This is a genomic window from Herbiconiux sp. 11R-BC (genome assembly GCF_049472555.1).
Classification (GTDB): Bacteria; Actinomycetota; Actinomycetes; order Actinomycetales; family Microbacteriaceae; genus Herbiconiux.
In genome coordinates this window covers 113,078-170,748 of record NZ_JBCEBO010000005.1, presented here as the reverse complement: position 1 = coordinate 170,748, position 57,671 = coordinate 113,078, and the positions used below count along the sequence as shown (strand labels likewise).

The window sequence follows — 57,671 nt, the reverse complement described above, 5'->3', positions numbered from 1 at the left end:
CGTGCAGCGCGCGGCTCCCGGTCTCGGTCCTGGTCCTGGTCTTGGTCTCGGGGCGCGGATGCACGATCAGCACGGGCGAGTGAGCGTGCGCGGCGATCTCCGAGCTCACCGAGCCGAGCAGCAGTCCCGCGAAGCCTCCGTGGCCGCGGCTGCCGGTCACGACCAGATCGGCCGTGTCGCTCTCTGTGATCAGCACCCGGGCCGGCGCGCCCTCCCTGATCGAGGTGTGCACCCACTCGGGCCTCGTCTCCCCGAAGACCGTGTCGGCGACGTCATGGACGGTGCGGGCGGCATCCCGATCGGGGTACCAGTCGGGTGGCACCATCCCGTAGTTCGAGATCGGATACGACCACGCGCACACCACGTCGAGGCGGCTCCCGAAGGCTTCGGCGAGTCTCTCGGCCTCACGCAGCGCGTCGATCGACGAAGCGGAGCCGTCGACGCCGACGACGATCCGGGAGAACTCCCCCAGCGGGCGTTGCGCGGACTCCGGATGCGGACCAGTGGTTGTCGAATCGCTCATGCACCCAGGTTCGCCACCACGATGGGGAGCAGCGAGGACCAAAGTCCCCCGGGCGCGAGCGCACCGCCCCACCCGCATCCGGAGTCTTCAGAGCCGGCGCTCGTGACGCACCGGCTTGAGCCGCGACGGCGCGTCGGCAGCCGGTGGGAACTCGCAGGTGAACCAGCCTTCGTAGCCGAAGAGGAACCCCATCACCCGGTTTCGCACCTCGAGCTCGATGTGGAAGGCACCGCGCTGCTCGTCCCAGTGCTCGTGCAACTCGGCGGTGCCGGAGAAGATCAGGGGGAACCGGAAGCCCACCCGGCCCTCGTAGAACCGTTGCGCGGTGGAGCGCAGAACGAGTCCGCCCTGCTCGTCGACGTCGAGGTGGAGGTCCACGGCGAGGTGCTGATGGGTGCCTAGGTAGTCGACGATCGTGCCGCGGCGCGCATCCAGCACCATGGTGGCGTCGAACCGAGCCGGTTTCCGGCGCACCCGGTACTCCCGCACGAAGGTGACGGTCTCGCGCCCGAAGGGGTCGCGGTAGGGGTAGTTCTCGATGGTGAAGGGCACGTCCACGCCTGTGTCGGCCACGAGGATGTGCCGCAGGCGCCCGATGAGCAGGAAGGGGACGGTCCACCACGGGCCGCGCCGGATGCGGGCCATCGTGCCGCGTCCCACGCAGGCGTAGCCGGCCTCCAACGAGACGCCGAAGCGACGCTGGAGCATCGGGTGCAGTCGGGCGAATCGTTCCTCGCCGAGCGCCGTGCGGAACATCGACCCGGTCACGGCCGGCCGCCCGGTTGCAATTCGTCCAAGGTCGCCGGCGCACCCGCCATCGCCCCGCCGCGCGGCGATCGGGTGCGGCAGCGAGCGGCGCGGGGGCGTTCCGGCCGCCACCACGCGAACACGGTGCGCAAGCCCCACCTCTCCGGAGGCACCCCGGTCTCGGCCCAGATCCGCAGCCGATCGAAGCTCCACGCCGTCATCCAGCGCACGATCGGGCGCAGCAGAATGTCCGGCAGGCGGCCGAACCCGGGCACGTAGTCGTAGCCGGTGATGAAGCGCACCCCGCCGGCAGTCGGTTCGTAACGCCAATAGCCGCGGCCGCTGCGGAGCGGCGAGAGCCGGTCGTCGGTCGTGAAGGCCAAGGCGGAGGTGCGAGCGCCGTCGGGGCGCGCGCGCTCACCGAGCGAGACGCCGGTGCCGTCGATTCGATGAAAGGGCAGCGTGCGCTCGTACCGGAACCGGATGCGGCCCCGCGCATCCGTCTCGAGCGGCACGATCGCGCTGAACCGCAGATCCCACCGCGGATGCGCGACGGGATCCTGGGTCAGCGCCCACACCGTCTCGATGTCGGCGCGAGTCACCGTCTCGACGTAGAGCGCACGCGATCGCGCCCTCATGTCATCCCCACACCCCCATTATCGCCGAGCCGCGCTCGCCGGCCGTAGCGGAGCGAGCGTGGTGCGCAGCTGATCGCGGGCGCGGGAGTAGCGCGTGCGCGCCGTCGACGCGCGGATCCCGCAGACGGCGGCGGCATCCGCGAGCGAGAAACCGTCCCAGTGCACCAGCATCACGATCTCGCGATACTTCGGGGCGAGCTGCCGAACCGCATCACGCACATCGAGGGCATCGTCGTGCACCTGGATCGCGGCGATGACCTCGGGAAACTCGGGCAGCTCGTTCGCTCTCTTGCGCTGTCGGCGGCGTCCGAGGTTGGCGAGCACGTGACGCGCGATGACGAACAGCCATCGACGGCCGGACTCCGCGTCCTCGGGCATCCGCGCCGACTTCTCCCAGGCGATGGCGAGGACCGCAGCCAGGGCGTCCGCGGCGTCGGCGGGTTGATCGGTACGGCGCGCGAGGTAGCCCAGCACGTCGCCGGCGTTCACCTCGACCAGCGCGGTGAACCTGTCGGCCAGCGTGTCGCCGGGCACCGTCACTGCACCATCCCGTCGTCGCCGATGCCGTCGCACGTACCGGCGCTCTCGATACTGCTGACGTCCTCGCGCCAGTCCGGGAATGCGACGGAGAGCTCCGCCTGCACACCACGGGAGAAGAAGTCGCTGATCAGACCCAGATCCGTGTCGCCCGGTCGTGCGTCGGCCCGGCTGAGCAGCACGGGAGCGTCGTCTAAACTCCAGTCGTGCGTGCGCGTGAAGTGCTGAATCGCATCGAAAGCGCCGGACTCTTTACCCTGCACGGACGGCTTCACGATCACGCGGTAGTCGCACCGTACTGGGGGCGCCCCATCCACGGAGAACTCCTGAACCGAGGCCGAGTCGGGAGTCCACCCGAGCGTGTCGAACACCGATGGCACAGCTGCGGCGGTCGTCACGCCGAGCACCATCACTCCCCCCACGACTCCAGCGATTCGGAGCCATCGCCGGAGCTGCGCCCTCGCAGGGCGGCCGGGATCGAATCCGCGAACCCGCGTGGAGACCTCCTGCCGCAATCGAGAGTCGTCGCAGATCGAAATCGGCTGTGCCTGCTCCAGCCGAACGTCGAGATCGCTTGTCACACCCATCGTCGCCCCCTCAGTGAGTCTCTATGAAGTACATGTCCCGGCAACCCCGGAACGTCCCAAAGCCGCGCTCATCACCGCTGTCGACTTGGCGTCGAGGCTGCTTTGACGAGGGGCGACGTCCGATGCGGACTCGGGTGCCCACCGTGAACCGGAGCGCACCGTCAGGCCGCGGCCAGGAACTCCGCCCGCACCTCGATCAAGCGCCGCAGGTAGCGCGCGAGCACGAGCTTCTCCGCCACCCGGCCGATGGGCCCGAACGGCGCAGCGAAGCGGAGGCGATCGATCATGATGGAACCGCCCTCGGTCGCTTCGAAGCGATGCTCGTGATGGAACATCGCGAAGGGCCCCCGGACCTGCTCGTCGACGAAGCGATGCGGCGGGTCGAACTCGGTGACCCTGCTGGTCAGCCGGAATCGCAGCCCGAAGTGGCGGGCGCTCCAGGTGACGTGCTGGTGCAGCCCGATGAACCCATCGGTCACCCCGTCCACGGCCGCCTCGGCGGCCCCGGCTTGCGACGCGAGGTGGGTGTCGATGCTCCTCGCCAGGTCGAACATCTCCGCGGCCGATTTGCTCGACGTGGTCACGCATTCGAAGGAGACGGTCACAGCTTCATCCTGGTCCAGGCACCCACCGAACGCACCCCGACAAGAGCGCCCGAGAACGGGACTGCTGCACAGCCTGCTAACGAGAGCCGTCTACCGTTTGGCTTCTTGTCAAAATACTTTCCCGACGCTCGTATGCGCACCACAAACCGGTCACACAAGTACCCGAGCAGAAGACCAACGACAACGCAAATAACAACTACGACAAGTGTAGTGACGTCCATGACGCTGCCTCCAACGTTGATGTTCGAGCTGCGGGCGGTCTCATGATGTCTCTTCAGGATGTGACTGAGTGTTGCCGATTGTCGGCAATTCGCGGACCAATATCAGTCGATGTACCCAAGGCCGCGATTGCTCCATCACACTGTTCGCCGCCTATCGGCAAGAACGACTCCCGGCTGGCAGTGAGTTCGCTTCCCATGAGGTTCCCGATCTAGCTCAGTAGTCGGATGATGCCCGTAGCGGCGAAGACCGCACCAACAACAACAAGAATGCACAATCCGGTCGTGAAGCCCGCCACACTCGTTCTTCGGGCCGCCCGCCTCCCGAGAGGTCCTCGCTGACTGTTGATATCGATTGAGACTCGCACGAAAGCGCGTCGAAATATCAGGCCGACGATTCCCCCCGCTATGAGCACTAAGCCAAGAATCAAGCGAACCAACGCGTCGTCCATGTCACATCCTCAAATCTCTGCCCATGGCCTACCAACCTCCACTGTAGGAAGCGCCTGCGCTTGGGCTTGTTGTATTCGAACCCAAGCTGCACGGCAGCCCCAACCTCCGGGCCGACGGATGTCGGGCGCGAGGAGCGAACCGGTGACATGTCACAGGTGTCACCGGTTCGTTCCTCGCGCCCAATTCACGATGCTCTTACCACTATTCGACTGTGATGCGCTGTTCGGGCGCGGATACGTCACGCGAACGCAGAGCAGTAGATCTCCACTTGGCGGTGATTATCGCTGAAGCCAAGTGAGGTGATCCGATGCCATCAGCTCCAAAAAATAATCGCACGCCGCCGATTCTGTAGCGAAGAGTCGTTCTCCAGTACGCCTGCCGCGCTCAGAGTAGTACACGGCCCAAGTTCCACCCCGTTCCTCCAGGCAGTACTCCTCGTTAGGCAACCCGCCGTCTAGCGACCAGCTGTCTGCTCGGAAACGGGTCTCTAGGAGCGCTCTCAACTCACTTCGCGTCACTTCGTGACCTCACTTCAAAGAGCCGTCTCTGACCAAATTAGCCGCAGTATCCGGCAGCAGGTACTGGGTTCCTAGACCCTTCTCCCCAGCCAAGGCCTCTGATCCTCGCCCACGACCTCAACATCCGCATCATCAAAGCCACCACCGGGCAGCTACCCCGCGAACTCACCCTCGACCCCACCAAGAACCACCAACCCCTAGGAACACGGAAACCCCCGAACCAATAGGTTCAGGGGTTTCCTCTGTCCCGAGAGGACATTGGTTGCGGGGACAGGATTTGAACCTGCGACCTCTGGGTTATGAGCCCAGCGAGCTACCGAACTGCTCCACCCCGCGACGCTGACCGCGCGCGGCCACTGAACTATCTTACCCCACGACGAGGGTCCGCTCGACTCGCCTGCACGGCGCCCGAGACGCGGAAGGCGCACCCGGCATACCCGGATGCGCCTTCCCGTCAGCGAGGCCGCGAACTACTCCTGGATGAAGGCGAGCAGGTCGGGGTTGATGACGTCGGCGTGCGTCGTGAGCATGCCGTGCGGGTAGCCCTCGTAGATCTTGAGGGTCGAGTTGCTGAGGAGCTCGTGCTGCTTCAGCGACGCATCCTTGTAGGGCACGACCTGGTCGTCGTCGCCCTGGATGACGAGCACCGGCACGGAGATGGCCTTGAGGTCCTCGGTCTGGTCAGTCTCCGAGAACGCCTTGATGCCCTCGTAGTGCGCCAGCGCGCTGCCCATCATGCCCTGACGCCACCAGTTGGCGACGACGGGCTCGGAGACGGTGACTCCGTCACGGTTGAAGCCGTAGAAGGGCCCGGCCGCCACGGCCTGGTAGAACTCGGCACGGTTGGCGGCCAGCGCGCTGCGGAAGCCGTCGAACACCGCGAGGGGCGTGCCCTCCGGGTTCGCGTCGGTCTGCACCATCAGCGGGGGCACCGAGGACACCAGCACGGCCTTCGCCACGCGGCCCTGGGGCTCGCCGTACTGGGCGACGTAGCGCGCGACCTGGCCGCCACCGGTGGAGTGGCCGATGTGGATCGCGTTGCGCAGGTCGAGGTGCTCGACCACGGCGTTCGCGTCGGCGGCGTAGTGGTCCATGTCGTGACCGGTGCCGACCTGCGAGGAGCGGCCGTGACCGCGACGGTCGCTCGCGATGACCCGGTAGCCCTTCGAGAGGAAGAACAGCATCTGCGCGTCCCAGTCGTCGGCCGACAGGGGCCAGCCGTGGTGGAACATGATGGGCTGGGCGTCGGGGTTGCCCCAGTCCTTGTAATAGATCTCTACGCCATCCTCTGTGGTGACGAACGCCATGATCAAACCTCCGTGTCAATGTCGGCCAGGGTTTGCCCGGACGACGATCGGGTAATCGTGCTCCTCGGTGAGGCGAGGAATACCTCCACGCTAATCCCGGCCACCTGACGACGGTTCAGACATCTGCCGAGAATCGGCCGAGGCCCGCAGGCTCCTGCGCCGCCGGAGCAGGATCGCGCCTGCGCCCAGGGTGAGCAGCGCCAGCGCCGTGGCGACGCCGGGCACGGCCGCCCATCCGGTGGAGGCGAGGTCGCCGGGGTCGCCAGCCGCCTCGTTCGCGCCCGGAGACGTGATCGCCCCGCCACCTCCGGTTCCGGGCTGACCCGGATCGACCGGGGTCCCGGGTGCCCCCGGGTCGACCGGGTCGGTTCCGCCCTGGCCCGGATCGACGGGATCCGTCACCGGCTGCAGCATCGACAGATCGACCGCCTGCGCATAGATCACCCGGTGCCCGGTGAGGTGGATGTCGGGCGACAGTACCTCATAGAACGCCCGCGTCCAGATCGGCTCCCCCTCCGGCACGGCCAGCGTGATCTCGACGACGGGGCCGACCTCCGGCACCACCTCGTGCGAGACGGGCTCGGTGTAGAACAGGCCGTCACGGATGCTCGATCCGATTCCCGCGGTGAAGGTGAAGCCGCCGCTCCAGGCCGGATACCGGTTGCTGAAGGTCATCGACACCGGCTTGCCTTCCGAAGCCGAAGCCGGGTCGGCGCGGAACGTCGCCCAGAAGTCCTGGGTGATCTTCGGCTCGGCGGCGCAGCGCGACGGCCCGGAGTTGAGGTAGCCCGCGAGCACCTTTCCGTCGGCCCGGATCAGCTCGACCGAGGTCGCCGCCGTCATGTCGAACGTCTTCTTCACCGTGTCCCCGTTCACCTGGAGGGTCGAGAACACCACCGGTCCGCTGCAGAGCTTGTAGCGCAGCGTCAGATCGAAGACGTCACCCGAGCGGTTCACGAACAGCAGCTCGGCGAGATCGGGGTTCCCCGCGTCCTGCGTGATCGACACGTCGCTCGGTGCGTTCGCCTCGATCGTGAAGGTGCGCTCCACGTGCTGGCTCAGCGAGCCGTCCGCCCCCACCGACCAGGCGTCGGCGGTGTACACGCCCGGTGAGACCGCCACTCGTGAGGTGCGCACCGAGTCGACGTAGAACATCGGATCGATCGCCACGTCGAGCGTCTCGTCGAGCACCGTCCCGCCCGAACCGCTCACGGCGACCTTGAGGCGGCCCGTGCCGGCCACCAGCGTCTCGATGTCGATCGTCGCAGCGCCGTCGGAGTCGTACTGCGGGTTGTCGAGCATCTCGAACACGAGCATCGCCGCGATGTTCAGCGTGGTCTGTGCGGTGACGCCCTGGGTCGAGAGGGTCACCGGATGCGCGCCCTCCGCGAGATCGGCCGGCAGCAGCACGGCGCGATCCGCCGTGCCCGCCGCGGTGCCGAACCCGGTGGCCACGACCTGGCCGTCGAGCGTGATCTCGTACGGGTCGCCCGGCACGATTCCGGCCGCGTGGATGCCGACATCCGTGCCCGCCCGCGACCACGGGTGGTCGAGCGAGACCGACGGGTCGGCGGGCGCCGGCGCGAGCGGCGCCCCGGGCGTCGTCACCGTGAGGTTCGTGCTGTGCCCGGTGGCCCCGAAACCGATGCGTCCGAAGTAGCTCGCACCCGGTTCGAGTCCGGTCCACGAGACGGCGGCCGAGGCCGCCTGCCCGAGGGTCATCTGCAGCTTCTCCGGGGTCACGGTCAGCGAACCGGCCGTCGTCGACGATCCGAGCAGGTAGCTCGTGAGCGAGTAGCCCAGGTCTCCCGTTCCCGAGTAGAAGTCGACGTCGACGATGTAGGTGCCCGAGCCGAGCCCCGGCACGTCGAGCGTCTCGCTCGCATCCGGAGTGGCGCTGGACTGCAGCGGGATGACCTGCTGATGGTCGTACATCGAGAGGTACAGGTCGAGGTCGGCCGTCGGGTCGTCACTGGCGAGGTCGAAACGCCCCCAGGTGGTGCCCTCGGGCACGGTGATGACGTACCGGTCGTGCGCGGCGCCCGCGTGGCCGAGGCCGCGCACGGCGTCGCCCTTCGCAAGTCCCGTCCTGGTCAGGTCGATCGTTCCGGTGGTGCCGACCGCGACCGGGATCTCGACCGAGCCGTCGGCACCGGACCCCGCGACCTCACGCGGCACCGAGAGGGTCACCGGGCGCACCGCGAGCGGGGTCGTGACGGTCTGCCCGTCGGCGTCGCTCCAGCGCAGCACTCCGGTGGCGAACTCGTCGAGCGGCGCATCCGTGCGGGTGAACGTCACGGTGTACTGCTGCTGCTCGCCGGCTCCGCCGAAGGTCAACGTCGACGGCGACACCACGACGTCGATACCCGGCACCTCGACGGGAGCCGCCGTGAAGGTACCCGCGCGGGTCGAGGTGACGGCTCGGGTCACGGTCTCGCTCCCCGCGAGGCCGCCGACGCTGATCGAGGCGAGGTTGAGCTCCGAGGGGTCCACGGTCTCGACGCCGAGCTCGAGCCCGGTGACCGCCTCGGCGTAGCCGTACCAGTCGGCCGGCCCGTTGAGGTAGAGCATCCCGGGGTCGAAGTAGCGGGTGGGGTCGATCTGGCCCGCGCCCTGGGCGAAGGGATCGGTGATCGGGGCGCCGGAGGCGTCGACCGTGTCGGAGGCCGTGGTCATCATGGCCGACTTGATCTCGTCGGGAGTCGCATCCGGATGCTCACCCAGGTAGAGCGCGGCGAGCCCGGCCACGTGCGGCGAGGCCATCGAGGTGCCGGAGAGCAGCGCGTACTGCCCCTCCTTGCCGGGCTGGTTGGCGTAGGCGGCCAGGATGGCGACACCGGGAGCCGCGATGTCGGGCTTCAGCACGTCGCCGCCGTCGGCGAGGATCGGGCCGCGGGAGGAGAATCCGGCGATCTGCGGGGTGGCGGGCGAGGGAAGGCCGGCGGTGTTGCCGTCTTCGAGCGCGACCCGGGCATCGGCCGTCTTCGCGTAGGCGTGCAACAGCTCGAACGACTCGGCGTCGACGTGCACGGTCGGCACGGAGTGGGTGTCGAGGTCGATCGAGCTCGGCGTCGGGTTCGCCAGCACGACGCCGATGCCGCCGGCCCGCGCGACCTCGGCCGACTTCGCGACCCGGTCGACGACTCCCCGGTCGCAGAGCACGATCAGGCCGGCGGTCTTGGCGGGGTCGAGGGCGCCGGGTCCGCAGAGCTGCGGATCCTCCGCGCCCGCTGCGGCGACCGCGGTGGCCTCGACGAGACGCCCGGTGACCGGGGCACCGACCGGCACGGTGATCGACCCGCCGAGCACCACCCGGCCGTCGCCGAGGCGCACGGTGGCCTCGTAGGAGGGGATGGTCGAGGCGGCGACCGTGGTGATCCACGGGGCGGCGTTGTCGGCGGTGGAGGCCGCCGATCCGTCGTTGCCCGCAGAGGCGGCCACGAAGACCCCGACGGAGGCGGCGTTCAGGAACGCCTCGTCGGTCGCCGAGATCGTGGTCTGCGCCGCTCCCCCGCCGATCGAGTAATTGATCACGTCGACGCCGTCGGCCACGGCGGCGTCGATCGCCGCCAGCAGGTCGCCGGTCTGGCATCCGTCGTCGAACTCCGTCGGACCTGTCCAGCAGGCCTTGTACATCGCGATCTTGGCGCCGGGCACGACGCCCGAGATGTCGCCGAGCTCGCGGCCGGCCACCTCTGTGGCCACGCCCGCGTCACCGGCGGCGGTGCTCGAGGTGTGCGAGCCGTGGCCGCTGCCGTCGCGGGGGGAGAGGTACTCGCCGCGGTCGCGGCCGATCGAGTCGGCGCCGTAGCTGTCGACGAAGTAGCGGGCGGTGATGAGCTTGGTCGAGCAGTCGGTCGCTTCGAAGCCCTCGCCGCTCTGGCAGGCGCCGCGGAAAGTGGTGCCGTCGGCCTTCTCGAAGACCACGGAATCGCCGTCGAGGTAGGGGGCCGCCCCCGCCGTGGTGCCGAGCGGTTCGCCCGCGAAGGAGGCGTTCTCCGGGGCGATGCCGCTGTCGATGACGCCGACGACGACGCCGTCGCCCGCATGCTCGACGCCGCCGGTCTGCTGCCACACGCCGTCCGGGCCGGAGAGGCCGAGGACGTCGGTGGAGGGCGTGGCCTGCAGGTGAAGCAGCTCGTCCGGGATGACGGATGCCACGCGCGGGTCGGCCGCGAGCGTCGTCGCCTGGTCGGCGGTGAGGCTGCTCGAGAAGCCGTTGGTGGCGACCGTGTAGGAGGTGGTGATGCCCGCGCCGACGGAGTCGGCGAGCGAGCGCTGCTGGTTCTGGAGGTAGGCCGTGTAGTCGACCGCGCGACGCGACTGGAGGTCGAGTTCGTCGCCCGGAGCGGGCTGGGTGCCGGGGAGCTTCGCGAGTCCGCCGCGGTAGCCGGCGACGGCGTCGTCGCGGAGGGTCACGATGTAGCGGCCGTCGGGATAGGTGGAGGGGGTGGCGGTGGCGGATGCCGCGGCCCGATCAGCCGGCGCTGCAGCCGCCGATGCCGCGGCCGGAACGACCGGTGCCGCGGCGGCTGTCGCCGTGCCGGCTCCGAGCAGCCCGGCGCCGGAGACGAGCAGCCCGAGCGCTCCGGCGGCGACCAGCCGCACGGTCAGGGCGGAGAGCGAGTGATCGGATGTGGAGCGACGCGCGGGGCGTTGTGGTGCCGGAGGATGCGTATTCACGAGAACCCTTGATCGATGGACGGCGTGCAGTCGTCTCATTCTGGGTAACCCCGAACGGGGGGAGTTGGCCGGATTCGGCCAACGGCCGCAGTCGGCCAGCTCCGGAAACCTGATCGTTACACGCAGGCAATCCCCGGCTTACAACCAGCCTCGGCGACCGGCTTCGAGCCCGGCCTGGAACCGGGTCGAGGACTCCAGCTCGAGCATGAGCTCCTGGCTGCGGCGACGCAGGGTGCGCGGCGAGATCTGGAGCTGCCGCGCGATCGCGTCGTCCTTCATCCCGACGGCCATCAGAGCCAGGAGCGCCCGCTCCTCGGGCGTGGGCTGCCGGGTGCGGCCGGCGCCGGCGACCGCACCGTGAGGCGGGGCCACGCCTTCCTCGAGCCGCACGCGGGATTCGGTGAGCGGCAGAGACCGGGCCCAATGGAACTCGAACAACTGATGCAGGGCGTCGATGAGAGGCGCCGAGGAGGTGACGAGGGCCGAGATGCGCCCGGGCTCGAGGGTGAGTGAGACCAGGGCGGCCCGGCGGTCCACGATCGCGAGCTTCACCGGCAGGGCCGGCGCGATGCGCGCCTGCTCGCCCTGCTCGGCGAGCTCGGCGACCTCCTCCCAGGTGGTGCCGTCGTCGAAGCTCTCGATCGTGTAGATCGCGCGCCAGCTGACCCCGCGGTCCAGCGCGGTCGCCTCGACCGGGTCGAGGGAGGCCGAGACGTATGGCGGCCGGTCGAAGGCGAGGAACTCGGTGCGCGCCTGGTGCTGCAACCGGGTGTACCAGGCGGCGACCGCATCCGCGTCGGCGAGGATCGTGGTCTGCGTCTGGTCGATGCCGCTCGGCGGCACGCGCTCGAACATCTCGACCAGGCGCGGCAGGGCCTCGCGGATGCGCAGCACCTGGTCACCCATCCGGTCGGCGATGGCCCGCAGGGAGTAGCCGGGGTCGACCGCGATGTACTCGCGCTCGTCACCCTCGAGCCGGGAGGCCAGGCCCTGCTCCCGCAGGCTCTCGAGGATGGCGGACGCCGCGGGCAGCCCCAGCCCGAACTTCTCGGCCGAACGGGCGGCGCTCCCCCGCCCCTGAGCGAGCAGGTCGAGATACACCCGCTCGCTCAGCGGATCGAGTCCGGCGACGTCGAGCAGAGGGATGTCGTCAGCCACGTCTTCAGCGTATGGTCGCAGCGAAGGCGGAATGGTCTAAACCTCGGACCCGAGCCGCGGATCCTCGTCCCGCAGGTCGCCGGGCGCCTTCTCCCCGAAGGGGCGGGACCCCTCGGAGCCGGACGCGGTCGGCGAATAGGCGTCCCAGTCCGGTTCGCCCTCGCGCGGCGCGCCGCCCGTGGGCCCGTCGTCACCCTCGCCCTCGCCCGCGAAGACCGTCTCGCCGGCCACGGCGTCGTTCGTCGCGATCTGATCGCCGAGCGACAGGTCGTCGAGCCGGTCGCGCCTCTCGTGCGACATGGTCAGTCCTTGCCCTGCAGGTAGTCCGCGTGGGTGAACAGCCGTCGGAGGTCGAGCACGGTCTGCTCGTCGACGTCCTTGTGTCGCGGCTTCGTGAGCACGATCCGGTCGTCACCGAGCTTCACCACGAACTTGCCGTCGTGCTCCTCGCGCACCTCGGCGACCTCCTCGAGGAGCGAGATCACGTCATGCCACTCCAGGTTGTGCGTCGTCGGATGCCGCGCGATGTGCTCGAGGGTCGTGCGGTGGTGGTGGGAGAGCTGTCCGTGAATCGACTCGTCCATGGCGGTGTTCCTTTCGTTTGGTGCTCAGTGTCTTCTGCGATCAGCGGAGCGGGGTGATGCCCTGCGTTCCGCGCGGGAACGTGGCGAGCACCTCTTCGGGGATGTTGAGGTGGGCCGACACCAGCGACGGCGGCACGTGGCCCAGCCAGTTGGCGAGCGAGACCTCTTCGTACTTGTCGGCCTTGAACACCTCGAGGAACTGCAGCACGTCGTCGCCGGTGTTCTCGATGTAGTGGCCGTAGTTCTTCTTCACCACACCCACGTCGCCGGCGCGGAAGTCGGTGGTGTTGGCGTGCGGCCCGGTGTTGAACACGGTCATCCGCGCGGAGCCGCGCAGGTAGTACTGCCACTCGTCGGCGTTCGGATGCCAGTGCAGCTCGCGCATCGACCCGGGCTCGACGGTCACGAGCGCGGCCGCGACCGTGTTCGAGAGGGGGAAGTTGGTGCTGTCGGCGATGCGGATGCTGCCGCCGCTGTTCTGGTGCAGGGGCTCGGAACGCGAGAGCCGGAAGATGATCGGCTCGGCAGCGCCCCAGGTGACGCCGGCGTCGCTTTGGTCCTTCTCGAGCTCGCCGGGCACCTCGCCCGGGAAGATCCAGAGGTTGTGCAGCGGGATGTCGGTGAAGGTCTCCTGCGCGACCCCGAAGTTCTTCGCCAGCACCTCGGGCGGGGTGTGGGCGAACCAGTCGGTCAGCAGCAGGGTGTTGCTCTCCGACTGCTCCCCGTCGTCGAAGGCCAGCACGAACTCGGCGCCGTCGGGGCCGAGCCCCTGCAGCGAGTGCGGGGTGCCGGCCGGGAAGAACCAGAGGTCACCCTCCTCCACGTCCTCGACGCTCGGCAGGCCTGCCCGGCTGAGCGTGGTCACGCGGCACCGGCCACGGGTCATCACCGCCCACTCGGCGGTCTGGTGCCAGTGCAGTTCCCGGATGCCGCCGGCCTCGAGATACATGTTCACGCCGGCGATCTCGTCGGAGATCGCGAAGTCGGAGCTGGTGAGCTCCCGCGCCCACCCGCCGCGCTGCACGCGCCTCGGCGAGATGTTGAACGACGACCAGAAGAACGCCTGAGTGCTGATGTCGGTCGGCGGGGCGTCGATCTGGTTCGGGAACTGGCTCGCGATGACGGGGTTCTGCGGGCCGGTCATCACGGTGGCCGCCGGGTCGTCTACCGTGTTGACCTCGCCCTCCTGGGGCAGATCCGGGTTCCCGAGCGTGGGGGTCTCGTGGTGGGGTGCGGTCTCGTTGGATTCCATGGCGTCTCCTCGGAACAGGGTGTCCTTCGATGACATCGCATCGGCCGATCCAGCACAACGACATTTGTCTGAGACTCTGTCCGTCTGTCTGAGACTCTGCCCGTCGTCGATCCGATCCGATCCGATGCGACGGCTAGCGGATGACGGCCGCGGCCTCCGGGGTGGCCACGCGGAAGCTGAGGGTCTCCTCGAGATAGAGCGTGACCGATTCGCTCGAGTGCGAGGCGTATCCGAGGGAGATGTCCTGCCCGCACTCCAGAACGAAGTCGCCCCCGCGGAGGCTGACGACGACCGCACCCTCGATCCCGGGCACCCACTCCACCGGGCCGTCGAGGATCTTCCGGAGGTGGGTCAGCAGCGGGCTCCCGCCCGCGTCGTTTCCTCCCACGGTGTTGATCCAGGTGTCCGAGTCCAGCGCGATGCCGTAGGGTCCTTCGATGCCGGCACGCTTGAGCTGCTCCGTGGCCGCGGCCACCTGCTGCGCGAAGCGGTGCACGTCGCTGTCGCGCGGTGTCGCCGCGTTCGGGGTGGCCGGGATGATGCCGGTGAAGCCGGCCGCCTCCCACCCGTTGAAGACGGCGGAGTTCTCGGTCGTGGCCAGACGCGCGGCGGCCTCGTCGAGGGGACTGAGGTCGACGTCGATCGCACCGCGTGCGGCCGCGTCGAGCTCGGAGCGGGCGAGGGTGAATTCGGCGCGCACCTCCACCAGCGGGAGCACCGCTCGGGTGCGCGCGATGACGGCCTCGGCCGGAGTGGAGACCACGCCGCCGACCCGCCCCAGCGCCGTGGCGGAGTGCTCCCAGCCGAGGGGCCCGGTGAAGTCGACGAGCTTCCTCGCCCCGAGCATGGGCACGAGTCGGGTGCGGGCCTCGTCGTCCAGCATGGTCCAGGTGTCGGTGGTGACCGGGGCCAGTTCCCGGAAGAGGTGGTTCATCGTTCGTCTCCGCTCTGTTGGGGTGTGGTGCTCGTGCGTCGCAGGCCGCCGAGGCCGAGCGACCCCGTGCCGGCTCCGGCGGAGTCGGTCTCGCCGGCCGGTGCCGGGGTGCCGGGGCCGCTCGGCGCCGGCGGTGCCGGTGCCGGCGACGACGGCGAACCCAGGTTCGCGAGCGCCTCGGCCGACGGGGCGAAGAACACCGAGCCGGTGACGGCCTCGCTGAAATCGAGGAGCCGGTCGTGCAAACCGGGCGGATCACCGATAAACATGCGTTCCAGCATCCGCTCGACCACCCAGAGCTCTCGGGAGTAGCCGATGAAGTACGTTCCGAAGGTCGCCGTGCCCGGACTCCCGAAGGGCATGTTGTCGCGCAGGATGTCGTGCTCGACACCGGCGTCGTCGACGATGGTCGCGAGGGTCTTGTGCGCCTTCTGCCCGGAGTCCGCGTCGTCGAGCTCGACGTTGTCGGCCTTCCGGCGTCCGATGATGGCCTCCTGCTGCTCCGTCGTGAGGGCGTGCCAGGAGGCCAGCGGATGCAGGTACTTCTGCACGACGACGTAGCTGCCGCCCGCCGCAGCGGGGTCCTCCTCCCCGACGAGAGTCGACTCCGGGAGGTGGTCCCCGACGGGGTTCGCGGTGCCGTCCACGAAGCCGAGGAGGTCGCGGGTGTCGAGGTAACGGAAGCCGATCGTCTCGTCCGCCACGGTCACGGCGTCGCCGAGCGCTTCCAGCAGCAGGCGCTCGAACTCGTAGCAGAGATCCTGACGATCGGAGCGGATGTGGAACAGCAGGTCGCCGGGGGTCGACGGTGCGGTGTGCCGAGCCCCCGTGATGGTCGTGAACTCGTGGAGCTCCCGCGGGAGCGGCAAGCCGGTGAGGCCGGGCCAGATCGCGGCGCCGATGCCGACCGTGCAGGTGAACGAGGCTCCGAGGTCCCGGAAGCCGACCGTCTTGACCAGGCCGCCCACGTCGCTGAGCACCGAACGCACCGCGTCGAGCGGATCGGAGCCGGGCGCGTCGGCGCCGGGCGCCACCGTCAGCACGAGGAAGACGGCGTGACGGGTCAACGGCGCATCGATCGTCTGCGGCTCGATCGGCACGCGGCCGTCGCCGCTCCTGTTTCCCCGGTCAGCCATGGGTCCTCCCTTTCGGAACGTCGGGTTCGCCCCAGGGGGCGACCGGAACGTGGGGTTCGCCCCAGGGAGCGACCGTGGAGATCTCCGCCAGGCGCGCGAGCGCTCCACGAGCGTGTTCGTCGGCGGCCCGCCACACGACGAGGGTCTGATCGAATCGGCGAGGGATGGCCAGCTGCTGATAGCTCAGCCTGAGCGGCCCCGCTGCCGTGTCGGAGAAGAGGAAGGTTCCCGGCCCGCCGAGCTCGACGGCATCCTCGGCCCAGAGGGCGGCGAAGCTCGCGCTCCGCTCGGATGCTTCGACGACGAGCTCCTCGAAATCCGAGTCGGATTCATGACGGTCGAGGGACTCCCGGAAGGCCGTCACGACATGGCCGGCGATCGCCTCCGCGTGGGGGCTCGTCCGCAGGACATCGGAATCGATGAAGGTCCGCCGCACCAGATTGACTCCTTCGCCGAACGATCGGGACACCGCACGGGCCAGCGGGTTGGCCGAGATAACGGTCAGATGCTTGTCCCGCACGAAGGCCGGGATCTCCGTCCAGGAGTCGATCAGCCGACGCACGTCGGCCGGGACGGCTTCATCACGGACATCGACCACCATGCCGCCACGATAACCAACCGCGCGCGCCCCTGCGTAGCCCTGCCACGGCCAGCCAGCCGCTCCTGGGCGCGGCCGCACGGGCGCGGGAGAGCCGGATCACCGGCGGTCGCCGGGACGTCTCGGCGGAAGGAGGGTGGCGCGGGGCCAGGCAACTGGAGGCCTCCGTCCACAATGATGCAGAGCATGAACAGTCATCAGGAAGCGACCCTCCCGTGACGCTCCAGGACGTCGTCGATCCTTTCGCCAGGCGCCGGAGCACCGGATTCGCCGGAGAGACGATAGAGGCCTCCACCTACGAGTCGATCATGTGCGAACTGCTGGCCGACGATGCGCACACGCGAAAGCACGCGCTGCTGGAAGCGCTCTCCCGCCACTGGATCGACCGCGGTCGCGGCGCGCTGATCCGCGCTGTCGTCGTCGAGCCGGGGTCGAGCCGCCTCGAGCGGCTCGCCTTCGGCCGCTTCGTCGGAAGCCTGAAGACCGCCGATCATCGCTTCGTCAAGGAACGCGACGGCATCCTGTACTTCATCGGCCGCCCGGCGATCAGCGGCTCGGCCGCCGACACCGTGCCCGAGGCGATCGTGTCGGCGGCCGGGCACCGCGCTGTCGTGATCCGCGCCCAGGGCACCGCGCACTGGGACCGGCGCGGCGACGACCTGTCGATCGTCGCCGAGAACGCCCGGCGCGCCGCCGAGATCGCCGGCCGGCTGCCGGACTTCGGTGCCAGCGCCGACATCAGCGAGCTCGGCGCCTGGACGCTCCTCGATTCCCTCGCCGCCGAGGGAGGCCAGGTCGGGCTGTTCTCGCCGGCCGCGATCCGTCTGTGGAACGACAAGAACCGGCTGCAGCTGGAGACGGTGGAGGCGTATCTCGACACCTGCGGCCGCGTGCGCGATGCCTGCGAGAGGCTCCACATCCATCGCACGACCCTGTACTACCGCCTGGACAATCTGCCGATCGAGGTGAAGGAGGCCCTGGACGACGGGCTCAGCCGATCGGCCCTCCACCTCTGCCTCAAACTCCTCCGATACGGGGAGGCCCCCGGGCTGACCTGATTCCCGGCATCGGCCCGCTGGCCCGATGTCCGAAACATCACCATGTCTGTCCTCTGAGGGGCTCATGCGAGAGAGCGCTCACACGCAAGACTGGGTCCTATCCTCATCCACCGGCTGACGAGGGGACAGACCGTTGAGCAGCGTCAGGAGCACGACCCCACTCGGGGAGTTCCTGCGCGCGCGTCGCGAGATCCTGCAGCCCGAGCAGGCCGGCATCCCCCGGCTGCCCGGTCGCCGCGTGCCCGGCCTCCGCCGCGAGGAGGTGGCGGAGCTGGCGGGCATGAGCCCGGACTACTACCTGCGCATCGAGCAGGGCCGCGACAAGCGGCCGTCGGAGCAGGTGCTGCTCGCCCTCTCGCGCGCACTCCAGCTGGATGCGGATGGCCGCCAGTACCTGCTGCGGCTCGGGCGCGCACGCCCGTACGTCCGCAACGTCGCCGACGGCCGCCCGACCGTGGGCCCCGGGGTCCGGATGCTCCTGGAGCAATGGTCGACCACGCCCACCTACGTGACCGACCGCAACCAGAACGTCCTGGCGGTCAATTCCTTGATCGTCCCCTTCGCGCCGAGCCTGAGCGTCCCGGGAACGAACCTCCTCACCGGCTCCTTCAACACCTGGGAGGAGATCCGCTCCGGCCTGACCGATTCAGACGAGACCGGCCGCATCGCGGCCGCCTGGGAGACGGCGCTCCGGGAGATGACGGAGTCGCTGCGCTACTACGGCGATCCGGAGGATCCGGAACTGCAGGAACTCGTGGGTTCCCTGTCCGCCCGGCACGCGCTGTTCCGCACGATCTGGGCCGAGTACAACCCGAAGCCGCAGATGTCGGGCGTGAAGAAGGTGCACATCGATCCACTGGGCTGGATCGACTTCCGCTGGCAGACTCTCGAGGTCCCCCGCTCCGGCGGGCAGTTCCTGACGACGTTCTTCGGGGAGGCCGGTTCGCCGGCGGCAGCCGCCATCGCGTATCTCGCCGCGCGGGCGAGCGGTCCAGCGGTCAGGGTGGTCCCCAGTGCCGATCAGGCCTCCGGCGCCCCGGACACGGCCGCCCTGAGCGCGGCCAGCGCGGTCCGCGAGGCCTGATCGACCGGCGCGAACGCGATCAGGAGGTCGTCGGCGTCGCCCGGGAGATGGAGCAGTGTGAAGCTCAGGCCGATCGCGCCCGCGGCCGTCTCGTCGAAGCGGATCGACCCGGTCACCCGGCCCTCCAGCTCGGTTCGCGCCCAGACTTCCGCGAACTCGCGAGATCGCGTGGAGAGCTCGCCGATGATCCGTTCCGCGCCTCGATCGTGGTCGTGCTCGTCGACCGACTCCCGGAGCATCCCGGCGGTGACCGTGGCCATCTCCGCCCATCGCGGGTGCTCGCGCTGCTCCGCCGGCCCGAGGAAGGCGAAGCGCACGAGGTTCGTGCCGGGGGCGAACCCCGGTGACAGTGACACGGCGAGGGCGGTCGACGCGAGCACGTCCAGTCGTCGGTTGCACAGCACGACCGGAGCCGAAGCCCATCCCTCGAGGAACTCCTCGGCCCGCGTCCGCAGCGTGGCCGGATCGTCGTGAGCGGTCATGGTTCAACCGTACGGTCGGCCGCGGCGGCGAAGGTGGTCCCGCTACTCCCAGTCTCGGGGGCCTAGCGCGACGCCGTCGCCCGACTCGTCTGGAACCGGCGCTGGTATTCCGAGGGGGTGATCCCGAAGCGGCCGACGAAGGCTCGGCGGAGGGACACCGGGGAGACGTATCCGGTCGCCGACGCCGTCTCCGCCACGGATGCTCCGGCCTCGAGTCGCGCGACGGCCAGATCCAGCCTGATCGCCGAGACGTATTCGGCTGGGGAGAGACCGAGCTCGTCCCGCATCACCCGGGCGAGGTGGCGCGGACTGACGCCTGCATGGTGGGCCAGGTCGTCCACGGTGTGCGCCCGGGTCGGATCGTCATGGATGTGATCGGTCACCGTCTTCGCCACGTTCGAGCGCGGTGGCTTGCCGCGAAGCGACGCGGAGAACTGCGACTGACTGCCCGAACGCTTCATGTACACCAGGAGCAGCTGCGCGACGCTGCGGGCGGCGTCTGCCCCGTAGTCGTCTTCCAGCAGCGCGAGAGCGAGATCGATTCCGGCGGCCACGCCGGCGGAGCTGTGATATTTGCCGTCGTGCACGAAGATGGCATCGGCCTTCACCGTCACGGAGGGGAAGGTCGCGGCGAGCGTGGGGGCGAACTTCCAGTGCGTCGTCGTCGTGCGGCCGTCGAGCAGCCCCACGGCCGCCAGCGCGAACGCCGCCGTGCAGATCGAGGCGACGCGGCGCGACCGGGCCGCGAGCTCCGCGACCGCCGCGAGCAGCCCCTCGTCGAGGAACACCTCGGGAGCCTGCTCGGTCCCCGGGATGATGAGGGTGTCGAGCGCGTCGATGTCCGCGGCCGCCGCCTGCACTCCGACCGTGACGCCCATCGACGACACGACGTCCTTGCCGTCGACGGAGATCGGCACGATCTCGTAGCCGGCGGTGCGTTGCGACGCCTCGTGGAAGACCTCCGCGGGCCCGACGAAGTCGAGCATCTTGACGCCGTCGAAGAGCAGCACCCCGATGCGGGGTGGCTTCGTCTCCCGCCTCTGAACCTCACCTGAGGAAGCCATGGAGCCGTCTCCGTCCGCGATCACACCGAATTCTGGAATTGCCACTCCATTAAACGCCCTCGCGCGTCCGCTGTCGACCGTTTCCGGCCCCGAGAGCCCAAGTGTCCCCGAGAGGGTCTGCCTAAGGGCGCTGCGCGGCGAGGTACGCGAGCACCGCGACTCCCACGGTGTCCGGCTCGGCGAACATCGTGGTGAGGATGTACCCCGGGTAGCCGGGGATGGTCAGGTTCTGGAAGCGCAGGGGGAAGGAACCGAAGCCCTCCAGGTAGTGCTGCGCGACTCCGTCCGACAACGGGCGGGCGTCGTGGCGCCGCCACACCCTCTCGAACTCGGGATCGGCGGCGGTCAGCTGACTCACGATCTCCGCCAGCCTCGGGCTGGCCGGGTCGCTGTCGAACCGGAGTGCGGCCGCGAGCTGTGCGGCGGAATTCTCCCAGTCGTCCGCGACGGCCCGGGTGTGAGCATCGAAGAAGGCGACGACGTTGTTGCCGCCCACGTCGAGGAACCCGTGACCGATCCGGTGCGCGAGGGCGTTAGAGGCGACGATGTCGTGGTTGCCGTCGGTGATGTACGCGGGCGTGTCCGCCCAGTGCTCCAGCAAGGCGAGCAGGTCCTCACCGGGCGCGGCGGAGCGCGGCGGCTCATCCGCACCCGGACCATAGGCCAGGCGGAACATGTACTCCATCGCGTGCGGATCGAGCTGGAGGGCCCGCCCGATCGCCGTCAGCACCTGTTCCGACGGCCGCTGATCCCGGCCCTGCTCGAGGCGCAGGTAGTAGTCGGCGCTCACGCCGGCGAGCTCCGCCACCTCCCGGCGGCGAAGGCCGGAGACGCGTCGGCCGGGTTCGGGGACGATGCCCGCATCCGCCGGCTGCACGAGCCCGCGCCGCGCCCGGAGGTACTCACCGAGCGCGGATGCGCCGATCGCCACGGGAACCTCCGCACTCGTCGGGAGACGAAAAAATCCGGCGCAGCTTGGGGCTGCGCCGGATCTTCGCCGAACCGGTCGATCTCGGTTCCCTGGCGGGAACCAAAACCGATCTGACCTGGACTTTTCGTTGCGGGGACAGGATTTGAACCTGCGACCTCTGGGTTATGAGCCCAGCGAGCTACCGAACTGCTCCACCCCGCGGCACAAGAATTTACTCTATCACGGGTTTCGGATGCTCACGGTCACAGACCGGGAAAGGTCGCCTCGATCCGCGCGGAATCGGCGGCCGTGATGCCCGCCTCATCGGCGAATCCGCGCCATCCGGCGATCGCATCGACGACCTGGGAGATCACCTCGGCGCGGTCGGGAACCTGGAAGCGATCGGCCACCACGAGCAGATCCTCGCGAGTGATCCGCCCGAACTCGCCGTTCACCGACATGAGGTGCTGGTAGGTCCACTGCCCCTGCGGATTGAACGCGTAGGTGACGTCGTAGGCCGGCGCGAGCCGCCACGCGCCCCCGGCCTCGGGAGGATCGAGCAGGAACGAGAAGTTCTTCGTGTGGTCGTCGCAGTTGCGTGCCAGGACGTTGAACACCATCCGCCGGAAGGCCTCCGTGCGCGCCTCGTCGCCGAGCCCGAGGGCCTGCACGACCTGGAAGTACTGGGCGTAGTCGTGCGTGCCCCGCTGCTTGTAGTCGAGTTCCCCCATCGCGCAGAGGGTCTGCAGGTGCACCTTCTCCCCCGCGTCCCCCGTGCGGTCGAAGCGCTTTGTCATGAAGTGCGCCCGGCCGCTCTCCTTGAGCAGTCTCGACGGCGACATCGTGATGCCCGCTGCGGTCGCCATCCGGTAGTAGGCGTATTCGATCCGGCCGTAGCCGGAGCTGCTGCCGAGCTCGGTGTCGGCGCCCACCCCGTCGAGCTTGATCATCCAGTGCTCGAAGCCCTCCTGGGCGGGCAGCTGCCCCGAGCGCACCTCCCCCGTCGACGGGTTCCACGCGATGATCGCCTTCGCCCGGGCGCCGCCGGCCGAGGTGCCCACCTGGATGAGCGTGGAGAGCGCCGCGGCGGCCTCCTGATCGCCCTCGATGCGCCCCGAGAGCGCACTGCGGGCACCGACGACGAGCTCGGAGAGCTCGAGCGCCGTGGGCTTGCGCCGCTGCGGGCCACGCGTGGGGCGGAACTCGAGCGCCCCCATCCCGCGCCCGCCCAGGTAGGCCAGGCGGTCGAGCGCGGTGATCGAGCGCCGGTCCACGCCCTGGGAGGCGAGGTACGCCGTGACGAGCGCGTTGCCGAAGTCGTCAGGCAGCGCATCCGCGATGAACGGTGGGAGCCGATGGTAGGTGGCCTCGGGGAGCCCCGGGTAGACGCGCACCCGCGGCGACAGCGGCGTGCTGAGCGGGGCGAGCTCCACCCCGGAACCGATCCACGACGGGTCGTACTCGAAGGCGAAGGACCCGGAGCGGGCGTCGGGGGCGAGCGCGCCGACCAGGCGGTCCCAGGCCCGCACCTCGATCACGCCGACGGGCGTGTAGGCCATCACTCGGCCACCGCTGCTCGGGTCGGGGCCGGGTCGGCCGCGGTGCCCGCGGCATCCGCGGCAGGGGCGGCAGAGGCGCGCCCTCGCGGCTTCGAGGCCCGCTGCGGCGCCGCCGAGCGCCGCTCCTGCGCGAGCATCCGCAGCGGGCTCACCGCCACCTCCGGCTGCAGCTCGCCCAGCCAGTCCGCCCGCCCGAGCGCCCGTACCACCCGCACCAGCGTGGACACGCTCGAGCCCCGCCCCGCCTCGAGGTTCTTCACGGTGCGCACACTGACTCCCGCCCGCGCCGCCACCGTGGCCTGGTCGAGATTCTGAGAGAGCCGCAGCGAACGGATGCCCGCTCCCAGTCGCTCCTCGGACTCCTCGCTCGTGAGCGCGAGCTCACTGCTGAATTCACTCAACTCCATAAAGGCATTATCTTGCCTTTAGTGAAGAAATACCAGCCTTACGGGCACTATTCTTCCCTTTATGACGTGGTATGTAATCAGCCGTTCGCTGCCGTGATCGCCGCGGCGACCGCATCCTTCAGGCGCTTGTCCGCCTCGCCGTAGGCCGTCCAGTCGCCCGCCGCCATGGCCGCGTCGCGATCGGTGAGCGCCTGCTGCGCGGCTGCGAGGGCAGCCGCCACCGCGGGGTTGCCGGTCGTGGTCGTCCCGCCGCCGGTGGACCCGGTGCCGCCGGTGCCGCCGGTTCCATCGGTGCCTCCCGTTCCGCCGGTGCCCGGCGTCGTGGGCGTCACACTGCCGTCACCGGCTTGCGCTCCCGAATCGCCCCCGAAGAGGGAGTCGAGCGCGCCGTTGAGCGTGCTCTCGAACGCGATCTTGTTGCCGAACGACACGAGCACCTTCTGCAGCAGCGGGAAGCTCGTCTCGCCGCGCGACTGCACGTAGACCGGTTGCACGTAGAGCAGTCCCCCACCAACCGGCAGCGTCAGCAGGTTTCCGCTGATCACCTGGCTCTCACCCTGCCTCAGCAGGTTGAGGGCAGAGCTCACCCCCGGGTCGGAGGAGAAGCTGTTCTGGACCTGTCCTGGTCCGGGTATCGTGTCGTCCTTCGGCAGCGTGAGCAATCGGAGGGTGCCGTAGTCGTCCGACTTCGTGCCCGCGGTGCTTCCGGCGTTCGCATCCACCGCCAGATAGCCGGTCAGCACGCTGCGGGAGGCCTCTCCTTGCTGCGAGAGCGGGATGAACGTCGAGTACAGCGAATACGACGGCGAGGTCTGCGTGGGCATCTGCAGCGTGAGGTAGTAAGGCGGCTGCAGCGTCGGGTTCGTCGAGGGCGAGGTCGGGTCGTTCGGCGTCGTCCACGCGTCTTCCTGCGAGTAGAAGGCGCCGGCATCCGTCACGTGGTACTGGCCGAGGATCGAGCGCTGCACCTTGAACAGATCGGCGGGGTAGCGCACGTGACTCATCAGAGCACCGCTCATCTCGCTGATCGGCTTGACGGTGGAGGGGTAGATCTTCTGCCAGGTCTGCAGCATCGGATCGTTCTCGTCCCAGGCGTAGAGCGTGACCTTGCCGTCGTAGGCGTCGACCGTCGCCTTCACCGAGTTGCGGATGTAGTTGATGTCGTCGACGGGGTAGGCCGGGGAAGGCGTGTAGGTGTCGGCGATGGTCTGGCTGAGCGACTGCACCTTCGAGTAGGGGTAGTTCGCCGAGGTGGTGTAGCCGTCGACGATCCAGACGATGTGCCCGTCGACCACCGAGGCGTACGGCGCCGAGTCGATCGTGAGGTAGGGGGCGACCTTCGAGACACGCTGTGCGGGGTCGCGGTCGTAGAGGATCTGCGAGTCGTTGTTGACCGCATCCGACAGCACGATCTGCTCCGACTGGAACTTCAGCGCGTAGACCAGGCGCTTGAAGATGTTGTCGAGCTTCGGCCCGCCGTCGCCCTGGAACGTCGTGTAGGTCTGCGAGGCGCCGTCGGTGCCGGAGGGGTAGTCGAGCTCGACCTGCGAGCCGCCCTCGGGGCCGCCGACGATGGAGTACGGCGGAGAGTTCTCGCCGAAGTACACGCGCGGCTCGAAGGTGCCGAGCTCGCCCACCGAGGGGATGCCCGACTCCATGAACACGGGCTGGCCGTCGGCCGAGCGCTGGTTGCCGTAGGCGGCGACCACGCCGTAGCCGTGGGTGTAGACGACCGTCTGGTTGTACCAGGTGGCCGAGGAGCCCAGGGCGTTGATGTTGATGTCGCGAACCGTCGTGACGGCATCCTGCACCTGGCCGTTGATCGTGTAGCGGTCGACGCTCAGGTGGTCGGGGAACTGGTAGTACTGCCGGAACTGCTGCAGCTGCTGGAACGACTTGGTGACGAGCGCCGGGTCGAGGATGCGGATGTTCGCCGTGGTCGCGGCGTCGTTGCGCAGCGCCCCCGCCGCGGCCGTGGTGGTGGCGGCGTAGGAGGTCTCCTCCACGTTGGACACCCCGTAGGCGTTGCGCGTCTCGTCGATGTTGCGCTGGATGTACTCCTGCTCGAGCGTGCGCTCGCTCGGGTCGACCTGGAAGCGCTGCACCACCCAGGGGGCCAGGGAGCCCAGGATGAGCGCGCTCACGATGAGCAGCGCCGTTCCGATGATGGGCAGGCGCCAGCGCCCGATGACGGCGGCCACGAGGAACAGCACGGCGACGATGGCGGCGATGCCGGCGAGGATCTGGAGACCCGGGATGGTGGCGTTCACGTCGGCGTACGACGCCCCCGTGATGAGCCCCGAACTGTTGGAGAGCGTGGCGAACTGGTCGAGCCAGATGCTGACGGCCTGGAGCGCCAGGTAGACGGCCGCCGTGATGGCCATCTGGATGCGCGCCGTCTTCGAGATGCGCACCTCGCGCTGGCTGAAGCGGATGGCGCCGTAGAGGTAGCTCGTGGCGATGCCGGCGAGGCCCGCCACGATCACCACGGCGGAGGCGAAGCCCACGACCCCGCGCCAGAACGGCAGGTCGTAGATGTAGAACGAGATGTCCATGCCGAACTGCGGATCGGTCTGGCCGAAGGCGGTGCGGTTGAGGTACTGCAGGGTGAGCTGCCAGCGGGAGGCGGTGGCCACGCCGGCGAAGAGGCCCAGGATCGCCGGAACGCCGAAGGTCGCCACTCGGCGCAGCGGCTCGACGACCTGCTGGTAGCGGTCGAGCTGGGAGTTGAGCTTGGCGTAGACCGGCCGCCAGCGGAACGCGATCTCGATCGACGCCCAGACCGGGATGGCCATGGCCAGGAAGCCCACGAAGAACATCACGGCGCCCGCGACCCACTGCGTGGTGAGCACGCTGAGGAAGCCGAGCTGGTCGTACCAGAGCACCTCGGTGTAGAGCGTGGAGAACACGAAGAAGAGGATGGCGAGCACCACGACGATCGCGATCGCGATCGCGAGGGTGACTCTCGAACGCCGGGCGGGCTTCTGCGCCGACGGGGAAGCTGCTGCTGGGGAAGTCACGGGGCCTCTGTGCTCGTTCCTGTGTTGCGCTGGCGCTGCAGGGTGAGCGCTGTGCGTTGTCCGTCAATCCTAGACATCAGAAGCTTAGGCAAGGCTGGCTGAGAGCATCCTGCCCTTCGTCGGGGAGTCGACCGGGCTCAGGGAGTCGACTGCACCGTGTCGCAGGTGGGCAGCGCCGAGGTGTCGCCGCCGGAGGAGATGGCCTTCAGGGCGTTCATCGAGTCGGTGAGGGTGGACACCGCGAACACGGTGATCCCCGAGGGCACGTTGCCCACCACGTCGTCGCAGTTCGAGGCCGGCGCGAGGAACCAGGTGGCCCCCGCATCCCGGGCTCCGTACATCTTCTGCCGGATGCCGCCGATCGCGCCCACGTCGCCGGCCGCGTCGATGGTGCCGGTACCGGCCACGTTCTGGCCGCCGTTGAGCTCGCCCGGGGTGAGCTGATCGATGATGCCGAGGGCGAACATCATGCCGGCGCTCGGACCGCCCACGTTGTCGAGCTCGATGTCGACCTGGAAGGGGAAGGTGTACTTGTAGCTCGCCGCGATGCCGAGGGCCGGCGCATCCGTCACCGCCGACACCGTCGGGGTGATCTGCACCGTGGCCTGGGTGCCGTCTGAGTGCTGCACCAGGATGCTCGCCGGGGCGCTGGTGCCGTTGGCGGCGAGGGCGGAACGCAGGGCCGCGACATCCGGGACCGCGGTGCCGTTCACCTCGACGATGACGTCGCCGGTGTTCAGCACGCCGTTCGAGGCGCCGCTCGGGTCGACGGCCGCGACCGCCACCTGCGTGGTGTACGCGATGCCGAGCTGGGTGAGCGCCGCCGCGACGGCCTCCTGCTGGCTGTCGACCATCATGGCCGCGTTCTGCTGGTTGCGCTCGTCGGTCGTGACGTTCGGCGGGTAGATGCTGTCGATCGGCACCACGGCCTTGCTCGAGTCGAACCAGGAGGAGAAGATCTCGGCCCAGGACGGGCGCTGCTCGCGCGTGCCGAGCACCGAGACCGTGAGCATGTCGAGGCTGCCCGAGGTGGGGTAGGTCTGGGTGCCGCTGATGGTGATGAGCGGAACGTCCTTGCCGCCCTGCTCCTGCGTGCCGAGGGTGTTGTAGACCGGTCCGGGCTGCTCGATCACGTAGGGGGCGGGCACGAAGCTCATCACGAGGGCGAGCACCAGGCCGATGAGGAGAACGGTCCATCCGGCGCGGCTGCGGCGCGAGGCACGCGGCTGCGGCCGGCCGGTGTCGAACAGACTCACGAAATCCTCTCGGGGCGCTCCGGGACCGCCCGGCGGGCGATCTCGACGCTGCCGGCGGTCGCACCCGGCGGGGTGTTCGCCACGGGCGCACGGCTCGGCGGTCAAGCTTATGCGAAAACCCAGCCTGGGCGGCGGGCCACGAGTTAGCGTAGAAGCACTATCTGACAGCCCGCACAAAGGTTCCGATGAACGCGGAACCGCCGCGAATCCGGCACGGACGGGCCTGTCGGCCGAGGAAGGACACATCGTGAGCGACGAGCCCCGCGACGAACCCGAGGACGAGTTCCGCGACATGCTGCGCGCGTTCCTCTCGGGGAATTCCGACATCGATCCGTCGAAGCTGGCGAGCGCCGCCGGGCTGCCGAGCGACCCCGCGGCGGTCTCGCAGCTGATGGCGCAGCTGCAGAACGCCATGCAGTCCTCGAGCGAGGGCGTGAACTGGGATGCCGCCCGCACCCAGGCGGAGGAGATCGCCGGCAAGGCGAGCCTCTCCATCACCGACCAGAGCCGGGCCCAGCTCGACCAGGCGCTGCACGTGGCCTCGCTCTGGCTCGACGAGGTCACCGCGCTCTCCGACTCGGCGGTCGCGCCGCGCCTGATGACCCGCAAGGAGTGGGCCACCGCCACCGTGCCGGTCTGGACGCAGCTGGCCGAGCCGGTGGCCGTGAGCATCTCGGATGCGCTCACCGAGGTTCTGCGCGACCAGGCGCCCGAAGAGATGGCGAGCATGATCGCCGGGGCGAGCCAGATGATGCGCAACCTCGGCGGCACGCTGTTCGCGATGCAACTGGGGCAGATCGTGGGCCAGCTCTCGCAGGAGGTGGTCTCGGGCGGCGACGTCGGCATCCCGCTGCTCGAGGAGGGGCAGGCGGTGCTCGTGCCGCAGAACGTGGCCGAGTTCGGCGACGGCCTCGACATCCCGATCGAGGAGGTGCAGCTCTACCTCGCGATCCGCGAGCTCGCGCACGCGCGGCTGTTCAGGCACGCGCGCTGGCTGCGGTTGCACGTCATCTCGTCGATCACCGAGTTCGCCAAGGGCATCGCCATCGACACCAGCCGGCTCGAGGAGCTCGCCGGCAGTTTCGATCCCTCGAACCCGGAGGAGCTGCAGAGCGCCATGGCGAGCGGGGCGCTCATCCCGCCGAAGACCGAGCAGCAGGAGCACGCGCTCGCCCGCCTCGAGACGACGCTCGCCCTCATCGAGGGCTGGGTCGACGTGGTGACGGCGCAGGCCTCTTCGCGGCTGCCGCGCTGGAACGCCATCGCCGAGACGGTTCGCCGCCGCCGGGCGACGGGCGGCCCGGCCGAGTCGGCGTTCGGCGCCCTGATCGGGCTCGAGCTCCGGCCGCGACGGCTGCGCGATGCCGCGGCGATGTGGCAGGCGGTGACGGATGCGGTGGGCCAGGAGCAGCGTGACGCCCTGTGGTCGCACCCCGACCTGGTGCCCACCTCGGACGACCTCGACGATCCGGCCGCCCTGGTGGCGCGGCTGCTCGCGGGGGCTCCGGAGCCCGACGAGATGGATCAGGCGCTCGAAGACCTGTTGCGCTCGGAGGAATCGAAGGGCGACGACCAGCCGCCCGTGTGAGGCTGGCGGGTTCTGCCGGGGTGGTGGAGTCGCGGTTCGCGATGAGAGCTGGGGGGGAACTCCTCCTGCCTGCGCTGTGAATGAGGGCGACTTCGACCCGGGCCTGTGGACAACCCGCTCCCGGGGTCTCCCGTGGTGCAGGATTCCTGCATGGTTCTCCGACTCGACCCCGATCATCCGATGGTCTGGCGTACGCCCGACTCCGTGCAGTTCGGGGTCGAGGCGCCGAGCGTGGTGCTCGACGGCGTCACCGAGCCCGTCGAGCGGTTCCTGGGCGCGCTCGCGCTCGGCGTGGCGATGCCCGCGCTCCGGGCGGTGGCGGCCGAGAGCGGCCTCGCCGAGGCGGAGCTCGACCGGCTGCTGATCGAGCTGATGCCGGTGCTCGACGAGGGGCCGGCTCCCCCGCCGCTGGCGGGGTGGCACGTGGCGGTCGACGGGCGCGGGCCGGCGGCGGAGGCGATCGCCCGGCTCGTGCTCGGGCTGGGCGCATCGCTCGCGGAGGCGCCGGAGGTCGCCCGGGCGACGGGGGTCACCGGCGCCGGGCGCGCCGCGGGGTCGGCAGGCCCAGCGGGGTCGGCAGGCTCCGCGGGATCGGCAGGGTCTGCAGACTCCGTGAGGTCGGCGGGGTCTACAGGCTCCGTGAGGTCGGCAGGGTCTACAGGCTCCGTGAGGTCGGCAGGGTCTGCAGGCTCCGTGAGGTCGGCAGGCTCCGCGGGCTCAGCGACGAATGCTGCGGCTGCAGCGCCGGCCGACGCGGGGCAGGAACGACCCCGGGTGGATGTCGCCGTGGTGATCAGCCACTATGCGACATCGCCGCGACGGGCGGCGGCGTGGTTGCGTGACGACGTTCCGCATCTGCTGGTGGAGTTCGGCGACCGGTCGATCCGGGTGGGGCCGCTGGTGTCACCGGGCCGCGGCCCCTGCGCCGAGTGCCTCGAGCTCGCGCGCGCCGAGGCCGACCCCGCCTGGCCGGCCATCGCCGCTCAGGCGATCTTCCGCGAAGCGCCGTCGGCCGATGCGCTCGGCGTGGCCACGGCGACCGCCGTCGTCGGCCGGATTCTGGTCGAGCACCGCGAGGGTGCCCGCTGGGCGGAGACGGCGGTGCGTCTGCCGCGACGAGGCTTCGGCAGCACGGGCCCGGGCAGCGTCGTGGGGGACAGTGCGGGCGCGGGCAGCGCCCGGGCGGACAGTTCAGACGCGGGCAGCAGCGCGGCGGACAATGCAGACGCGCGCAGCAGCGCGGCGGACAATGCAGACGCGGGCAGCAGCGCGGCGGACAATGCAGACGCGSGCAGCAGCGCGGCGGACAATGCAGACGCGCGCAGCAGCGCGGCGGACAATGCAGACGCGCGCAGCGGCGCGGCGGACAATGCAGACGCGGGCAACGGCGCGGCGGACAATGCAGACGCGCGCAGCGGCGCGGCGGACAATGCAGACGCGGGCAACGGCGCGGGAAGCGCCGGGGCGGTCGTCGGCGGCGGCCCGGCGGGCGCGGGGCCTGGTGCGGCTCTCAGCGTCGAGCAGCACCGGGCGCATCCGCGCTGCGGATGCCGGTCTCCGGCAGGAAACGAGAGGGAGCACGTTCTCCGCTGCGGCGTGATCCGATCGCCGCCCACGAGAGCGCGAGCCGCTCCCGGGCTCGCGTGATGCCCACGTAGAGCAGTCGGCGCTCCTCGTCGATGCCCTCGAAGCCGGTGGCGTAGCTGATCGGCAGCAGTCCCTCGGCCACGCCCACGATGAACACCGCGGGCCACTCCAGGCCCTTGGCCGAGTGCAGGGTGGCGAGCGTCACCGCGCGCACCGTGGGCTCGTGCTGCGACGACTGCCGCTCCATCAGCTCGTCGGTGAACTGACGGAAGGTGGTGCCGGGCGGCATCGACTCGGCGAGGCCCATCAGCGCGTTCAGCGCCTCCCAGCGGTCACGCAGCGCGCCGACGGCCTCGGGAGCCTCCTGAGCCCAGCCACGAGAGCGGAGCACGTCGCTCACCGATTTGAAGAGCGGCTCCTCGCCGATCGACACCGAGGCGGCGCGCAGCTCCATCACGGCGCGCTTCACGTCGGGCTGGTCGAAGAAGCGCGTAGCTCCGCGGAGCTGGTAGGCGACCCCGGCCGCGGCGAGCGCCTGCTCGAGCACGGCCGACTGGGCGTTCACGCGGTAGAGCACGGCGATGTCCTGCGGCGGGGTTCCGGCGGCCACGAGTGCGGCGATCTCACGGGCCACGCCTTCGGCTTCGGCGAGGTCGTGGCTGTAGGCGGTGACTCGTGGCTCGGCGGCGAGCGGCATGGCGGCGGTGCCCGAAGAGGTCTCGGCGGCGAGCGCCGGCGCCGGCGGCGATCCGGGTGCCTCCGTGGCACTCGCCGCTGAGACGGCCGGCTCCGGGCCGACGGTTTCGGACTCCGACCCGGACCCGGACTCCGGCTCGGGCGGCAGGGCGGCGTGCAGTGTGAGCGCACCGGGGCGACCGCGCATGAGACGGTTCGCGACGGTGATGATCTCGGGAGTGGAGCGGTAGTTCTGCTCGAGCGTCACCACCGTGGCGTTCAGGTGGCGACGGCCGAAGTCGAGCAGGAACTCGGCGCTCGCGCCGGCGAAGGAGTAGATGGTCTGGCTGGCGTCACCGACCACGCAGAGGTCGCGCCGATCGCCGAGCCACTGCTGCAGCAGGTGGTGCTGCAGCGGCGAGACGTCCTGGTACTCGTCCACCACGAAGAAGCGGTACTGCTCGCGCACCTGGATCGCCACCGAGCGCTCCAGCTCGATCATGCCGGCCGTCACCAGCAGCACGTCTTCGAAGTCGAGCTGCCGCCGCTCGTCCTTGAGCTGCTCGTAGCGCTCGTGCAGGGCGATCATCTGCTCCACCGACACGCTCGCCGGCATGGTGCGCACGGTGCGCGCCTTCAGTTCGTAGTCGGCCACGCTCAGATTCGACACCTTGCGCCACTCGATCTCGGCGGCGACGTCGCGCAGGGTCGCGGTGTCGACGCGCAGCCGAAGCAGCTCGGCGGCCTGGGCGATGGCTCTGGCCTTGTTGTCGATGATGCGCGGGGCCTCTCCCCCGATCACCTGGGGCCAGAAGTAGTTGAGCTGGGCGAGTGCCGCGGAGTGGAAGGTGCGCGCCGCCACCGAGCCGGCGCCGAGCGGGCGCAGCCGGGTGCGCAGCTCGGCGGCGGCCCGCGCGGTGAAGGTGAGGGCCATCACCCGGTTGGGTGAGTACACGCCCGTCGCCACCCCGTAGGCGATGCGATGCGTGATGGCCCGGGTCTTGCCCGTGCCGGCGCCGGCGAGGATGCAGACGGGCCCGAGCAGGGAGCGCGCCGCCACCCGCTGCTGCGGGTCGAGGGCTTCGAGCAGGGCGTCGGAATCGGTCACGCGCGCGCTTCGGCCGGCACCGGTTCGGGCAGCGGGCCGCCGAACCAGCGCTCGATGATCGCCCGGGCGATCGACGCCGAGCCCGGCAGCAGCACGCCGCTCGCCGGGTCGGCGATCTGCTCACGGGTGAACCACCGCAGTTCCAGGATCTCGTCGCCGTCGGGCCGGAGCACCGGCGGATGCTCGGCCGACACGCGGGCCATGAAGCCCACCATGAGTGAGGCCGGGAACGGCCACGGCTGCGAACCCACGTACTCCGGGTCGTCGATCACGACTCCCGACTCCTCCGCGATCTCGCGCACGGCGGCGGCCTCGAGCGACTCGCCGGGTTCCACGAAGCCGGCGAGCAGCGAGAAGCGGTTGTTCTCCCACAGGGCATTCGACCCGAGCAGCAGGCGGTCGTCGGCGTCGACGATGCCCACGATCACGGCCGGATCGGTGCGCGGGAACAACTCGATGTCCTGCACCGGGCAGCGCCGCACCCAGCCGCCGCTCTCCGCGGTGGTGGCCGCGCCGCAGCGCGGGCAGTGCGTGTGCGTGGCATGCCAGTTGAAGGTCGCCAGGGCCTCCGTGAAGTAGCCGGCCGCCGCGTCGTCGAGGTCGGCGGCCACCATGCGCAGATTCAGCCAGCTCGAGGTGGGCGACTCCAGGGCGGCGGCCACCGCATCCGTCACCGAGATCGCGAACAACGCCGCTCCCGCCGGGACGCGGTCGTCACCGTCGAGCGAGCGGCCGAGGTAGAGCCGCACGCCGCCCTGCGCCAGCTCTTCGAGCGCGAGCGCCGGCAGCGACGCCGTCGGGCGCAGGTCGAGAACCGGATGCGCCACCGGCGCCACGCGCGGACCGAAGCCGTCGTGATCGCCGTTCGAGCCGCTGAGCGCGAGCGCCTGACCGCGGTGGAGCACGAGCACGCGCGCCTCCGGGCCGCGCCACCGCTCGTCGAGCGCAGCGGTGTCTGCACGCGACTCATGGTCGCGATCGATCCGGTGACGCGAGAGAGGCAGCGTTGACGAGAAAGCGCGTGACATGGTTGACCAATCGTGCGTGGCGAAAGCCTCGGCCGGACGAAGCCGCCCTACCCTTGAGGCTATGGCGAGATCCCACCTCACTTTAGCCGCGCTCGCGACCTCCGCCGTGCCCGGAGCCGACATCGTCGCGACCCGTGCGCTCACAAGCGGGAGCGCCGGCCGCTTCGATTCGGCCGTGGTCACCCTGCGCGGAGGCGACGAGTACGTGGTGCGGGTCCCCACCGATTCCGACGCCGAGGCAGAGCAGTCGCGCGACCTCGTGGCGCTCAACGCGCTCACCTCCGGCATGCGCTCGCGGCTCCCGTTCCACATCCCCTCGGTGCAGGGTCAGGCCCCGGTCGGCGAGACCCGGGCGGTGGTCTACGACTACATCCCGGGGCACCCCGGCTCGCTCGACGACATCGGCGGCGAGCAGAGCGCATCCGGCTCCATCGGGCGCGCGATCGCCGCCATCCACTCGCTCCCCACCTCGGTGGTGTCGGATGCGGGGCTCACCGCCCACACGGCCGCGCAGGTGGCCGCCACCTCGCGCAAGCTCGCCGACCGGGCCGCCGCCACCGGCAAGGTGCCGAAGGAGCTGCTCACCCGCTGGTCGATCGCGCTGGAGGACAGCGCACTCTGGCAGTTCCAGCCCACGGTCGTCAACGGGGCCCTCGCGCCGGAGTCGTTCCTGCTCGCGTCCGACACCGTCACCGGGGTGCTCGGCTGGCAGAGCCTGCGCGTGGGCGATCCGGCGCTCGACCTGTACTGGCTGAACTCGGCGTCGAGCGCGGAGAGCGCCGACCGGGTGTACGAGGGCTACGAGCGCGCGCTCTCGAAGCCCGCCGACCGGCAGCTGCGCAAGCGCGCCCGGCTCTACGCCGAACTCGAGATCGCGCGCTGGCTGCTCCACGGCATCGACACCCGCGACCAGTCGGTCGTGAGCGACGCCGAAGCCATGCTCGACGGCCTGAGCGCCACCGTGCAGAACGACCTGCTCAACCCGCTCTCCACCGACACCGGCCAGATCATGGCCGTCGAAGACGTCGAGGCGATGCTCGACCGCACCCCGCTGCCGGGCGTGTCCGCCGGAGCCACCGAGCACGCGAACCGCATCTCCGAGGACTAGACCCGCTCCACCGCCGCTCCCCCGGCCGTCAGAGCGACTCCCGCACGAGCACCTCGAGCTCGGCCTCGGAGTGCAACCGCTCGGGGCGCACCACGGTGTCGTCACTGACGAAGTAGAAGGATGCGCCCACGCGCTCGACGTCGATGCCCTTCCAGCGCGCATAGGCCAGCCGGTACAGCGCGAGCTGCAGCTGCTTGAGCTCGAGGTCGGCGGCGTCGGCCGGGGCCTTGCCGGTCTTCCAGTCCACCACCTCGAAGGAGTCGCCCTCGTCATCGGCGAAGACCGCGTCGATCTTGCACACCACGATCCGGCCGGCCAGCACGAGGTGGATCTCGACCTCGACCTCCACGGGCTGCCGGTCGGCGAAGGGGGAACGTTCGAAGGTGTCGATCAGGCGCTGGAAGAGCGCGTCGTCGTCGGGCACGGGCACGGAGGAATCCTCTGCCGCCACCGACGTCTGCCCGGGCGCCGCCGTCGCCTCGGTCGCGTCGGGCTGCGTGCCGAGCTCCTCCAGCTCCTCGTCGAGCGGCTCGAGTTCACCGTCGATCGCGTCGAGGACGTCACCGGAGAGCGGGCCCACCTCGGCCAGCGCGAGAAGCTCCGCTCCCCCGCCGCGGCGGAACCGCTCCTCCACCCAGCTGTGGAAGCGGGTGCCGAGCCGGGTCTGGCGGAACGGCTGCTCGGGCATCGGCCGCTGCAGCGCCCGCACCACCTTCTGCGGATCGGACACGTAGTCCTTGAAGCGCGAGGCCGGGATGCGCACCGGAACATCGAGCATCCGTTCGCCGTGCCGGGCGGCCCGTTCGGCGAGCAGCAGCTCGATCTCGTGGTCCCACGGCGTCGCCAGGCCGGGATCGGCGTCGGCGACGGCCGAGGCCGCCGCGGCCACCCGGGCCCGGCGGGCGCCGAGGGGGTCGCGCGGCCACACCACCCAGCTCTCGGACTCGGCGAGCGGGTTCTCGTCGTTCTCGGCCGTCTCGGGCAGCGCGCCGGCCGGGATCACCCCGGCCGCCTCGAGCTCACGCAGGTAAACCCCGGGCCCGCGCACCTTCTTCACCCCGGTGGTCCAGAACGAGCCGGAGACGAGCAGACTCTCCTTCGCGCGCGTGACGGCCACGTAGATCAGCCGTCGCTGCTCCGCGGCGTAGTGCTCGGCGTTCTCGCGCTTGAAGGCGTCGATCGCGGCCTTCACCTCGATCTGCTGGGCGGCGGCGCGCCAGGCCAGGCTCGGCAACTCGGCCGCGTCGCCGCGGAAGTCGAAGGGCAGCTCGCCGAAGGCCAGCCAGCCGAGAGAGGAACGCGGGTCTCCCGGCAGCTCGCTCTCGACCATGCGCGGGATGGCCACGACATCCCATTCCAGCCCCTTCGATCCGTGGATGGTGAGGATCTGCACCGTTCCCGGTTCGGCCTCCTCGGTGCGCGGCTCCAGGCGGTCGCGCTTCTCAGCCTCTTCGAGCCAGCCGAGGAACTCCCCGAGCCCGGCCGCCGGATCGAGCGCGAGGAACGAGGTGAGCTGCTCCGAGAAGGCGTCGAGGCTCGCGCGCCCGGCCGTGGCATGGGGGCTCGCGAGCACTTCGACGTCGAGCAGCAACTCCTGCTGCACGAGGTCGACGTAGTCGACGAGTCCGAGGCCGGCGCGCGTGCGCAGGGCGGCGAACTGCCCTGCGGCGCGCCGGAGCCGCTCGAGCCCGACCTCCGAGAAGCCCTCGAGCGCACCGTGGCCCTCGGGCGCCGTGGCGATGAAGTCGAGCGCGTCGATGATGGAGCGGTCTTCGTCGGCCACGATCGAGCCGCGCAGCTGGCCCGCCACCGTGTCATCGAGCTTCTGGAAGCGGTGGTCCCGCTGGGCGATCCACGACGCCACCGTCCGCAGCGCCACGAGGTCGCGGGTGCCGATGCGCCACCGCGCCCCTGCGAGCACGCGCACGAGGTCGGCGCCGGCCGTGGGGTGGTAGAGCACGCGCAGGGTGGAGACCAGGTCGGCCACCGCCGGCTCGCCGAGCAGCCCGCCGATGCCGAGCACGCGATAGGGGATGCCCCGCTCGTCGAGTGCGGCCGTGAACGGCTCGATCTTCTTCACCGAGCGGCAGAGCAGGGCGGCCGAGCGGCGGCCTCCGTCGGGGCCGCGCTCCGCGAGCTGCTGCGCGAACCAGGCGGCCACCGCCCGGGCCTCGTCTTTCACGGTCTCGGAGAACGAGACGTCGAGCCGACCCTCGGCCACGCCCGGGCGCGGTCCGAGCTGCTCGACGGGCACGCGTGAGGCGGCCGACAGGGGTTGCACGAGCGCGTTGGCGGCGTCGAGCACGAGCCTCGGATTGCGCCAGCTGGTGGAGAGCGCGAACGGCGCCTGCGCATCCGCGCCGAAGTCCTCGGGAAAACGGGCCAGGTTCGCGGCACTGGCCCCGCGCCAGCCGTAGATGGACTGGTGGGGATCCCCCACCGCCATGACCGCCTGGCCACGGAAGAGCGCCGCGAGCAGACGGGTCTGCACCACGCTCGTGTCCTGGTACTCGTCGAGCAGCACCACGCGGTAGCGCTCCCGGTAGTCGGCCACCACCCGGGGCGTGCTCTCCACGATGGCGAGCGCGAGCGCGATCTGGTCGGAGTACTCCACGTAGCCGCGGCGCACCTTCTCGGCCGCATAGGCATCCGCGAGGTCGAGCAGCAGCGGCAGGTTCGACACCGCGCCCACGGCCCGTGCGAGGTCGGCCTGCAGGGCCGAGCGGATGCGCGCCGAGCCGGTGGGCAGCTCGGCCAGCCGGCCGAACCGCTCCGCGTAGGCGGCCACCTCGCCCGAGCCCACCACGTTCTCGGCCAGGGCCCGGCTGAGCGCCAGCACGGCCGAGGTCACCACGTCGACCGACTTGTCCACCCGCAGCAGCCGCTCGTCGGCGCTGCCCACCACGACCTTGCGGGCGAGCTGCCACGCCGAGGCCTCGCTCAGCACGGCCGCTTCGCCCTCCCGGCCGATCACCACCGCGTTCTCCCGGAAGATGCTGTTCGCGAAGGCGTTGTAGGTGGCGATCGAGGGCGCGTCGAAGGGGTCGAACTCCACCTCGGCGATGCCGGAGCGCGTGAGCTGCTGCAGGCGGTCGCGGATGCGCACCGCGAGCTCGCCGGCCGCTTTGCGCGTGAAGGTGAGACCGAGCACCTCCGGCACGCCGACGAGCCCGTTCGCGACGAGCCAGACCACCCGGTTGGCCATCGTCTCCGTCTTGCCGCTGCCGGCGCCCGCCACCACGATGCGGGGGTCGAGGGGGGCCTCGATCACCGCGCGCTGCTGCGGAGTCGGGCTCGGCAGCCCCAGTCGTTCGGCGATCTCGGCCGCCGGGATGAGGCGGCGGGGCTCCGGTACCGGCACGCGCGGCCGGCCGGCCGGGGCGAAGGCGCCCGGGTCGTCGAGATCGGAGAGGTCGAAGAGCGCGTCGGTCATTCGCTCACCGCCTTGATGAGCTGGATGCGGTACTCGTAACGGTTCTGGATGTCGCGTTCCTCCACCTCGGCGAGCCCCGCGAAGGTCGCTGCCGCCATGCCGTCGGCGACGGTCTCGATGCGCTCGGCGATCTCGGCGAGCGCCGCCTCGTCGAGCGGATCCTGCGAGCGCAGCGTGAAACGCACCTCCCGGTCGCCCTTGGCCACGTAGAGCAGGGCCGCGCCGCCGTGCGCCGACTCCGCCGTCTCCTCGAAGCCTTCCACCGCGCCGGAGCGCAACGCCAGCTGGTAGCTCGCGAGCTGCGCGTGGCGCGGGATGTCGCTCGCCGACACGGGGTACTTGCCGGTCTTGAGGTCGATGACCACCACCGAGCCGTCGGAACGCCGTTCGATGCGGTCGATCGAGCCGTTCACCTCGGCCCGCCCCTGCCGTAGCCGGAACGGCGCCTCGGCGCCCACGAGCGTGTGCCCGCCGTCGGCGAAGCGGCGCAGGTAGTCGGAGAGCCCGTCGAGCTTCGTGTGCAGGGCGCGCCGCTCGCGCTCCTCGATCCACGGGGCCTCGAACCGCAACTCGCCCCAGCGCTCCTCGGCGGCCTGCTGCAGTTCCTCGCTCGTGAGGGCGGCCTCGGGGTCGGCCGAGACGCGTTCCATCACCGAGTGCACGATGGTGCCGATGCCGGCGGCGAGGCTCTTCGATCCGCCGGCCACCTGGTCGACGAACCAGACGAGCGGCGACTGCTCGAAGGCCTCGATGCGCGACGGCGAGACGCGCACGACGGCCTCGGCGTCGTCGGGGTCGACCACCGGGTCTTCGGTGGAGGCCTCGAGCAGGCCGTACCAGTCGGCGGGAGCCGCGCCCGGCACGCCCGCGGCGGCGAGCCGGGCCAGCGCGGCCGCCGCCTGGGCCGCCACCCTGCGGTCGCCCTCCTCGGTCACCCGGCGCCGCAGGGATCCGGTGAGCCCGCGCAGGGAGAGCGGATGCCGCGCCGGCGGCACGGGGTCGGCATCCGGGGCGAGGCCGAAGAACGGCGAGGGCTGCTCGTCGTCGTTGGCCACGCAGCTGAGCACGGTGAGCTCGCGCGAGCGGGAGACGGCGAGCGCGAACATCCGCAGCTCGTCGGAGAGCACGTCGGCGCGGGTGTCGTCGGTCGCGGCCGCCGAGGAGCCTGCGCCTTCGACGGCGCCCTCTCCGGCCACGGCGCTCAGGCGCTGGGCGTGCAGCAGCGAGCCGCGCAGCCGCAGGTTCGGCCACACCGACTCCTGCAGGCCCGCGACCACCACCACGTCGACGTCGGTCCCCACGGCGCCGGTGGGCGTCGTGACGAGCACCGAGTCGGCGCGGGAGCGAGGCGAGAGCGTGTCCTCGGGCACCTCGACACCGAAGAACTCGTCGATGAAGAGCTCGGCCGGGCGCTCGGGTTCGCGCTCGACGGCCCGGCGGGCAGCGGTGAACAGCGCCACCGCACCGTCGAGGTTGCGGTTGGCCTCGTCGGCCACGATGCCGGAGCCGGCCGCGAGCTCACCCCAGCGCTTCGCGAGACCCGAGCGCTGCCAGAGCTGCCAGAGCAGCTCCTCGACCGTCGCGCCGGCGCGGAAGCTCTCGCCGAGCTGGAGCAGAGTGGCGCCGAGGTGGGCCACCCGCCGGGCGGGCGAGGAGTCGATCGAGGCGAGCACCCCGGGCACGGCCACGGCTTCGCGCAGCAGCTCGTCGGAGTGCCGGCCGCCGCCGTGCGCGAGCTCCTCGTGCCGGAGCGCGAGCCGCAGGCGGCGCAGCCCCACCGCGTCGACCCCGCACAGCGGCCCGAGGATCACGGAGGTGAGCACGTCCGGCGTCGGATCGAGCTTGCCCATCGCGAGCGCGAGCCCCTCGGCGAGGTGGCGGGCCGCGTAGTCGTCGCGCAGGGCCTGCACCGCCGAGAGCGTGCGGGTGGGCACCTCGGCGAGCGCGAGGCCGCGCGCCATCGCGGGCACGAGCGCGCCCGAGCGCACCACGACGGCCATGCGCGACCAGTCGGTGCCGTGCAGCAGGAAGCGCTCGCGCAGCAGCCGCGCGATCGTCGCGATCTCGGCGGTGCGTGAATCGGCCTGGATGCTGAGCACCCGGCCTCCGGATGCGGGGGTCGCCGATGCGCCGCGGCCGGCCGCCGGAGCCCCCGGCGCGCGACCACCAGAAGAAGCACCACCCGCTGTCGCATCGCCGTCAGAAGCACGAGCCCTTGCCGCGCCCTCTGCGGACACGTCGTCGTCGGCCGTCGTGCCCGACGGGGATCCGGCCGGGTCGACGAGGTCCCCCTCCGCCGAGGCGCCGGCCTCCCGAGGTGCTGTCTGGACCGCATCCGGGTGGTCCGGCACGGCCGGTGCGTCGACGGTGCGGCGCTGGGCGCCCGCCGCGGCCGTGCCGATGCGCTCCGTCACGCGCTGGGTGAACTCCCGCAGCACCCCGCGCTGCCGGTACGAGACCTCGAGCACGACGGGCGCACCCGTCTCAACGCCGAGCGTGCGGGCGAGCTGCCCGAGCGCCCGGGTGTCGGAGCCCCGGAAACCGGCGGTCGAGGCATCCGGATCTCCGAACGCCACCACGGGCGTGCCCCTCCGCGCGATCTCGCGCACGAGGTTGAGCGCGCCCACCGCGAGGTCGTGCGTGTCGTCGATCACCACGAGGCGCAGGTGACTCAGCGCCCCGGCGTCGCGCACGAGGCGGCGGGCCTCCGCGAGCAGCTCGGCCGAGTCGAGCTGGGCCGTGCCGTAACCCTCGATGGTCGTGGCGTACTCCCGCAGGAAGGCGGCGGCCGCCACCCACTCCGGCAGCTCCAGTCGCTCGCCGAGCGCCGCGAGCCGTGCCGGCCCGACGCCGTTCTCGGTGGCGCGCATCATCAGCTCGCGGAGCTCCGTGCGGAACGCGCGCAGCCTCCGCACCTCGGGCGGAAGAACCGGGGGCCAGGGGATGCCCGGCTTCCCCTCGGCCGCGTCGTCGATGTCGCCCTGCAGCAGTTCGGCCACGATGCGGTCCTGCTCGGCGCCCGTGAGCAGCGTCACCGGCCTCCCGGTCGATGCGCCCGCCGCCCGCACCACCTCGAACGCGGCCGAGCTCGCCGTGCGCGCGAGCGGCCCGTTGCTCGGGATGCCGAGTCGCAGGGCCACCCGGTCGCGCAGGGCGGTGGCGCTCTTGCGGGTCGGCGCGAGCACGAGCACGCTCTCGGGCGTCAGCCCGCAGCGCTCGACGCGGTCGGCCACGAGCTCGATCAGCGTGAGCGTCTTGCCCGTTCCGGGGGCGCCGAGCACCGAGAAGGTGGAGTCGGCCGGGCGCTCGAGAACGGCCCGCTGACGGGCGTCGAGCTCGAACGGGGCAGGGGAAGTCACGGCCACAACGCTAGCCGCCGCGTCCGACACCGGAAGCCCCCGCGCCGCGGCCGGGGTGTTCGCTGTGGGCTGGTGCCCCGGGGGGCCCGCACGGGCATCCGGGCCCACGCGGTGCCGTAACCTGGGCACGTGGTCGTCAATCCGATCACGTGACGTGAAAGGCACATCTGATGGACATCCGTATCGGCATCGCCAACTCGCCCCGTGAGCTCAACTTCGAGTCGAGCCAGACCCCCGCCGAGATCGAGAAGACCGTAGCCGAGGCCCTCACCGGCACTGGCACGCACCTCACCCTCTCCGACAACAAGGGCAAGCTCTACGTCGTCCCGGTCGCCTCGCTCGCCTACGTCGAGATCGGCAGCGAAGAGTCCCGCCGCGTCGGCTTCGTCGGCTAGCATCCCCTCATGGAACTGCTGTTCATCACCCTCGGCGGAATCATCCTCGGGCTCTTCGCCCGCTACTTCCTGCCGAACCGCGACCGCCACGGCGCGGTGCTGATCCCCGCCATCGGAGCCGCCGTGTCGTCCGTGGTGTGGGTGGCGCTCACCTGGGCCGGCTGGGCCTGGGACGGCGGATGGATCTGGGTCGTCAGCCTCGTCGTGACCGCTCTCGTGGTGGCCGCCGCCGACATCCAGATCGGTCGCAGCCGCAAGACCCACGACGAGCAGCGCCTGCAGCTCCTGCTGTCGGGTCGCGCCGCGGTCTGACCGCGCCGCGCGACCCGCGCGTCGAATGCCGGCCCCGCACACTGCTCAGGCCGTGAGGCCGAGGCGGTCCATCCGGCGGGTGTGTGCCGCGATCATCTCGGTGAAGACCGGTTCGATGCGCTGCTCGTCGGACTCGGGATTGCCCGTGAGATGGATGGCCGAGCGCGCGACGAGCAAGGTGTCGCCCACGACGCGACGACCCCACATCGCGAGCCGCGAGCCGAGCACCGGGTCACCGGTGATGGCCTCGGCCAGGATGCGGTCGATGGCGTCGCGGCCGGTCTCGGCGTCGAGGATGGCCACGCAGCGCGGGCCGATGTCGCCCGGCAGGCCCACGGCGAGCAGGGTGAAGAAGTCGTCGAGGATGCCCGAGGTCAGATAGACGCTCGCGAGCTGCTCGTACCAGTCGGCGCCCTTCACGAGGGCCCGGTAGCGGTCGATGCCGGGAGTGAACGGCGCGATGATCTCCGACGGCGTGTCCACCCGGCGGCGGATCTCGGCCACGAAGCGCTCGTGCTTGTCGAGCGCCTGGCCCGCAGCGGGGGCGAGCGCCTGCTTGGCGGCGACCGTGGGGGCCCGGCCGATGGCATCCGACAGCTCCTCGAAGATCGCGAGCTGCACGTAGGCGACCTGCCCGAGATAGGGCAGCACCTCGGGGGTCAGCTCCGCCAGGTTCACCTTGGGGTAGCTCGAGGTGTCGATCCGGGGCTTCAGCCGCGGAATGTCGATGCGCACCTTCGGGCGGCGGAGGAATCCGAACACGACGGCCATCCTATCGGCCCCGCCCGGGCGCTCTTCGCGCGTCACGGAGCGCCGTACGACGTCGAGAAGACCTCAGTCGACTAAACTCGATCCGGGCCCTGACGAAACTCGGGGCAATCGCCGCCGCCCGGCGCCATCGCCGGTCATCGCTTCGCTGCCATCGCAGCACCGTTCTCACCACGGCGGCCTCGCACTCACGACAGGTATCCCAGTGACCAATAACATCGAGACGTTCTCCGATCTCAACATCGACCAGGACATGGTCGACGCCCTCGCAGCCAAAGGCATCCTCGAGCCCTTCCCCATCCAGGAGCAGACCATCCCCCTCGCCCTCGACGGGCAGGACATCATCGGCCAGGCCAAGACCGGCACCGGCAAGACCTTCGGATTCGGCCTGCCGCTGATCCAGCGCCTCGGGCTCGACCCCGAGCCGGGCGTCAAGGCGCTCGTCGTCGTGCCCACCCGCGAACTCTGCGTGCAGGTCACCGAAGACCTCGAGATCGCCGCGGGCAACCGGCCCACCAAGATCGTCTCGATCTACGGCGGCAAGGCCTACGAGGGGCAGATCGAGCAGATCAAGGCCGGCGCGCAGATCGTCGTCGGCACCCCGGGCCGCCTCCTCGACCTCGCCGGCCAGCGCCTGCTGAACCTCGGCAAGGTGCAGGAGATGGTGCTCGACGAGGCCGACAAGATGCTCGACCTCGGCTTCCTCGCCGACATCGAGAAGCTGTTCGCGCAGACCCCGCCCGAGCGTCACACCATGCTCTTCTCGGCCACGATGCCCGGCCCGATCGTCGCCCTCGCGCGCCGCTTCATGAACCGGCCCATCCACATCCGCGCCACCGACCCCGACGAGGGCCTGACGCAGGCGAACATCAAGCACCTCATCTACCGCGCCCACAACATGGACAAAGACGAGGTCATCTCGCGCATCCTGCAGGCCGAGGGCCGCGGCAAGACCGTCATCTTCACCCGCACCAAGCGCGCCGCCGCCAAGCTCGTCGAAGAGCTCAACGACCGCGGCTTCAACGCTGCCGCCGTGCACGGCGACCTCAACCAGGAGCAGCGCGAGCGCGCCATGGCCGCGTTCAAGGCCGGTAAGAAGGACATCCTGATCGCCACGGATGTCGCCGCCCGCGGCATCGACGTCGACGACGTCACGCACGTGATCAACCACACCATCCCGGACGACGACAAGACCTACCTGCACCGTGCCGGCCGCACGGGCCGCGCCGGCAAGACCGGTATCGCGGTCACCTTCGTGGACTGGGACGACCTGCACAAGTGGGCGCTCATCAACCGGGCCCTCGAGTTCGGCCAGCCCGAGCCCACCGAGACCTACTCCTCGTCGCCGCACCTGTTCACCGACCTCGACATCCCGGAGGGCACCCGCGGGCGCCTGAAGGCGTCGACGCGCTCGGCCGAGGTGGGAACCGGGTCGGGTGCGGGCGGCGGCTCCCGCTCAGGCGGCGACCGCGGCGGATCGCGAGGCGGCTCCCGCTCGGGTGACGCACGCTCCGGCGACGGGCGCTCGCGCTCAGGCGGCTCCTCCGAGGGCCGCTCTTCCGAGGGCCGTTCCTCCGAGGGCCGCTCTTCCGAGGGCCGTTCCTCCGAGGGCCGTTCCTCCGAGGGCCGGGCGCCGCGCAGCCGCAACCGCTCGGCCGGTGCCGACGGCGCACCCCGCAGCTTCAACGAGATCTTCCCCGCCGCGGCCCCCGCGGCTGCCGGTGAGGCCGCCTCCTCGTCCGGCTCCGCCGCCTCGACGGAGTCCACCTCCGCCGGAGCCGGCTCCGAGCACCACGACGGCAACAGCGCTCCGCGCCGCCGCAGCCGCACCCGCCGCCGCGCCCCCCGCCCCGCCGCCGAGTAGCCCCCACCCCAGGAGCCTTTTCCCCGACCAGGGCAACCTCCCAAAAACAAGGAGATCTTCCACGACACGCCGCCGGCCCCAGGCCGGCAACGGGGTGTCGTGGAAGATCTCCTTCGTTTTGGTCGCGCGGTGCTCGATCTCTGGCCGATGGCCGATGGCCGACCACCGACCACCGATGGCTGGCGGCCGATGACGCCAGCGGCCGTGAGGGAGGGGTCAGGCCGGGTAGACGGGCTGCCAGCCGGTCGCTCGGGCGATGAGGGCGTCGAGCACTTCGGGGCGGGTGGTGTTCTCACCGAGGCGGTTGGGCTTGCCCTCGCCGTGGTAGTCACTCGACCCCGTGAGCTGCAGCCCGTATTCGTCGGCGAGCCGCTGGAGCCGCACCCTGCCCTCCGGCGTGTTCTCGCGGTGGTCGATCTCGAGGCCGAACAGGCCCGCCTCCACGAAGTCGCGCATCCGGTGCTCGAGCACCACGTCGGCGCGGCTCACCGTGGCCGGATGCGCGATCACGGGCACCCCGCCCGCCGTCACCACGAGTTCGATCGCCATGAGCGGGTCGGGCGCGTAGTGCGGCTGGTAGTAGCCGGCCCGCCAGTGCAGGATTCCCGCGAAGGCCTCACTGCGCGTGCCCGCGAGCCCGCGGGCCACGAGGGCGTCGGCGATGTGCGGCCGGCCCACGGTCGCGCCGGGGTTGGTCTGGGCGACCACGTCGTCCCAGTTCACGTCGTAGTCGCGCGAGATCCGGGCGACCATCTCCTCGGCCCGGTGCAGCCGCGCCTCCCGGATGCGCGCGGTCTCGGCCACGAGCTTCGCGTTGTTCGGGTCGAACAGGTACGCGAGCAGGTGCACGCTCGACCAGTCGACGCGGGTGCTGAGCTCCATGCCCGGGATGAGCGTCACGCCCTCGCGGCGAGCCGCATCCGTGGCCTCGGCCCAGCCCGCGGTCGAGTCGTGATCGGTCAGAGCGACGGTGCCGAGGCCGGCCGCGGCCGCGGCGGCCACCAGGCGCGCCGGCGATTCCGTGCCGTCGGAGACCCTGCTGTGCGTGTGCAGATCGATCGGCTCCCGGAAGCGCCGATCGGAAGACATTCCACAATCGTAACGAGTCGGCCGGTTCTCCACAGACACCGCGCATCCGCGAGCGCTCCGGATGCGCGGGTGGAGAATGGATGCATGGCCAACACCTCAGACACCGCCACCGAGCACACCGCCACCGAGCACACCCCCGCCGAGACCACCGCTGCGCTCGCGGCCGGTCACCCGGTGACCGACGCCCCCGAGCCCCGCGCCACCAGCAATCGGTCGACCACGCCGAGCTCCGAGCGGTTCCGCGACTACATCGGCTCGAACTGGGCCGAGCGCGACGACGTGCTGCCCCCGGCGCGCGAGCAGGCCCCGTACGCGGCCGCCCGCCGGCAGGCCCTCTCGGCGCTGTTCCCGGGCAAGCGCCTGATCGTTCCGGCGGGTGCGCTGAAGCAGCGCTCGAACGACACCGATTACCCGTTCCGCGCGCACTCCGCCTTCTCCTACCTCACGGGCTGGGCCTCCGACGCCGAGCCGGGGTCTTTCCTGGTGCTCGAGCCCTCGGGCGCCGGCCACGAGGCCACGCTCTACTTCCGTGAGCGCGCGGGCCGCGATTCCGACGAGTTCTACGCGAACCCCGAGATCGGCGAGTTCTGGATCGGGCCGCGTCCCTCGCTCGCCCAGGTCGCGAGCGACCTCGCGATCGCCACCCGCGGCATCGCCGACTTCGACGGGGTGGTCTTCGATGCCGGCACGCTCGTGCTGCGCGAGCCCGCCCCGGAGCTGCCGGCCGGCGCCGGCGACGAGGCCGACGCCGAACTGGCCCGAGTGCTCTCGGAGCAGCGCCTGGTGAAAGACGCCTACGAGATCGAGCAGATGCGGTTGGCCATCGCCGCCACCGCGCGCGGCTTCGACGACGTGATCGCCGACTTCCCGCGCAGTTCGCAGCACGAACGCGGCGAGCGCCTGGTCGAGGGCGTGTTCAACACGCGTGCCCGGCTCGACGGCAACACCGTGGGCTACGACACCATCGCCGCCTCGGGCCCGCACGCCTGCATCCTGCACTGGACGCGCAACGACGGCCCGGTCGTCCCGGGCGACCTCATCCTGATGGACGCCGGGGTCGAGCTCGACAGCCTGTACACGGCCGACATCACGCGCACCATCCCGGTGGCGGGCCGCTACACCGAGGTGCAGCGCACGATCTACGAGGCGGTGCGCGAGGCGGCCGATGCGGCCTTCGCCATCGTGCGGCCGGGAATCCGGTTCCGGGAGATCCATCAGACGGCGATGGCCGTCATCGCGAAACGCACCGCGGAGTGGGGCCTGCTGCCGGTCACGGCCGAGCAGGCGCTCGAGGCCGACAACCAGCAGCACCGCCGCTACATGGTGCACGGCACGAGCCACCACCTCGGCATCGACGTGCACGACTGCGCGCAGGCGCGGCGCGAGATGTATCTCGACGGCGTGCTCGAGGCCGGCATGGTGTTCACCATCGAACCGGGTCTCTACTTCCAGCCCGACGACCTCACGGTGCCGGTCGAGATGCGGGGAATCGGTGTGCGCATCGAAGACGACGTGCTGGTGACGGCCGACGGCGCCGAGAACCTCTCCGCCGCCATCCCCCGCACCGCCGACGAGGTCGAGGAGTGGTTCGCCCGCCTGAACGCCTGACCCTCGCGCGTGCCGGGAGCGCCCAGGGCGAAGGTCTAAGTTAGTAGTCGTGAGTGCCACCAGAGTCTTCGTCGCCCGATTGGCGGGGTGCACCGTTTTCGACCCCGCCGGCGACCGGCTCGGCAAGGTGCGCGACGTGCTCGTCGTCTACCGCAAAGACGACCCGCCGCGCGTCGTCGGCCTCATCGTCGAGATCCCCGGGCGCCGGCGCGTCTTCGTGTCGATCGGCCGGGTCACGAGCATCTCGAGCGGTCAGATCATCACCACCGGTCTCATCAACGTGCGCCGCTTCGAGCAGCGCGGCGGCGAGGTGCGGGTGATCGCCGAGCTCCTCGGCCGAACCGTAGTGTTCGCCGACGGCACGGGCCAGGCCACCATCGAAGACGTCGCCATCGAGGAGTTCGGCCCCGGCGAGTGGGCGGTGGCCCAGCTGTTCGTTCGCCGCCCAAAGACCAGCTCCTCCCCCTTCGCCAAGGGCACGACGGTCTTCGCGAACTGGTCCGACGTGCGCGAGAAGACCGCAGTGGGCCAGGCCCAGTCGGCCGAGCAGCTCATCGCGACCTACAGCGACCTCAAGCCCGCCGACCTCGCGAACACCCTGCTCGACCTCCCTCAGGCCCGCATGCTCGAGGTCGCCGAAGAACTGCCCGACGACCGGCTCGCCGACGTGCTCGAGGAGATGCCCGAGAGCGAGCAGGTCGAGATCCTCTCCCAGCTCGACGACGACCGCGCGGCCGACGTGCTCGACCAGATGCAGCCTGACGATGCCGCCGACCTCATCGCCCAGCTCTCCGAGGAGCGCGGCGAGCACCTGCTCGAGCTCATGCAGCCCGAGGAGGCCGACGACGTGCGCATGCTGCTCGCCTACGCCCCCGACACCGCCGGCGGCCTGATGACCACCGAGCCCATCATCGTGAGCGCCGACGCCACTGTGGCCGAGGGCCTCGCCCTCATCCGCCGGCACGAGCTCGCTCCGGCGCTGGGCGCCGCCATCTGCGTGACCCTGCCGCCGTACGAGCCGCCCACCGGCCGATTCCTCGGCATGGTGCACTTCCAGCGGATGCTGCGCTATCCGCCCCACGAGCGCCTCGGCACGATCCTCGATCAGGGTCTGGAGCCGGTCACGGCCGACACGAGCGCGGCCGTCGTGTCGCGCATCCTCGCGAGCTACAACCTCGTCTCCGTTCCGGTTGTCGACGACAACCACCGACTGGTCGGGGTGGTGACCATTGACGATGTCCTCGACTACCTCCTGCCCGACGACTGGCGAAGTAACGACAGCGATGACGACACCCCCGAGCGGGTGCCGGATCGCACGCCCACGCGAGCGCTGAGCGGAGCGCCGCGCCCCACCACCCGCGGAAGGAGGACCGGCCATGGCACGTCGTGACAACAGCACCCACAACACTCGAGGCACCCGAGGGCTCGACGCCCCCAAAGGCCGCCGCAGCGGTGTGATCCCCCGTCGGCCGGTCGCCGGCCGCGACCGCTTCGGCCGGTTCACCGAGGCCATCGCCCGTGCCATGGGCACACCCTGGTTCCTCTTCGGTCTCACGCTCTTCGTCGTGGTCTGGATGCTCTTCAACACCCTGGGGCCCGAAGCCTGGCGTTTCGACTCGGCGGCGATCGGCTTCACGGCTCTCACGCTCATCCTCTCGCTCCAGGCGTCCTACGCGGCCCCGCTCATCCTGCTGGCGCAGAACCGTCAGGACGACCGCGATCGCGTGCAGTTCGAGCAGGACCGGCAGCGCGCCGAGCGCAACCTCGCCGACACCGAGTACCTCGCCCGGGAGGTCGTGGCCCTGCGGCTCGCCCTGCAGGACATGGCGAGCAAGGAGTTCATCCGCGCCGAGCTTCGGGCGCTCCTCGACGAGCTCGACGAACGTGACGAGCAGCGCGAGAGCGACGCTCTCTCCGCCACCGATCCCGCCGGTGCGGCCGTCGCGCAGCCCGAGCTCCCGAAGGCCTGAGATGGCCGCCCAGCACGCCCCCGGCGGGGTCGCGGATGCGGTGCGCGCGGCCCTGAGCCAGGTCATCGACCCCGAGATCCGCAAGCCGATCACCGAGCTCGGCATGGTGGGCGCGGTCGACGTCGGCGCATCCGGAACCGCCTCGGTCGTCCTGAAGCTGACGATCGTCGGATGCCCGGCCGCCTCGGCCATCGAGCGCGACGTGCGCGAGGCCGCGGCCGGTGTCCCCGGCGTGAGCGGGGTGGCCGTCGACGTCTCGGTGATGACCAAGGAGGAACGCGCCGCTCTCACGCTGCAGCTGCGCGGCCCGGGGCGCCGCACGATGCCCTTCGGACCGGGCACCCTCACGAGGGTCTACGCCATCACGAGCGGCAAGGGCGGGGTGGGCAAGTCCACCCTCACCGCCAACCTCGCGGTGGCTCTAGCCGCACGGGGGCTCTCGGTGGGCCTCATCGACGCCGACGTCTACGGCTTCTCGATCCCGGGCATCCTGGGGCTCGTCGACGAGAACGGCGTGGCGGCTCGGCCCACCCGGGTCGACGAGATGATCCTGCCGCCGGTCGCGCATGGCGTGAAGGTCATCTCCATCGGCATGTTCATCGACCCCGAGCAGGCCTCCGCCACCGGCGGCGCGGTGGCCTGGCGCGGGCCGATGCTGCACCGCACCATCGAGCAGTTCCTCACCGACGTCTACTTCGGCGACCTCGACGTGCTGCTGCTCGATCTGCCCCCCGGCACCGGCGACGTCGCCATCTCCCTCGGCCAGCTGCTGCCGAACGCCGAGGTGATCGTGCTCACCACCCCGCAGTCGGCAGCGGCCGACGTGGCCGAGCGCTCCGGCCTGGTGGCGATGCAGACCGGGCAGCACGTCTACGGCGTGATCGAGAACATGGCCGGGTTCGCCGCGCCCGACGGCACGATCGTCGAACTCTTCGGAGCCGGCGGCGGTGCCGAGGTCGCCCGTCGCCTCAGCGAGCGGCAGCAGGCCCGTGCCGCCGAGAAGCGGCCTGCACTGGCGCCGGATGACGCGCTGGTTCCCGCGGCGGGCACAGCGCGGGCGGAGCACGACAGCGCAGCGGGTGCGGGCGCAGACGCCGCTGATGCCGCGGTGCCGCTGCTGGCCTCCGTGCCCCTCAGCCTGGCCCTGCGCACCGGCGGCGACGCGGGTGCGCCGGTCGTGCTCGCCGACCCCTCGGATCCGGCGAGCCTCGCCATCGCCGCCGTCGCCGACCGCCTGGCGCGCCGCGGCCGCGGTCTCGCCGGGCGCCCGCTCGTCGTCGCGCCCCGCTGAGGCTCGTCTCGGCTGACGAGACCATCCAGCGCGCCGATGGACGCAGACCCAGTCCCGGTCCCGGACCCGGACCCGGATCCGGCCCCGCTTGCGAGCTAGGTCGCCTCGGTGTCGAAGGCGGTCACAGCGGGTGACGCCGGCGCGGCTACTGCTGCGGCGGCCGTAGCGTCGACCGGTCCACCGGCCGACTTCGCCTTGTGCTGCAGGTAGGCGGGCTCCGGCCGGGTCGACGGCCGCGACACCGGCGACACCGCGGGCGGGCCCGCCGGCTCCTCGTCGAGCAGTGCCTCGCGGATGATACGGCGCGGGTCGTACTGCCGCGGGTCGAGCTTCTTCCAGTCGACGTCGTCGAACTCGGGGCCCATCTCGTCGCGCATGCGGTCTTTCGCGCCGTTGGCCATGTCGCGAACGGTGCGCACCAGCTGAGCGAGTTTGGCGGCATAGCCGGGGAGCCGCTCCGGACCGAGCACGAACACCGCGATCACCCCGATGAGCAGCAGCTTCTCGAAGGTCAACCCGAACATTCTGAAAGCATACCGCCGCGCCTCGGGCCTGCCTGGGCACCGGATCCCTATGCTGGCTGAGGAGGCCCACCGTGTCACGAAAAGAATCCAGTTGGAAGTTCGCCGACGACATCGTCGTCGAGTCCCCCCAGATCATGGCCGCGCGCGCCCACGCCACCGAGGTGGGGGTCGAGTCGGTCTCGCCCGCCATCGGCAGCCAGCTGGCCGTGATCGCTGCGGCGACGGATGCGCGCTCCATCGTCGAGATCGGCACCGGTCTCGGAGTCTCCGCGCTCTGGATGCTGAAGGGCGCTCCCGAAGCCACCATCACCTCGATCGACACCGAGGTGGAGCACCAGCAGGTGGCGCGCGCGGCGCTGCTGGAGGCCCGGGTGCCGGCCAACCGCATCCGTCTGATCACGGGGCGCGCCGGCGACGTGCTGCCCCGGCTCAACGAGAACTCCTACGACCTCGTGCTCGTCGACGCCGACGCCGACAAGGTGATCGAGTACGTCGAGCACGCCCTGCGGCTCGTGCGCCGCGGCGGAACGGTGCTCGTGCCGCACGCGCTCTGGAAGGACAAGGTCGCCGATCCGGCACAGCGCGGCGACGTCGTCGCCGACTTCCGCACGCTCATCGCCGAGCTCTCCGCCTCCGACGCCGTGCTCGTGGCGCTCTCCCCCGCCGGAGACGGCCTGCTGCAGGTCACCAAGACCGCGAGCTGAAACACCGACGACCCCGGCGCATCCGCACCGAGGCCGTCGTGTCTCGTGTCGCTAGGCGGGGCTGACCACCCCGGCAAGAGCGTCGTGAAGCTCTTTCGCCTCTGCGTCATTGACGGAGACGACGAGTCGCCCCCCGCCCTCCAGCGGCACTCGCACGATGATGAGGCGTCCTTCTTTCACTGCCTCCATCGGTCCGTCTCCGGTCCTGGGTTTCATGGCGGCCATTCGGCTCCCCTTTCGTGGTGTCGACCTCTATTATCGCGGATGCACGAGACCTCGTGGAACTCCTGAGAGCGCGCGCCCGGCATTGGGCGGATGTTCGGCCCGGGTTCACGGGGGTGTCCAGTCCCGTCCGTCCACGCCCCAGGCGATGGTCATCCAGCCCACCTGACCGGCGACGGCGACGATCACGAGCACCGTGCGGTAGATCTTCGAGCGCGGCACCGCGAGCGCTCCGAGTGCCGGGAACATCGGCATCAGCAGGCGGAAGGTGCTCGACTGCGGAAAGAACACCGCGAGCAAGTAGAGACCGTAGCTCGCGAGCCACAGCCGCAGGTCGACGCCGAGCCGCTTCACCGGCGGGATGAACAGGAACACTGCGAAGCCCACGATCAGCAGCACCACCACGACGATGCCGAGGGGCTCGCCGAGCCACCAGTTGCCGCCCTGGAACCAGGCGGTGAACGGCACGAGTTCGCCGTAGCCGATGTAGGAGGCCCGCCAGGCCAGCTCGGTGTCGGTGTAGGCGCTCATCGACCCCGTCACGATCCAGGCGATCAGCGGCCAGGCGAAGCCCATGAAGGCGCTGAAGCCGGCGAGCACCACGGTCACCGCGCGCTGCGGCACAGGGAACGGATGCTCCTTCCTCACCAGGAAGCGGTGCACGATGTGCAGCCCGAGGAAGAGCGCGAACGCGAGCCCCGAGGGCCGGGTGAGCGCCATCACCGCCACGATCGGGAACACCCAGCCATAGCGGTGCCGCACCACGAGGTAGAGCGCAGACACTAGCAGGAAGAGGGACATCGACTCGGCGTAGGCGAACTGCAGCAGCGGCGAGAGCGGCGCCACGCAGAACAGCACCACGCTGAACAGGGCCGCGCCCTCGTCTTTCAGCACGAACCGCATCAGGCGATAGAACACGAGTGCCGTGCCGGCGGCGAACAGCACCGAGAGCGACACCGCCACGAGCTCCCAGGATGCGCCGGTCAGGTCCCGCAGCGCCTGCACCAGGAACGGGTAGCCGGGCATGAACGCCCAGGCGTTCTCCCCCACGTGGCCGTCGGTGGTCATCGGCAGGATCGAGGGGTAGCCCTGGAAGCTGATGATCTTGTACCAGGTGCCGTCCCAGATGATCGCGTAGCTCAGGTACGGCGGGTTCGCGCCCGTCCACGGGTTCGCCCCCTGCGCCCGCGCGAAGAGCAGGATGATGATCGTCGTGACCACGCGCGAGAGCACGAAGACTCCGAGCACGCGCACCCACCACGGCGTGAGCCGATAGCGCAGCCGCAGCCTCGAGACCGGGGCCCGCCGGGGTTCGGCGAGCTGCGCATCCTGTTGCGTCACGACGTTCCGCTCAGACTGCGCCGGTGAGCCAGGAGCGCAGGCCGCTCTCGCACGAAACGATCTGACTCACTCGCACCCGCTCGTCGTCGGCGTGTGCCTTGAGCGGATCACCGGGGCCGTAGTTCACGGCCGGCACGCCCATGGCCGAGAAGCGGGCCACATCGGTCCAGCCGTACTTGGGCTTGGGCTCGCCGCCGACCGCCGCGAGGAACTTCTGCGCCAGCGGAGCATCCAGGCCCGGGCGCGCGCCCTCGGCGAGGTCGACGATGCGGATGTCGTAGCCCTCGCCGCCGAAGAGCTCGTGGATGTGGGCCACGGCCTCCTCACCGGAGCGGCTCGGCGCGAAGCGGTAGTTGACATGCACCATGACCTCGTCGGGGATGACGTTGCCGGCCACTCCGCCGGAGATGCCCACGGCGTTGAGGCCCTCGCGGTACACGAGGCCGTCGACCTCCACCTCGCGCGCCTGGTAGCCCGCGAGCGTGGCGAGCACGGGGGCGGCTTTGTGGATGGCGTTGTCGCCCACCCAGCTGCGCGCGGAGTGCGCCCGCAGTCCGTAGGCGCGGATCTCCGCGCGCAGGTTGCCGTTGCACCCGCCCTCGACCTGGCTGTTGCTCGGCTCGCCGAGGATGGCGAAGTCGCCGGCGAAGAGTTCGGGGTGGTTCGCGGCGAGGCGGGTGAGGCCGTTGAGCTCGTTGGAGACCTCTTCGTGGTCGTACCACATCCAGGTGATGTCGACCACGGGATCGGTGAGCTCGGCGGCGAGCTTCAGCTGCACGGCCACGCCGGCCTTCATGTCGACCGTGCCGCGGCCCCAAAGGTACTCCTCGCCGTCGATCGTCTCGGAGCGGGTGGGCACGTTGCCGTTGATCGGCACCGTGTCGATGTGCCCCGCGATCACCACGCGCTGCGCCCGCCCGAGGTTCGTGCGGGCCACGATGGTGTCGCCGTCGCGGATGATCTCGAGGTGCGGCGCCTGCGCGGCGAGCGCCGCCACGATGGCGTCGGCGATGAGCCGCTCGTCGCCCGAGACCGACTCGATGTCGCAGAGCTGCTGGGTGAGGACCGTCGACGACTCCGTCAGATCGAGAACCGGATGCGCGGGGTCGAAAGCTGGCATTCCACAAGTTTAGGGTTCCCGGGCCAATACGCTGGAGTCATGCCTGACGAAGTCCTGAACATCTCCCCTGCCGCTCCCGCCACCCACGCCTGGGGCCACGGCCTCGTCACGGTGGCCGGCGACGGCACCGTGCTCGACACCTGGTACCCGGCCCCGCAGCTCGGTGAGCCGCCCGTGGGCGCCACGCTGCAGGTTCCCGAAGAGCTGCTCGCGCACGCGGTCCCGGATGCGCGGCGCAACGTGACCGTCGACGTCACCGCCGAGGTCATCGAACTCGCCGCCCCGCCGCGGTCGACGCCGGATGCCTACCTGCGGCTGCACCTGCTCTCGCACCTCCTCGTCGTCCCGAACACCATCAACCTCGACGGCATCTTCGGCCACCTGCCGATCGTGGTGTGGACGAACGCCGGCCCCGTGCATCCGGCCGACTTCGACCGCCTGCGTCCCGCTCTGCAGCGCGCCGGCATCCAGGCCTACGGGGTGGACAAGTTCCCGCGCCTGCTCGACTACGTCACCCCGCCGAAGGTGCGCATCGCCGATGCTTCGCGCGTGCGCCTGGGCGCCCACCTCGCGCCCGGCACCACGGTGATGCACGAGGGCTTCGTGAACTTCAACGCCGGCACCGTGGGCACCTCGATGGTCGAGGGCCGCATCTCGCAAGGCGTGGTGGTGGGCGACGGCTCCGACATCGGCGGCGGGGCCTCCATCATGGGCACCCTGTCGGGCGGCGGCACGCAGCGCGTCTCGATCGGGCGGCGTGCGCTGCTCGGGGCGAACTCGGGCATCGGCATCTCGATCGGCGACGACTCGGTGGTGGAGGCGGGGCTCTACGTCACCGCCGGCACCAAGGTCGTTCTCATCGACGGCTCCGACGACGAGAACCAGATCGTCAAGGCGGTCGCCCTCTCGGGCGTGCCGAACCTCCTCTTCCGCCGCAACTCCCTCACGGGCGCCGTCGAGGCCGTCGCCCGCTCCGGCGCCGGCGTCACCCTCAACGCCACCCTCCACGCCTAGCCCCACCCCCTCCCACCTCCTCGCGACTCGCCAAATTCCGCCCTATCCACGTCGTTTTGGGGCGGAATTTGGCGAGTCGCGAGGAGGATCAGGACCGCCAACCGCGGGAATGAAGTGCGAACCCCGTGCGCCAGGGAGTGGAGCGAGGGCCGGATGCCGGCGTCTCCTTCGTCTCGCGCAAGTGGATCCACCCTGCACGCACCAGAGCCTCGTGTCGCTCGATATCAGCGAAGAACTGCTTCGAATCCGTGCGGTGCTGCTCCCCTTCGTATTCGACCACCACACGGAACTCGGGGTACACCAGGTCTCCATAGCCGATTCGGAAGCCGTGCTCGTTCAGGATCTCGAGATTCAGCGCCGGTTCCGGCAGCCGATGACGCCCGAGCGCCAGGCGAAGCGCCGTCTCCCTCGGAGACTCGGAGCCATCTCGCGCGAGCTCGAGTGCCATCAGGGCGTTCCGCCGCCCCCGTCCCCGGTAGCGGCGTACCCTGTCCCCTAGACGATCGAGACTCAGGTAGGGACGCACGTCGTCGCCCGTCTGCTTACGCGGAGTCAACACGATGTAGTCGGCGACGGCGACGAGTTCATCCACGGTCAGCGCCATCGCCAGCTGCAGCCAGACGGTTCCGACATCCAACACACGCAGGCCGTCACGTACCACAAGCCGGAGCGCCGGGTCGGACAGCTGGTGTCCCCTCACTCCTCGCAGCCGTGGCCGATTTCGGTCGTCGAACGTCGACACATGGATCGTCGGTTGCGCCTGGACGCGGTAGGGCAGGGGCATACCCCAGAGGTGGGCCGCGGTCGAATGACTGAATGCCTGGCCCGGCGTCATCCGCGGAACATACGCCCGGCAGAGGCTCGACACGTTCGAAGCCGGGTCGTCAACCGACCGGACACCGTGGAACGGACGCGCGAGATCACCCCCTCGCATCCGTTTCTCCGAGTGCGCCCGTGCGTACCCTTCCGCGACGGCGAACGGCCGTTCCCTCAGTTCCGGCGAGAGCTCTTCGTGACGGGTCATGCCCCCAGACTCGCCCGCTCTCGTCGCCCCGTGTCCGCCCACTCCCTTTCTGGGGATAACTCTCCTCGCGAGTCGCCAAAAAACGCCCTATCGCGTGCGATATAGGGCGTTTTTTGGCGACTCGCGAGGAGGCTAGCGGGGCGGGAGGTCGCGGGCGGGGGCGCCGATGTAGAGCTGCTGGGGGCGGCCGATCTTGGTCTGCGGGTCGGTGGCCATCTCTCGCCAGTGGGCGATCCAGCCGGGGAGGCGGCCGATGGCGAAGAGCACGGTGAACATGCGCGTGGGGAAGCCCATCGCCTTGTAGATGACGCCCGTGTAGAAGTCGACGTTGGGGTAGAGCCGGCGCGACACGAAGTAGTCGTCGGACAGGGCGACCTGCTCGAGCTCCTTGGCGATGTCGAGCAGCGGGTCCTGCACGCCGAGCGCGGCGAGCACCTCGTCGGCGCTCTCCTTCACGAGCTTCGCGCGCGGGTCGTAGTTCTTGTAGACGCGGTGGCCGAAGCCCATGAGACGGATGCCCGCCTCCTTGTTCTTCACGCGCTCCACGAACTTGTCGACGCCCTCGCCGGAGTCGCGGATCTGGGCGAGCATCGTGAGCACGGCCTCGTTGGCGCCGCCGTGCAGCGGCCCGAACAGGGCGTTGATCCCGGCCGAGATCGAGGCGAACATGTTGGCCTCGGTCGAGCCCACGAGGCGCACGGTCGACGTCGACGCGTTCTGCTCGTGGTCTTCGTGCAGGATGAGCAGGCGCTCGAGGGCCTTCGACAGCACCGGGTTGATCTCGTAGGGCTCTGCGAGCGTGCCGAAGTTCAGGCGCAGGAAGTTGTCGACGAACGACAGCGAGTTGTCAGGGTAGAGGAAGGCCTGACCGAGGCTCTTCTTGTGCGCGTAGGCGGCCATGACGGGCAGCTTCGCGAGCAGCCGGATGGTGGAGATCTCGACGTCCTCGGGGTTCCGCGGGTTCAGCGAGTCCTGGTAGTAGGTCGACAGCGCCGAGACGCCCGAGGAGAGCACCGACATCGGATGCGCGTTGTGCGGCAGCGCGTCGAAGAAGCGCTTGAGGTCTTCGTGGAGCAGCGTGTGGTGCCGGATCTTGTCGTCGAAGGCCGCGAGCTCGGAAGCGGTCGGCAGCTCTCCGTAGATGAGCAGCCACGCGGTCTCGAGGTAGGTCAGCGAGGTGGCGACCTGCTCGATCGGATAGCCGCGATAGCGCAGGATGCC

47 protein-coding genes and 2 tRNA genes (2 of these 49 running past the window's edge) are annotated in these 57,671 nt (G+C 70.4%); 13 read left to right on the top strand and 36 right to left on the bottom strand.

From position 1 onward, the window contains the following. The 16 genes from VD659_RS13535 to VD659_RS13460 form a co-directional block, all read right to left on the bottom strand. On the bottom strand, nucleotides 1-523 hold the 5' portion of the coding sequence (locus VD659_RS13535) for a universal stress protein (RefSeq protein ID WP_423261600.1). The gene continues 29 nt to the left of window position 1, outside the view; the window shows 523 of its 552 coding nt (coding positions 1-523); it begins with the start codon at nucleotides 521-523; its stop codon lies off the left edge, out of view. A gap of 87 nt (nucleotides 524-610) precedes the next feature. Continuing rightward, nucleotides 611-1,291 (bottom strand): DUF4166 domain-containing protein, encoded by a 681-nt coding sequence (locus VD659_RS13530; RefSeq protein ID WP_423261599.1) that lies wholly within the window; start codon nucleotides 1,289-1,291, stop codon nucleotides 611-613. Beyond that, nucleotides 1,288-1,908 carry an SRPBCC family protein gene (locus VD659_RS13525; RefSeq protein WP_423261598.1) on the bottom strand — a complete coding sequence of 207 codons (621 nt, stop codon included), beginning with the start codon at nucleotides 1,906-1,908 and terminating at the stop codon, nucleotides 1,288-1,290. The genes VD659_RS13530 and VD659_RS13525 overlap by 4 nt, the downstream gene beginning before the upstream one ends. An 18-nt stretch (nucleotides 1,909-1,926) precedes the next feature. Continuing rightward, a complete protein-coding gene (locus VD659_RS13520; protein ID WP_423261597.1) occupies nucleotides 1,927-2,448 on the bottom strand; it encodes an RNA polymerase sigma factor in 522 nt (173 codons plus the stop codon). Continuing rightward, on the bottom strand, nucleotides 2,445-3,032 hold the full coding sequence (locus tag VD659_RS13515) for a hypothetical protein (RefSeq protein ID WP_423261596.1): 588 nt from the start codon (nucleotides 3,030-3,032) through the stop codon (nucleotides 2,445-2,447). The genes VD659_RS13520 and VD659_RS13515 overlap by 4 nt, the downstream gene beginning before the upstream one ends. 161 nt (nucleotides 3,033-3,193) lie before the next feature. Then, the gene (locus VD659_RS13510; protein WP_423261595.1) at nucleotides 3,194-3,637 is read right to left on the bottom strand and encodes an SRPBCC family protein; all 444 of its coding nucleotides are present in this window, start codon (nucleotides 3,635-3,637) and stop codon (nucleotides 3,194-3,196) included. A 1,448-nt stretch (nucleotides 3,638-5,085) separates the two neighbouring features. Beyond that, nucleotides 5,086-5,162: transfer RNA gene (locus VD659_RS13505), tRNA-Met, on the bottom strand. A 134-nt stretch (nucleotides 5,163-5,296) separates the two neighbouring features. Beyond that, entirely contained in the window at nucleotides 5,297-6,133 is an 837-nt protein-coding gene (locus tag VD659_RS13500) for an alpha/beta fold hydrolase (protein WP_423261594.1), read from the bottom strand. 90 nt (nucleotides 6,134-6,223) lie between these two features. Next, nucleotides 6,224-10,816: a S8 family peptidase gene (locus VD659_RS13495; protein ID WP_423261593.1), complete on the bottom strand. Its 4,593-nt coding sequence runs from the start codon at nucleotides 10,814-10,816 to the stop codon at nucleotides 6,224-6,226. A gap of 138 nt (nucleotides 10,817-10,954) precedes the next feature. Then, nucleotides 10,955-11,974 (bottom strand): helix-turn-helix domain-containing protein, encoded by a 1,020-nt coding sequence (locus VD659_RS13490; protein ID WP_423261592.1) that lies wholly within the window; start codon nucleotides 11,972-11,974, stop codon nucleotides 10,955-10,957. 36 nt (nucleotides 11,975-12,010) lie between these two features. Beyond that, nucleotides 12,011-12,274 carry a hypothetical protein gene (locus VD659_RS13485; RefSeq protein ID WP_423261591.1) on the bottom strand — a complete coding sequence of 88 codons (264 nt, stop codon included), beginning with the start codon at nucleotides 12,272-12,274 and terminating at the stop codon, nucleotides 12,011-12,013. Between the two features lie 2 nt (nucleotides 12,275-12,276). Further along, nucleotides 12,277-12,558: a type II toxin-antitoxin system HicA family toxin gene (locus tag VD659_RS13480; protein WP_137836373.1), complete on the bottom strand. Its 282-nt coding sequence runs from the start codon at nucleotides 12,556-12,558 to the stop codon at nucleotides 12,277-12,279. A 40-nt stretch (nucleotides 12,559-12,598) separates the two neighbouring features. Next, the gene (locus VD659_RS13475; RefSeq protein ID WP_137836374.1) at nucleotides 12,599-13,810 is read right to left on the bottom strand and encodes a cupin domain-containing protein; all 1,212 of its coding nucleotides are present in this window, start codon (nucleotides 13,808-13,810) and stop codon (nucleotides 12,599-12,601) included. A gap of 133 nt (nucleotides 13,811-13,943) precedes the next feature. Next, nucleotides 13,944-14,744, bottom strand: a complete 801-nt coding sequence (locus tag VD659_RS13470) for a family 1 encapsulin nanocompartment shell protein (RefSeq protein ID WP_423261590.1) — start codon at nucleotides 14,742-14,744, stop codon at nucleotides 13,944-13,946. Then, nucleotides 14,741-15,880, bottom strand: coding sequence for a Dyp-type peroxidase (locus tag VD659_RS13465; RefSeq protein WP_423261589.1), 1,140 nt, complete (start codon nucleotides 15,878-15,880; stop codon nucleotides 14,741-14,743). The genes VD659_RS13470 and VD659_RS13465 overlap by 4 nt, the downstream gene beginning before the upstream one ends. Then, a complete protein-coding gene (locus VD659_RS13460) occupies nucleotides 15,873-16,559 on the bottom strand; it encodes a hypothetical protein (protein WP_423261588.1) in 687 nt (228 codons plus the stop codon). The genes VD659_RS13465 and VD659_RS13460 overlap by 8 nt, the downstream gene beginning before the upstream one ends. A 134-nt stretch (nucleotides 16,560-16,693) precedes the next feature. Between VD659_RS13460 and VD659_RS13455 the strand changes: the two genes are divergently transcribed. Next, on the top strand, nucleotides 16,694-17,536 hold the full coding sequence (locus VD659_RS13455) for a helix-turn-helix domain-containing protein (RefSeq protein WP_423261587.1): 843 nt from the start codon (nucleotides 16,694-16,696) through the stop codon (nucleotides 17,534-17,536). A gap of 133 nt (nucleotides 17,537-17,669) precedes the next feature. After that, the gene (locus tag VD659_RS13450) at nucleotides 17,670-18,620 is read left to right on the top strand and encodes a helix-turn-helix transcriptional regulator (RefSeq protein WP_423261586.1); all 951 of its coding nucleotides are present in this window, start codon (nucleotides 17,670-17,672) and stop codon (nucleotides 18,618-18,620) included. On the opposite strand, the gene VD659_RS13445 is transcribed toward VD659_RS13450, so the two are convergent. From VD659_RS13445 to VD659_RS13410, 8 genes are all read right to left on the bottom strand, one after another. Next, nucleotides 18,557-19,102, bottom strand: coding sequence for a hypothetical protein (locus VD659_RS13445; protein ID WP_423261585.1), 546 nt, complete (start codon nucleotides 19,100-19,102; stop codon nucleotides 18,557-18,559). The genes VD659_RS13450 and VD659_RS13445 overlap by 64 nt on opposite strands. Nucleotides 19,103-19,164: 62 nt before the next feature. Continuing rightward, on the bottom strand, nucleotides 19,165-20,166 hold the full coding sequence (locus tag VD659_RS13440) for a GlxA family transcriptional regulator (protein ID WP_423261584.1): 1,002 nt from the start codon (nucleotides 20,164-20,166) through the stop codon (nucleotides 19,165-19,167). A gap of 121 nt (nucleotides 20,167-20,287) precedes the next feature. Further along, on the bottom strand, nucleotides 20,288-21,097 hold the full coding sequence (locus tag VD659_RS13435) for a helix-turn-helix transcriptional regulator (protein ID WP_423261583.1): 810 nt from the start codon (nucleotides 21,095-21,097) through the stop codon (nucleotides 20,288-20,290). A gap of 127 nt (nucleotides 21,098-21,224) precedes the next feature. Then, nucleotides 21,225-21,298: transfer RNA gene (locus VD659_RS13430), tRNA-Met, on the bottom strand. A gap of 41 nt (nucleotides 21,299-21,339) precedes the next feature. Then, nucleotides 21,340-22,635, bottom strand: a complete 1,296-nt coding sequence (locus tag VD659_RS13425; protein WP_423261582.1) for a type II toxin-antitoxin system HipA family toxin — start codon at nucleotides 22,633-22,635, stop codon at nucleotides 21,340-21,342. Next, on the bottom strand, nucleotides 22,635-23,042 hold the full coding sequence (locus tag VD659_RS13420) for a helix-turn-helix domain-containing protein (protein WP_423261581.1): 408 nt from the start codon (nucleotides 23,040-23,042) through the stop codon (nucleotides 22,635-22,637). The genes VD659_RS13425 and VD659_RS13420 overlap by 1 nt, the downstream gene beginning before the upstream one ends. Nucleotides 23,043-23,119: 77 nt before the next feature. Beyond that, complete coding sequence (locus tag VD659_RS13415) at nucleotides 23,120-26,062, bottom strand: UPF0182 family protein (RefSeq protein ID WP_423261580.1); 2,943 nt, start codon at nucleotides 26,060-26,062, stop codon at nucleotides 23,120-23,122. A gap of 137 nt (nucleotides 26,063-26,199) precedes the next feature. Beyond that, on the bottom strand, nucleotides 26,200-27,318 hold the full coding sequence (locus VD659_RS13410; protein ID WP_423261579.1) for a YlbL family protein: 1,119 nt from the start codon (nucleotides 27,316-27,318) through the stop codon (nucleotides 26,200-26,202). 247 nt (nucleotides 27,319-27,565) lie between these two features. Here VD659_RS13410 and VD659_RS13405 point away from each other — a divergent pair, with 247 nt between their 5' ends. Continuing rightward, nucleotides 27,566-28,906, top strand: a complete 1,341-nt coding sequence (locus VD659_RS13405; protein WP_423261578.1) for a zinc-dependent metalloprotease — start codon at nucleotides 27,566-27,568, stop codon at nucleotides 28,904-28,906. Nucleotides 28,907-30,416: 1,510 nt separating this feature from the next. On the opposite strand, the gene VD659_RS13400 is transcribed toward VD659_RS13405, so the two are convergent. Together VD659_RS13400 and nudC are read right to left on the bottom strand one after the other, a co-directional pair. Further along, complete coding sequence (locus VD659_RS13400; protein ID WP_423261577.1) at nucleotides 30,417-32,276, bottom strand: ATP-dependent helicase; 1,860 nt, start codon at nucleotides 32,274-32,276, stop codon at nucleotides 30,417-30,419. Next, the gene (gene nudC / locus VD659_RS13395; RefSeq protein ID WP_423261576.1) at nucleotides 32,273-33,304 is read right to left on the bottom strand and encodes an NAD(+) diphosphatase; all 1,032 of its coding nucleotides are present in this window, start codon (nucleotides 33,302-33,304) and stop codon (nucleotides 32,273-32,275) included. Before nudC ends, VD659_RS13400 begins: the two co-directional genes overlap by 4 nt. 61 nt (nucleotides 33,305-33,365) lie before the next feature. Here nudC and VD659_RS13390 point away from each other — a divergent pair, with 61 nt between their 5' ends. Continuing rightward, complete coding sequence (locus tag VD659_RS13390; protein WP_423261575.1) at nucleotides 33,366-34,412, top strand: phosphotransferase; 1,047 nt, start codon at nucleotides 33,366-33,368, stop codon at nucleotides 34,410-34,412. A gap of 28 nt (nucleotides 34,413-34,440) precedes the next feature. Here VD659_RS13390 and VD659_RS13385 read toward each other — a convergent pair whose 3' ends face one another. Together VD659_RS13385 and VD659_RS13380 are read right to left on the bottom strand one after the other, a co-directional pair. Continuing rightward, the gene (locus VD659_RS13385; protein WP_423261574.1) at nucleotides 34,441-37,845 is read right to left on the bottom strand and encodes a UvrD-helicase domain-containing protein; all 3,405 of its coding nucleotides are present in this window, start codon (nucleotides 37,843-37,845) and stop codon (nucleotides 34,441-34,443) included. Beyond that, on the bottom strand, nucleotides 37,842-41,204 hold the full coding sequence (locus VD659_RS13380) for a PD-(D/E)XK nuclease family protein (RefSeq protein WP_423261573.1): 3,363 nt from the start codon (nucleotides 41,202-41,204) through the stop codon (nucleotides 37,842-37,844). The genes VD659_RS13385 and VD659_RS13380 overlap by 4 nt, the downstream gene beginning before the upstream one ends. Nucleotides 41,205-41,374: 170 nt before the next feature. On the opposite strand from VD659_RS13380, the gene VD659_RS13375 reads away from it, so the two are divergent. Together VD659_RS13375 and VD659_RS13370 are read left to right on the top strand one after the other, a co-directional pair. Further along, a complete protein-coding gene (locus tag VD659_RS13375) occupies nucleotides 41,375-41,599 on the top strand; it encodes a DUF3107 domain-containing protein (protein ID WP_423261572.1) in 225 nt (74 codons plus the stop codon). A 9-nt stretch (nucleotides 41,600-41,608) separates the two neighbouring features. Then, nucleotides 41,609-41,911 carry a hypothetical protein gene (locus VD659_RS13370; protein WP_423261571.1) on the top strand — a complete coding sequence of 101 codons (303 nt, stop codon included), beginning with the start codon at nucleotides 41,609-41,611 and terminating at the stop codon, nucleotides 41,909-41,911. Nucleotides 41,912-41,956: 45 nt separating this feature from the next. Here VD659_RS13370 and VD659_RS13365 read toward each other — a convergent pair whose 3' ends face one another. Further along, nucleotides 41,957-42,682 (bottom strand): ferritin-like fold-containing protein, encoded by a 726-nt coding sequence (locus VD659_RS13365; RefSeq protein ID WP_423261570.1) that lies wholly within the window; start codon nucleotides 42,680-42,682, stop codon nucleotides 41,957-41,959. A gap of 250 nt (nucleotides 42,683-42,932) precedes the next feature. On the opposite strand from VD659_RS13365, the gene VD659_RS13360 reads away from it, so the two are divergent. Then, nucleotides 42,933-44,543, top strand: a complete 1,611-nt coding sequence (locus VD659_RS13360; RefSeq protein WP_423261717.1) for a DEAD/DEAH box helicase — start codon at nucleotides 42,933-42,935, stop codon at nucleotides 44,541-44,543. A 216-nt stretch (nucleotides 44,544-44,759) separates the two neighbouring features. On the opposite strand, the gene VD659_RS13355 is transcribed toward VD659_RS13360, so the two are convergent. After that, complete coding sequence (locus VD659_RS13355) at nucleotides 44,760-45,632, bottom strand: PHP domain-containing protein (RefSeq protein ID WP_423261569.1); 873 nt, start codon at nucleotides 45,630-45,632, stop codon at nucleotides 44,760-44,762. A gap of 84 nt (nucleotides 45,633-45,716) precedes the next feature. Between VD659_RS13355 and VD659_RS13350 the strand changes: the two genes are divergently transcribed. The 4 genes from VD659_RS13350 to VD659_RS13335 are packed head-to-tail and all read left to right on the top strand — an operon-like array spanning nucleotide 45,717 to nucleotide 50,501. After that, nucleotides 45,717-47,240: an aminopeptidase P family protein gene (locus VD659_RS13350; protein WP_423261568.1), complete on the top strand. Its 1,524-nt coding sequence runs from the start codon at nucleotides 45,717-45,719 to the stop codon at nucleotides 47,238-47,240. Between the two features lie 49 nt (nucleotides 47,241-47,289). After that, entirely contained in the window at nucleotides 47,290-48,630 is a 1,341-nt protein-coding gene (locus VD659_RS13345) for a magnesium transporter MgtE N-terminal domain-containing protein (RefSeq protein WP_423261567.1), read from the top strand. Continuing rightward, nucleotides 48,617-49,210, top strand: a complete 594-nt coding sequence (locus VD659_RS13340; RefSeq protein ID WP_423261566.1) for a DUF1003 domain-containing protein — start codon at nucleotides 48,617-48,619, stop codon at nucleotides 49,208-49,210. Before VD659_RS13345 ends, VD659_RS13340 begins: the two co-directional genes overlap by 14 nt. Nucleotide 49,211: 1 nt before the next feature. Beyond that, on the top strand, nucleotides 49,212-50,501 hold the full coding sequence (locus VD659_RS13335) for a P-loop NTPase (RefSeq protein ID WP_423261565.1): 1,290 nt from the start codon (nucleotides 49,212-49,214) through the stop codon (nucleotides 50,499-50,501). Nucleotides 50,502-50,596: 95 nt separating this feature from the next. Here VD659_RS13335 and VD659_RS13330 read toward each other — a convergent pair whose 3' ends face one another. Then, nucleotides 50,597-51,025 (bottom strand): Sec-independent protein translocase TatB, encoded by a 429-nt coding sequence (locus VD659_RS13330; RefSeq protein ID WP_423261564.1) that lies wholly within the window; start codon nucleotides 51,023-51,025, stop codon nucleotides 50,597-50,599. Between the two features lie 71 nt (nucleotides 51,026-51,096). Here VD659_RS13330 and VD659_RS13325 point away from each other — a divergent pair, with 71 nt between their 5' ends. Next, nucleotides 51,097-51,729, top strand: coding sequence for an O-methyltransferase (locus tag VD659_RS13325; RefSeq protein ID WP_423261563.1), 633 nt, complete (start codon nucleotides 51,097-51,099; stop codon nucleotides 51,727-51,729). A gap of 51 nt (nucleotides 51,730-51,780) precedes the next feature. On the opposite strand, the gene VD659_RS13320 is transcribed toward VD659_RS13325, so the two are convergent. The 3 genes from VD659_RS13320 to dapE form a co-directional block, all read right to left on the bottom strand. After that, complete coding sequence (locus tag VD659_RS13320; protein ID WP_084361480.1) at nucleotides 51,781-51,954, bottom strand: DUF3117 domain-containing protein; 174 nt, start codon at nucleotides 51,952-51,954, stop codon at nucleotides 51,781-51,783. 105 nt (nucleotides 51,955-52,059) lie between these two features. Continuing rightward, nucleotides 52,060-53,292 carry a mannosyltransferase family protein gene (locus VD659_RS13315; RefSeq protein WP_423261562.1) on the bottom strand — a complete coding sequence of 411 codons (1,233 nt, stop codon included), beginning with the start codon at nucleotides 53,290-53,292 and terminating at the stop codon, nucleotides 52,060-52,062. Between the two features lie 10 nt (nucleotides 53,293-53,302). Next, on the bottom strand, nucleotides 53,303-54,412 hold the full coding sequence (gene dapE / locus VD659_RS13310) for a succinyl-diaminopimelate desuccinylase (protein WP_423261561.1): 1,110 nt from the start codon (nucleotides 54,410-54,412) through the stop codon (nucleotides 53,303-53,305). A gap of 39 nt (nucleotides 54,413-54,451) precedes the next feature. Between dapE and dapD the strand changes: the two genes are divergently transcribed. Beyond that, complete coding sequence (dapD, locus tag VD659_RS13305) at nucleotides 54,452-55,426, top strand: 2,3,4,5-tetrahydropyridine-2,6-dicarboxylate N-succinyltransferase (protein WP_423261560.1); 975 nt, start codon at nucleotides 54,452-54,454, stop codon at nucleotides 55,424-55,426. Between the two features lie 88 nt (nucleotides 55,427-55,514). Here the strand turns inward: dapD and VD659_RS13300 are convergent, their stop codons facing one another. Next, nucleotides 55,515-56,450 carry a hypothetical protein gene (locus VD659_RS13300; protein ID WP_423261559.1) on the bottom strand — a complete coding sequence of 312 codons (936 nt, stop codon included), beginning with the start codon at nucleotides 56,448-56,450 and terminating at the stop codon, nucleotides 55,515-55,517. Between the two features lie 132 nt (nucleotides 56,451-56,582). Then, nucleotides 56,583-57,671 carry the 3' portion of a citrate synthase gene (locus VD659_RS13295; RefSeq protein WP_423261558.1) on the bottom strand. Its footprint extends 207 nt past the window's final position, so only the last 1,089 of its 1,296 coding nucleotides appear in the window; its start codon lies off the right edge, out of view; it ends in the stop codon at nucleotides 56,583-56,585.

Excerpts from the sequence above, each read along its gene's own strand:
- VD659_RS13440 (WP_423261584.1), bottom strand. The coding sequence starts at position 20,166 with ATGGCTTCCTCAGGTGAGGTTCAGAGGCGGGAGACGAAGCCACCCCGC.
- VD659_RS13485 (WP_423261591.1), bottom strand. The coding sequence starts at position 12,274 with ATGTCGCACGAGAGGCGCGACCGGCTCGACGACCTGTCGCTCGGCGAT.
- VD659_RS13365 (WP_423261570.1), bottom strand. The coding sequence starts at position 42,682 with ATGGCCGTCGTGTTCGGATTCCTCCGCCGCCCGAAGGTGCGCATCGAC.
- VD659_RS13340 (WP_423261566.1), top strand. The coding sequence starts at position 48,617 with ATGGCACGTCGTGACAACAGCACCCACAACACTCGAGGCACCCGAGGG.
- dapE (WP_423261561.1), bottom strand. The coding sequence starts at position 54,412 with ATGCCAGCTTTCGACCCCGCGCATCCGGTTCTCGATCTGACGGAGTCG.
- VD659_RS13300 (WP_423261559.1), bottom strand. The coding sequence starts at position 56,450 with ATGACCCGTCACGAAGAGCTCTCGCCGGAACTGAGGGAACGGCCGTTC.
- VD659_RS13320 (WP_084361480.1), bottom strand. The coding sequence starts at position 51,954 with ATGGCCGCCATGAAACCCAGGACCGGAGACGGACCGATGGAGGCAGTG.
- VD659_RS13360 (WP_423261717.1), top strand. The coding sequence starts at position 42,933 with ATGGTCGACGCCCTCGCAGCCAAAGGCATCCTCGAGCCCTTCCCCATC.
- VD659_RS13500 (WP_423261594.1), bottom strand. The coding sequence starts at position 6,133 with ATGGCGTTCGTCACCACAGAGGATGGCGTAGAGATCTATTACAAGGAC.
- VD659_RS13335 (WP_423261565.1), top strand. The coding sequence starts at position 49,212 with ATGGCCGCCCAGCACGCCCCCGGCGGGGTCGCGGATGCGGTGCGCGCG.
- VD659_RS13465 (WP_423261589.1), bottom strand. The coding sequence starts at position 15,880 with ATGGCTGACCGGGGAAACAGGAGCGGCGACGGCCGCGTGCCGATCGAG.
- VD659_RS13445 (WP_423261585.1), bottom strand. The coding sequence starts at position 19,102 with ATGACCGCTCACGACGATCCGGCCACGCTGCGGACGCGGGCCGAGGAG.
- VD659_RS13515 (WP_423261596.1), bottom strand. The coding sequence starts at position 3,032 with ATGGGTGTGACAAGCGATCTCGACGTTCGGCTGGAGCAGGCACAGCCG.
- VD659_RS13350 (WP_423261568.1), top strand. The coding sequence starts at position 45,717 with ATGGCCAACACCTCAGACACCGCCACCGAGCACACCGCCACCGAGCAC.
- VD659_RS13375 (WP_423261572.1), top strand. The coding sequence starts at position 41,375 with ATGGACATCCGTATCGGCATCGCCAACTCGCCCCGTGAGCTCAACTTC.
- VD659_RS13355 (WP_423261569.1), bottom strand. The coding sequence starts at position 45,632 with ATGTCTTCCGATCGGCGCTTCCGGGAGCCGATCGATCTGCACACGCAC.
- VD659_RS13525 (WP_423261598.1), bottom strand. The coding sequence starts at position 1,908 with ATGAGGGCGCGATCGCGTGCGCTCTACGTCGAGACGGTGACTCGCGCC.
- dapD (WP_423261560.1), top strand. The coding sequence starts at position 54,452 with ATGCCTGACGAAGTCCTGAACATCTCCCCTGCCGCTCCCGCCACCCAC.
- VD659_RS13425 (WP_423261582.1), bottom strand. The coding sequence starts at position 22,635 with ATGGCCTACACGCCCGTCGGCGTGATCGAGGTGCGGGCCTGGGACCGC.
- VD659_RS13330 (WP_423261564.1), bottom strand. The coding sequence starts at position 51,025 with ATGTTCGGGTTGACCTTCGAGAAGCTGCTGCTCATCGGGGTGATCGCG.
- VD659_RS13475 (WP_137836374.1), bottom strand. The coding sequence starts at position 13,810 with ATGGAATCCAACGAGACCGCACCCCACCACGAGACCCCCACGCTCGGG.
- VD659_RS13480 (WP_137836373.1), bottom strand. The coding sequence starts at position 12,558 with ATGGACGAGTCGATTCACGGACAGCTCTCCCACCACCACCGCACGACC.
- VD659_RS13470 (WP_423261590.1), bottom strand. The coding sequence starts at position 14,744 with ATGAACCACCTCTTCCGGGAACTGGCCCCGGTCACCACCGACACCTGG.
- nudC (WP_423261576.1), bottom strand. The coding sequence starts at position 33,304 with ATGTCACGCGCTTTCTCGTCAACGCTGCCTCTCTCGCGTCACCGGATC.
- VD659_RS13390 (WP_423261575.1), top strand. The coding sequence starts at position 33,366 with ATGGCGAGATCCCACCTCACTTTAGCCGCGCTCGCGACCTCCGCCGTG.
- VD659_RS13385 (WP_423261574.1), bottom strand. The coding sequence starts at position 37,845 with ATGACCGACGCGCTCTTCGACCTCTCCGATCTCGACGACCCGGGCGCC.
- VD659_RS13420 (WP_423261581.1), bottom strand. The coding sequence starts at position 23,042 with ATGGAGTTGAGTGAATTCAGCAGTGAGCTCGCGCTCACGAGCGAGGAG.
- VD659_RS13370 (WP_423261571.1), top strand. The coding sequence starts at position 41,609 with ATGGAACTGCTGTTCATCACCCTCGGCGGAATCATCCTCGGGCTCTTC.